Annotated in this window: 38 protein-coding genes and 1 riboswitch (2 of these 39 running past the window's edge); of the genes, 14 read left to right on the plus strand and 24 right to left on the minus strand. The window is 72.7% G+C overall.

Annotation, left to right across the window (positions count from 1 at the left end; genetic code table 11):
* Window positions 1–80: the beginning of a hypothetical protein gene (locus ABZ716_RS15650; protein ID WP_358959379.1), read on the minus strand. The gene continues 1,180 nt to the left of window position 1, outside the view; the window shows 80 of its 1,260 coding nt (coding positions 1–80); its start codon is at window positions 78–80; its stop codon lies off the left edge, out of view.
* An 84-nt stretch (window positions 81–164) separates the two neighbouring features.
* Window positions 165–1,289 (minus strand): AMP-binding protein, encoded by a 1,125-nt coding sequence (locus ABZ716_RS15655; RefSeq protein WP_358959382.1) that lies wholly within the window; start codon window positions 1,287–1,289, stop codon window positions 165–167.
* Window positions 1,290–1,486: 197 nt separating this feature from the next.
* Between ABZ716_RS15655 and ABZ716_RS15660 the strand changes: the two genes are divergently transcribed.
* On the plus strand, window positions 1,487–3,772 hold the full coding sequence (locus tag ABZ716_RS15660; protein WP_358959384.1) for an immune inhibitor A domain-containing protein: 2,286 nt from the start codon (window positions 1,487–1,489) through the stop codon (window positions 3,770–3,772).
* A 75-nt stretch (window positions 3,773–3,847) separates the two neighbouring features.
* On the opposite strand, the gene ABZ716_RS15665 is transcribed toward ABZ716_RS15660, so the two are convergent.
* Window positions 3,848–4,888: a phosphatidylinositol-specific phospholipase C domain-containing protein gene (locus tag ABZ716_RS15665; protein ID WP_358959387.1), complete on the minus strand. Its 1,041-nt coding sequence runs from the start codon at window positions 4,886–4,888 to the stop codon at window positions 3,848–3,850.
* A gap of 205 nt (window positions 4,889–5,093) precedes the next feature.
* On the opposite strand from ABZ716_RS15665, the gene ABZ716_RS15670 reads away from it, so the two are divergent.
* Entirely contained in the window at window positions 5,094–6,002 is a 909-nt protein-coding gene (locus ABZ716_RS15670; RefSeq protein ID WP_358959389.1) for a trypsin-like peptidase domain-containing protein, read from the plus strand.
* A 16-nt stretch (window positions 6,003–6,018) separates the two neighbouring features.
* Here the strand turns inward: ABZ716_RS15670 and ABZ716_RS15675 are convergent, their stop codons facing one another.
* Window positions 6,019–7,488 carry an FAD-dependent monooxygenase gene (locus ABZ716_RS15675; protein WP_358959392.1) on the minus strand — a complete coding sequence of 490 codons (1,470 nt, stop codon included), beginning with the start codon at window positions 7,486–7,488 and terminating at the stop codon, window positions 6,019–6,021.
* Window positions 7,489–7,758: 270 nt separating this feature from the next.
* Between ABZ716_RS15675 and cbiE the strand changes: the two genes are divergently transcribed.
* The 4 genes from cbiE to ABZ716_RS15695 are packed head-to-tail and all read left to right on the plus strand — an operon-like array spanning window position 7,759 to window position 11,085.
* Window positions 7,759–9,024: a precorrin-6y C5,15-methyltransferase (decarboxylating) subunit CbiE gene (cbiE, locus tag ABZ716_RS15680; protein ID WP_358959396.1), complete on the plus strand. Its 1,266-nt coding sequence runs from the start codon at window positions 7,759–7,761 to the stop codon at window positions 9,022–9,024.
* A complete protein-coding gene (cobM, locus tag ABZ716_RS15685; protein ID WP_358959398.1) occupies window positions 9,021–9,770 on the plus strand; it encodes a precorrin-4 C(11)-methyltransferase in 750 nt (249 codons plus the stop codon). The genes cbiE and cobM overlap by 4 nt, the downstream gene beginning before the upstream one ends.
* A complete protein-coding gene (locus ABZ716_RS15690; RefSeq protein WP_358959401.1) occupies window positions 9,760–10,557 on the plus strand; it encodes a cobalt-precorrin-6A reductase in 798 nt (265 codons plus the stop codon). Before cobM ends, ABZ716_RS15690 begins: the two co-directional genes overlap by 11 nt.
* Window positions 10,558–10,566: 9 nt before the next feature.
* Window positions 10,567–11,085 (plus strand): hypothetical protein, encoded by a 519-nt coding sequence (locus ABZ716_RS15695; protein WP_358813175.1) that lies wholly within the window; start codon window positions 10,567–10,569, stop codon window positions 11,083–11,085.
* A 78-nt stretch (window positions 11,086–11,163) separates the two neighbouring features.
* Here ABZ716_RS15695 and ABZ716_RS15700 read toward each other — a convergent pair whose 3' ends face one another.
* From ABZ716_RS15700 to ABZ716_RS15710, 3 genes are read right to left on the minus strand one after another with little or no spacing between them, the layout of a single operon-like run.
* Window positions 11,164–12,672 (minus strand): precorrin-2 C(20)-methyltransferase, encoded by a 1,509-nt coding sequence (locus ABZ716_RS15700; protein WP_358813174.1) that lies wholly within the window; start codon window positions 12,670–12,672, stop codon window positions 11,164–11,166.
* On the minus strand, window positions 12,669–13,316 hold the full coding sequence (locus tag ABZ716_RS15705) for a precorrin-8X methylmutase (RefSeq protein WP_358813173.1): 648 nt from the start codon (window positions 13,314–13,316) through the stop codon (window positions 12,669–12,671). The genes ABZ716_RS15700 and ABZ716_RS15705 overlap by 4 nt, the downstream gene beginning before the upstream one ends.
* Entirely contained in the window at window positions 13,313–15,046 is a 1,734-nt protein-coding gene (locus tag ABZ716_RS15710) for a nitrite reductase (protein ID WP_358959403.1), read from the minus strand. The genes ABZ716_RS15705 and ABZ716_RS15710 overlap by 4 nt, the downstream gene beginning before the upstream one ends.
* 541 nt (window positions 15,047–15,587) lie before the next feature.
* Window positions 15,588–15,745: riboswitch (cobalamin riboswitch) on the plus strand.
* A gap of 32 nt (window positions 15,746–15,777) precedes the next feature.
* Between ABZ716_RS15710 and cobN the strand changes: the two genes are divergently transcribed.
* Window positions 15,778–19,398 (plus strand): cobaltochelatase subunit CobN, encoded by a 3,621-nt coding sequence (cobN, locus tag ABZ716_RS15715; protein ID WP_358959405.1) that lies wholly within the window; start codon window positions 15,778–15,780, stop codon window positions 19,396–19,398.
* A 206-nt stretch (window positions 19,399–19,604) separates the two neighbouring features.
* Here the strand turns inward: cobN and ABZ716_RS15720 are convergent, their stop codons facing one another.
* Window positions 19,605–19,985, minus strand: coding sequence for a hypothetical protein (locus ABZ716_RS15720; RefSeq protein ID WP_358959408.1), 381 nt, complete (start codon window positions 19,983–19,985; stop codon window positions 19,605–19,607).
* Window positions 19,986–26,888 carry a polymorphic toxin-type HINT domain-containing protein gene (locus ABZ716_RS15725; protein ID WP_358959410.1) on the minus strand — a complete coding sequence of 2,301 codons (6,903 nt, stop codon included), beginning with the start codon at window positions 26,886–26,888 and terminating at the stop codon, window positions 19,986–19,988.
* A gap of 742 nt (window positions 26,889–27,630) precedes the next feature.
* Here ABZ716_RS15725 and ABZ716_RS15730 point away from each other — a divergent pair.
* Together ABZ716_RS15730 and ABZ716_RS15735 are read left to right on the plus strand one after the other, a co-directional pair.
* Window positions 27,631–31,890, plus strand: coding sequence for a ricin-type beta-trefoil lectin domain protein (locus ABZ716_RS15730; protein ID WP_358959413.1), 4,260 nt, complete (start codon window positions 27,631–27,633; stop codon window positions 31,888–31,890).
* Window positions 31,891–32,154: 264 nt separating this feature from the next.
* Window positions 32,155–34,437, plus strand: a complete 2,283-nt coding sequence (locus ABZ716_RS15735; protein WP_358959415.1) for a germacradienol/geosmin synthase — start codon at window positions 32,155–32,157, stop codon at window positions 34,435–34,437.
* On the opposite strand, the gene ABZ716_RS15740 is transcribed toward ABZ716_RS15735, so the two are convergent.
* The 7 genes from ABZ716_RS15740 to ABZ716_RS15770 form a co-directional block, all read right to left on the minus strand.
* Window positions 34,377–34,910: a septum formation family protein gene (locus ABZ716_RS15740; RefSeq protein ID WP_358959417.1), complete on the minus strand. Its 534-nt coding sequence runs from the start codon at window positions 34,908–34,910 to the stop codon at window positions 34,377–34,379. The genes ABZ716_RS15735 and ABZ716_RS15740 overlap by 61 nt on opposite strands.
* Before the next feature lie 79 nt (window positions 34,911–34,989).
* Entirely contained in the window at window positions 34,990–36,264 is a 1,275-nt protein-coding gene (locus ABZ716_RS15745; RefSeq protein ID WP_358959420.1) for a YncE family protein, read from the minus strand.
* A gap of 124 nt (window positions 36,265–36,388) precedes the next feature.
* The gene (locus ABZ716_RS15750) at window positions 36,389–37,552 is read right to left on the minus strand and encodes an XdhC/CoxI family protein (RefSeq protein WP_358813167.1); all 1,164 of its coding nucleotides are present in this window, start codon (window positions 37,550–37,552) and stop codon (window positions 36,389–36,391) included.
* 118 nt (window positions 37,553–37,670) lie between these two features.
* The gene (locus ABZ716_RS15755) at window positions 37,671–39,131 is read right to left on the minus strand and encodes an NCS2 family permease (protein ID WP_358813166.1); all 1,461 of its coding nucleotides are present in this window, start codon (window positions 39,129–39,131) and stop codon (window positions 37,671–37,673) included.
* A 326-nt stretch (window positions 39,132–39,457) separates the two neighbouring features.
* The gene (pucD, locus tag ABZ716_RS15760) at window positions 39,458–41,857 is read right to left on the minus strand and encodes a xanthine dehydrogenase subunit D (protein WP_358813165.1); all 2,400 of its coding nucleotides are present in this window, start codon (window positions 41,855–41,857) and stop codon (window positions 39,458–39,460) included.
* Between the two features lie 2 nt (window positions 41,858–41,859).
* A complete protein-coding gene (locus ABZ716_RS15765; protein ID WP_351879590.1) occupies window positions 41,860–42,459 on the minus strand; it encodes a (2Fe-2S)-binding protein in 600 nt (199 codons plus the stop codon).
* Window positions 42,460–42,461: 2 nt separating this feature from the next.
* A complete protein-coding gene (locus tag ABZ716_RS15770; protein ID WP_358813164.1) occupies window positions 42,462–43,355 on the minus strand; it encodes an FAD binding domain-containing protein in 894 nt (297 codons plus the stop codon).
* A gap of 253 nt (window positions 43,356–43,608) precedes the next feature.
* Here ABZ716_RS15770 and ABZ716_RS15775 point away from each other — a divergent pair, with 253 nt between their 5' ends.
* Window positions 43,609–45,285 carry a PucR family transcriptional regulator ligand-binding domain-containing protein gene (locus ABZ716_RS15775; RefSeq protein WP_351879585.1) on the plus strand — a complete coding sequence of 559 codons (1,677 nt, stop codon included), beginning with the start codon at window positions 43,609–43,611 and terminating at the stop codon, window positions 45,283–45,285.
* Window positions 45,286–45,451: 166 nt separating this feature from the next.
* Window positions 45,452–46,225: a hypothetical protein gene (locus tag ABZ716_RS15780; RefSeq protein ID WP_358813163.1), complete on the plus strand. Its 774-nt coding sequence runs from the start codon at window positions 45,452–45,454 to the stop codon at window positions 46,223–46,225.
* 11 nt (window positions 46,226–46,236) lie between these two features.
* Here ABZ716_RS15780 and ABZ716_RS15785 read toward each other — a convergent pair whose 3' ends face one another.
* Complete coding sequence (locus ABZ716_RS15785) at window positions 46,237–46,896, minus strand: GntR family transcriptional regulator (protein ID WP_358959423.1); 660 nt, start codon at window positions 46,894–46,896, stop codon at window positions 46,237–46,239.
* 422 nt (window positions 46,897–47,318) lie between these two features.
* On the opposite strand from ABZ716_RS15785, the gene ABZ716_RS15790 reads away from it, so the two are divergent.
* Window positions 47,319–48,407 carry a DUF2637 domain-containing protein gene (locus ABZ716_RS15790; protein WP_358959425.1) on the plus strand — a complete coding sequence of 363 codons (1,089 nt, stop codon included), beginning with the start codon at window positions 47,319–47,321 and terminating at the stop codon, window positions 48,405–48,407.
* An 85-nt stretch (window positions 48,408–48,492) separates the two neighbouring features.
* Here the strand turns inward: ABZ716_RS15790 and ABZ716_RS15795 are convergent, their stop codons facing one another.
* Both ABZ716_RS15795 and ABZ716_RS15800 read right to left on the minus strand, forming a co-directional pair.
* Window positions 48,493–48,894, minus strand: coding sequence for an ATP-binding protein (locus ABZ716_RS15795; RefSeq protein WP_358813160.1), 402 nt, complete (start codon window positions 48,892–48,894; stop codon window positions 48,493–48,495).
* A gap of 560 nt (window positions 48,895–49,454) precedes the next feature.
* Complete coding sequence (locus ABZ716_RS15800) at window positions 49,455–50,675, minus strand: protein phosphatase 2C domain-containing protein (protein ID WP_358959427.1); 1,221 nt, start codon at window positions 50,673–50,675, stop codon at window positions 49,455–49,457.
* 140 nt (window positions 50,676–50,815) lie between these two features.
* On the opposite strand from ABZ716_RS15800, the gene ABZ716_RS15805 reads away from it, so the two are divergent.
* Entirely contained in the window at window positions 50,816–51,802 is a 987-nt protein-coding gene (locus ABZ716_RS15805) for a helix-turn-helix domain-containing protein (protein ID WP_358813248.1), read from the plus strand.
* Window positions 51,803–51,865: 63 nt separating this feature from the next.
* On the opposite strand, the gene rsgA is transcribed toward ABZ716_RS15805, so the two are convergent.
* From rsgA to ABZ716_RS15830, 5 genes are all read right to left on the minus strand, one after another.
* Window positions 51,866–52,969, minus strand: a complete 1,104-nt coding sequence (rsgA, locus tag ABZ716_RS15810; protein ID WP_358959430.1) for a ribosome small subunit-dependent GTPase A — start codon at window positions 52,967–52,969, stop codon at window positions 51,866–51,868.
* A gap of 258 nt (window positions 52,970–53,227) precedes the next feature.
* The gene (locus tag ABZ716_RS15815) at window positions 53,228–53,908 is read right to left on the minus strand and encodes a response regulator transcription factor (RefSeq protein WP_358813157.1); all 681 of its coding nucleotides are present in this window, start codon (window positions 53,906–53,908) and stop codon (window positions 53,228–53,230) included.
* Window positions 53,905–55,011, minus strand: a complete 1,107-nt coding sequence (locus ABZ716_RS15820; protein WP_358959433.1) for a histidine kinase — start codon at window positions 55,009–55,011, stop codon at window positions 53,905–53,907. The genes ABZ716_RS15815 and ABZ716_RS15820 overlap by 4 nt, the downstream gene beginning before the upstream one ends.
* 58 nt (window positions 55,012–55,069) lie before the next feature.
* Entirely contained in the window at window positions 55,070–55,534 is a 465-nt protein-coding gene (locus tag ABZ716_RS15825; RefSeq protein WP_358959435.1) for a hypothetical protein, read from the minus strand.
* A 113-nt stretch (window positions 55,535–55,647) separates the two neighbouring features.
* Complete coding sequence (locus tag ABZ716_RS15830) at window positions 55,648–56,778, minus strand: YihY/virulence factor BrkB family protein (protein WP_358813154.1); 1,131 nt, start codon at window positions 56,776–56,778, stop codon at window positions 55,648–55,650.
* Window positions 56,779–57,309: 531 nt separating this feature from the next.
* On the opposite strand from ABZ716_RS15830, the gene ABZ716_RS15835 reads away from it, so the two are divergent.
* Window positions 57,310–57,671, plus strand: the 5' portion of a protein-coding gene (locus tag ABZ716_RS15835; RefSeq protein ID WP_358959455.1) for a GAF domain-containing protein. It continues 904 nt past the right edge of the window; only the first 362 of its 1,266 coding nucleotides appear in the window; it begins with the start codon at window positions 57,310–57,312; its stop codon lies off the right edge, out of view.

The following is a 57,671-nucleotide window of genomic DNA, read 5'->3' on the forward strand; positions in this document are numbered from 1 at the left end:
AGCCGTTCGCGGACCAGCGCGAAGAGGGTGTCGTGCCGCTCGCGCCGCACCCCCGTGCCGTGAACGAACAGAAACCGCATCGCGCCGCCCCTCCCCTGGTCGCCGTACCCCGCCGCCCGGCACGATAGCGCCGCGCGGCGAGAAGGGCCTAGGGAACGGGGAGTTCAGGCGGCCGGGTCCGGGGGCGGGGCCAGGGGCTGGCCCAGCGGGCCGCGCGGGATCCGGTCGACCAGGCGGACCCGCCGGGGCTCGGCGCCGAGGCCGCGCGCGGCGGCCCGTACGCCTTCCGCCGTCAGGGGGCCGCCCCCGGCGACGAGGACGTCGTACGCCTCCCCGTCCCCGGCGCGCACACAAGCGACGTCCGCTCCGGGGAGCGCGGCGCCCAGCCGGGCGGCGATGGCGCCCAGATCGCGCCGGACCCCGTTGACGTGGAGCAGGTGGGCGCGGCGGCCCAGCCGCAGGAACAGCCGGTCGCCGAGCCGGCGGACCAGGTCGTCCATCTCGTGCTCTTCGGGGCGGCCGCCGCCGGGGAGGGCGGCGAGGCGGGGCCCGGTGACGGTGAGCGGGCCCTCCGCGCCGACGCGCGGGGCGGTGAAGGCGACGTCGTCGAGGAGGGTCCACGGGGCGTGCGGGTCCCAGCCGCTGCGGTGCGCGACGGCGCCGGTCTCGGTGGAGCCGAGCATTTCGATCAGGACGGTGCGCGGGTCCCGGGCGAAGCGGCGTGCCTCGGCAGGCAGTTCGGCGGAGCCGTGCAGGAGGACGAGCTGGTCGAAGGAGGCGGTCCAGCGGGGGTGGCGGGTCAGGATCCGGAAGGTGCCCGGGATGGCGACGACGGCGATCCGCCGGGCCGTGACGGGCGGCGGCGGACAGTCGGAGCCGGGCCAGAACCACACGGGCAGCCCGGCCAGGGCGGGCAGCATCACGGTGGCCGAGGCCCCGTAGGCGTGCAGGGGCGGAACGAAGCTGACGACGGCCTCGGGGGCGTACGGGGCCAGCAGGCGGGCGCCGTGCGCGGCGTCGGCCAGGAGCAGCTCGCCGGAGAGCACCCGCCGGACGGGCTCGCCGGTGACCCCGGAGGTGTGGAACTCGTACTGCCCCGCGCGCAGTCGTCCGCGCACCCGGTCGGCCTCGGCGGGGCTGAGCCGGTCCCAGGGCAGGTGCCAGCCGCCTGCGGCGGGCGGGCGGCCGGGGGAGGCGGCGCCGATGCCGGGGCGCTCGTGGAGCGCGTCGAAGGGGAGGGACGGGTATCCCTGCGCGGGGATCGCCGGCCCGGTGGAGTCATGGAACATGGGGCCCCCTCGTACGGTTCGCCTGCGGCGGGCCGCGCGTCGGCCCGAAGGGCTCAACGAGGATGCGGGCCATGGGAAACGGTCCGGGTGCCGGGTGCCGTACGCGACCCCTAGCCGTCACCTGTGACATGTGAAATATTACCTGCGCTTCCGGAGCGGACTTCACCGCTTCCGAACTCCCGGAAAGGGCATCCCCGTTGCGCAGACTTGCCGCCGCGGGAGCGGCGATATCGCTCACCGCTCTCGCCTTCCTCGCCACCCCCGCCCAGGCGGCCGCCCCGCCGCCCACGCCGCCCACGGCACCCACGGCACCCGCCGGGCAGGAGGCGACCCCGCCGCCCGCCCCGCTCGAACTCCAGCGCCAGGCCCTGCGCCGCCAGGCGCTGGAGAGCGTCGCGTCGGGCAGCGGCGGCGGTGCCGGGGCGCGCCGGACCGGACCGGCCCCCCGCACCGCCAAGATCGGCAACCAGTACGTCGAGCTCTCACAGGAACGAAAGGACAAGGTCTTCGTCATCCTCGCGGAGTTCGGCGACCAGACCGACCCCCGCTTCGGCGGCACCCCCGGCCCCCTGCACAACACGATCGCCCAGCCCCCCAAGGACGACAACCACACCCTCTGGCGCAAGGACTTCGACCGCGACTTCTACCAGCGGCAGTTCTTCTCCGCCGACCCCGGCGCGGCGTCGATGCGGGCCTACTACGACCTCCAGTCCTCCGGCCGCTACGACATGGACGGAACCGTCACCGACTGGGTCAGGCTCCCGTACAACGAGGCCCGTTACGGTACGGACAAGTGCACCGAGACCGGCCAGTGCCGCACCAACTGGGACCTGGTCCGCGACGCCACCAAAGCCTGGTACGACGCCCAGATCGCCAAGGGCCGTACGCCGCAGGACGTCAAGGCCGAGCTCGCCCAGTACGACGTGTGGGACCGCTACGACGCCGACCACGACGGCAACTTCAACGAGCCCGACGGCTACCTCGACCACCTGGTCGTCGTGCACGCGGGCAAGGACCAGACCTGGGGCGGCGGCGACCAGGGCAAGGACGCCATCTGGGCGCACCGCTGGTTCGCGTACTGGGACCAGGCCGGGACCGCGGGCCCCGAGGGCAACAAGGCGGGCGGCACCCCGGTCGGCGACACCGGCATCTGGGCCGGCGACTACCTCACCGGCGGCGAGAACAGCGGAGCGGGCCTGTTCTCGCACGAGTTCGGGCACGACCTGGGCCTTCCCGACCTCTACAGCTCCGACGGGGACAACGGGGTCAACTTCTGGTCCCTGATGTCCTCGGCCTCCTACCTGGGCAAGGGCCCGAACACCACCGGCCAGTGGCCCGGCGACCTGGACCCGTGGAGCAAGCTCCAGCTGGGCTGGCTGGACTACACCGAGGCCGACGCCGGCCGCAGGACCCGCGCCACCCTGGGCGTCTCGGGCTACAACACCCGGGATCCGCAGGCCCTGCTGGTCCACCTCCCGCCCTCCACCACCCGCACGGACCTCACCGACCCCTACGCGGGCGCGAGCCAGTGGTGGAGCGGCACGGGCGACTTCATGGACAACACCCTCACCCGCCCCGTGGACCTCGCGCACCAGCCGGCCACCCTCAGCGCCCGCCTCTGGTACGACACGGAGAAGGACTTCGACTTCCTCACGGTCGAGGCATCGCACGACGACGGCGCCACCTGGGCACCGCTCCCCGGCACGGTGAACGGCACGGCCATCCCCGCGAAGGGCATCTCCGGCACCTCCGCCGGCTGGACCGAACTCACGGTCCCCCTGCCCGCCGACACCACCCGGCTGCGCCTGCGCGCCACCTCGGACGGCAACACCCACGGCCGCGGCGTCACCTTCGACGACATCCGCATCACCGCGGACGGCGACGGCCGCACCCTCTTCACGGACGGCGCGGAAGCCGGCGCGAACGGCTGGACCGCCCTCAAGTGGTCCCGCACCGAGGGCCGTACGGGTACCGAGTCCCACCCGCGCGCCTACTTCGCGGAGAACCGCCGCTACACGGGCTACGGTTCCTACCTCCGCACCGGCCCGTACAACTTCACCTCGACCGGCAACACGGTGGAGTTCTACCCCTACCAGCAGGGCGTGCTGCTCTGGCTCTGGGACACCGCCTACAGCGACAACACGACCAAGGCGCACCCGGGTTCGGGCCTGATCCTGCCCGTCGACGCCCGCCCGGAGGCCCTGCGCTTCCCCGACGGCACCCTGGCCAACGCCCGCGCCCAGACCTTCGACGCGACGTTCTCCACCCGCCCCGCCGACCGCGTCACCCTCCACAAGACCGGCAGCACGCTGACGATCCCCTCCCGCCCGGGCGTCCCCGTCTTCGACGACCACCGCGGCACCTACTGGACCCCGGACCTGCCGCAGGTGGGCGTCAAGGTCCCGGACACCGGCACCCGGCTCCAGGTCCTGCGCGAAACCGCCACGACCACCACCCTCCAGCTCTCCCCCTCGACCCCCTGACCGTCCGTACGCAGGAGGGCGCCCCGCCGGGAAGGTCCGGCGGGGCGCTCTCGTCCGTGTACGGACGGCCGCGGGTCAGCCGCGGGGGAGGACCGTCGAGAGGACCTGGGGCAGGGGGTACCAGTCCGAGGAGGTGATCGAGGCGTGGTGGGAGGCCATCAGGGCCACCCGGGCCTGGGCCTGGGCTTCCGTGGGGTGGACCGCGTCGATGGCCGGGGCGACGTTGTGGGCGTCCGTGGCGATCAGGAGGTAGTGGTTGCGGTCGTACCAGGCGGTGTCGATCGAGCCCGAGGCGTAGGCGGCCGCGTCGCCGTCGAAGACGACGAACCAGGGGCGCAGGGCCGGGTCCGCGTAGCGGTTGCGGGGGTCGCCCGCCTCGGCGCGGTGGACCGCAGGGAAGGCGGCGGCCGTGGCCAGGTGGGTGCGCAGGTGCTCGGCGTACTCGCGGTCCGTCCAGAGCGTGTCGGCGCTGTTGCCCTCTTCGACCGTGCCGGGGATCAGCTCCACCAGGAACGTGCCCGCCATCTGCGCCCGGGTCGGCCAGGCGTCGGCGCGGGCCGCCGTGTCGAGGTCCGGGTGGCCGGCGGCGAGCCGGCCTGGGGTGTAGAGGGCGTCGCCGAGCTTGGAGGTGAGGAGGCTGTCGAGGGCGGCCGGGCCCCGGCCCAGGTTGGCGGCGAAACCGTCCTTCAGCTCCAGCTTGAGGACGATCGGACGGTGGCCGGGGTGCGCGTCGTGCCAGCTGCGGATGTCGGAGAGGCAGCCCGCCAGGTTCTGGTCGCGGGACTTCGTCCGCAGCTGGGCGGGGGTGGTGGCGTTCTCGCAGTTGCTGTTGTTGCCGAAGGGGTTGTCGTGGGAGACGCGCCACGAGCTGCCGAAGAAGTTGGTCCAGACGTCCAGCTCCAGCATCGCCGCGCCGGAGTCCAGGGCGTCCGCGAGATAGGGGTATTTGGCCTTTTCGTAGGCGTTGTGGACCCCTACGCCGGTGGACGCGGAGTAGCGGAGGTCGCCGGTCGCGGCGGTGGCGGGGGTGGCGGCCACGGCGACGGCCGCGAGGGCGGCGGTCAGCAGGGCGGCGGCTGCGCGGAGACGGGTGCGGGTGCGGGTGCGGATGGGCATGGGTGTGCGGCTCCCCTGGTTACCGAGTGGTAAGGCGCCTGGAGCGTAGGGGAGTTGGGTGAAGAGGGGAAGGACCGGGGATGACCGGCCGGGGACGGGGGCTGCGGCGGGGTGAGGGAGGGAGCGCTTTCCGGCCGGGAACTCCGGGGGATGGCCGGCCGTTCCGGAGGGTGACGGGTGATCCTCGGGCGGTGGGAGTGGCGCGATGACGGGCAGGGCGGTGCGGGTCTGCGTACTGGCAGGGATGTGCTGCGCCCTGATGGTCGCCGGGGTGGCCTTCGGCCTGAACCGGATGGGCACCGTCGTACGGGGAGACGCGGAACGGGGGCGGTACGTCCAGGACCCCGCGCTCGCCGACCAAGCCGCCGCCGGGGCGCTGGAGAAGCTGGCCGAGGGGGACCGGGGGGCCGCGCCCGCGGTGCGGGGATTCACGGAGGGCGCCTGGAAGGAGTCCGAGCCGCTGGAGGCCCGGGAGGTGCCCGCCGAGCCCGCCGTCGGGGCGCTCTTCTCCCCCGGGCTGGACTGGGACGCCGACCACCACTGCTCCGGGAGCGTGGTGCACTCCCCCGGCGGGGACCTCGTCATCACCGCGGCCCACTGCGTGTACGCGGGCGGGTTCCGGACCAACCTGGCGTTCGTGCCCGGGTACGAGGAGGGGAAGGCGCCGTACGGGGTGTGGGTGCCGACCCGGATCGAGGTGGATCCGCGGTGGGTGCGCGACTCCGACCCCGATGTGGACGTGGCCTTCATACGGGTGCGGCGCGGCGGGCACCCCGGGCAGCGGCTGGAGGACGTGACGGGGGCGCACCCGATCCGCTTCGGGCAGCAGCTGCCGGTCCCGGCCCGGCTGATGGGGTACCCCAACGACACCGAGCGGCCGCTGGGCTGCTCCCACCCGGCGGTGGCGGACGGGCCGGCCCAGCTGCGGTTCGACTGCGCGGACGTGCCGAACGGGACCAGCGGAGGTCCCGTGCTGAGCGCGGCCGGGGACAGCCTGATCGGGGTCATCGGCGGCCGCGACGGCGGCGGGGACGAGACCACCTCGTACAGCAGCTACTTCGGCGAGGACATACGGGCCCTGTACGAGCGGGCCGTCCGCGGTCCGACGGCCTAGCCCTGCCCCTGCCCGCCTACCCCGGCGGGTGGTGGGGCGGGTAGGGCGGGGTGTCGGGGGCGGCGGGCAGGCGCCACTTCGACAGGACGCGCAGGACCGTGCCGGGGGCGAGGAGGGTGGCCGGCGGGGCGGAGAGGGAGAGGACGCCGAAGAAGGGGGCGGAGAGGGCAGGGTCGGCATTGGCTCCGGTCATCACCCGGGACATGTAGCGCTGGAGGACGCGTGTGGCCCGGTCGGGCCGCGGCCCCTCGGTCCAGGGGTAGCGGAGGTCCTCGCTGGTGGCGATCTGCCAGGCGACGGCGGCGGCCGTCACCGTGCGCCGCTGGAGGGCACGGGACTCGGCGGGGACGCGGTGGGCGGGGAGGCCGGCCAGGGCCTCGTCCAGGGCGTGCGCCGCGCAGGCGGCGACGGTCATGCCGTGCCCGTAGACCGGGTTGAACCGGCAGGCGGCGTCACCGACGACGAGGAGCCCCTCGGGCCAGCGGTCCAGCCGCTCGTAGTGGCGCCACTCGTTGGCTGTGGCCCGGAATCCGGTGGGTTCGGACAGGGGCTCGGCGTCGCGGATGGCCTCGTAGAGGGCGGGGCTGCGCAGGGTGCGGGCGAACTCCAGGAACTCCGGGTCCCTGGTGGGCGGTACGTGCTCCCCGTTGCCGAGCAGGGTCACGAGCCAGCGGTCGTCCTCCAGGGGGACGAGTACGCCGCCGCGCGGGCGGTCGGGGCGGCCCTGTACGTACATCCCCCGCCAGCGCCGGGCGGCCGCCGCCCCCGCCGGCGGGACTTCGGGGAGGGCGTAGGCGCGGCTGGAGTAGCCGAGGTGGGAGTCGTACCGGGTGACCTCGGGGGCGGGGTAGCCGAGGGCGGCGAGCCAGGCGGGCGCCTTGGAGGTGCGGCCGGTGGCGTCGACCACGAGGCGGGCGGCCAGCGCGGTGCCGTCGCGCAGGGTGACTCCGGCGACCGAGCGGCCGTCCGGGGCCGCGACGAGCCCCGTCACGGCCAGGCCGCCGCGTATCTCGATGCGGGGGTCGCGGCGCACGGCACGGCGCAGAGTCCAGTCGAGCAGCTCGCGGCTGCCGACCAGCATCCTGGCCCCGGGGACGGGCTGGAACCAGTCGGCCGGGCTCAGCCAGAGGAAGTCACGCGGGGACTCCAGGAGGGCGGCGCCGGCGCCGGTCAGCTCGGCCGTGATCCCGGGCAGCAGCTGCTCCATGACCTCGATGCCGCGCGACCACAGGACGTGCGCGTGGCGGGACTGGGGCAGACCGGGCCGGAACCCGGGTCGCCCGTCCGGGAGTTCGTCCCGCTCCAGCACGGTCACGCGGGCGAAGTGCCCGGCGAGGACCCGGGCGGTCAGCAGGCCGGCGAGCCCGGCGCCGAGGACCACGGCGTGACCGGCGCCGTCGTCCACCGGCTCGCGGGGGCCGGTGCGGGGGTGGTCTACGTGGGCGTCGTCCGAGCCGGCTGGGTGATTGTCCGGAGTGTCGTCCATCGTCCGAGTGTGGGGCGTCGGGCCGGACACCGGCAGGCCCCGGCCGGGGCGGACGGGGGCGGACAGGGGCGGACGGTGGCACACCGGCGCACACACCCCGCCACCCCGGCGGTCCGTACGGCGGGGCCGGGACAGGGCGCCCCGGGAGCCCTCGGGCGGTCGTGGGGGTGCGTCGCTCCTGGTCACCCTCCCAGCCGGGCCGGCGCCGCGCCCCAGTAAGCTGCGGGTCCGTCCCGCGCATCCGCCCTCTCCCGTTCCCGAGGTACCGCAGTGAGCTCCGCACCACCCCCCATAGCCGTGGCGGTCGTCGGCCTCGGGGCCGACGGCTGGGCCGGGCTCACCGCCGCCGCCCGGGAGGCGCTGGCCGGCGCGGAGGTGCTGATCGGCGGCCCCCGGCAGCTGGACCTGCTCCCGGCCGGCGAGTGCCCCGGCCTGCGCGTCGCCTGGCCGAGCCCGCTGCGGCCCGCCGTACCCAAGCTGACGGCCGAGCACGCCGGGCGCCGGATCGCGGTCCTGGCCAGCGGCGACCCGATGTTCTACGGGATCGGCCGCGCGCTCTCCGAGGAGCTGGGCCCCGACGCGCTCCAGGTCCATCCGCACCCCTCCTCCGTCTCGTACGCCTGCGCCCGCCTGGGCTGGCCGGTGGAGGACACCGAGGTGGTCACCGCGGTCGGGCGGCCGGTGGCCCGGCTGGCGGCCGCGCTGCACGAGGGGCGGCGGGTGCTGGTGCTGAGCGCCGGCGCGGCGACCCCGGGCGAGATCGCCGCCCTGTTGCGGGAGCGCGGCTTCGGCCCGAGCCGGATGCGGGTCCTCGAACAGCTCGGCTCGGAGCGCGAGGACGCGTACGAGGGCACCGCGGACGACTGGCGGCGGCCGCCCGGCGACCCCCTGAACGTCGTCGCCGTCGAGTGCCGGCGCGATCCGGCGGCGACCGTCCCCCGGCTCGGCGCCACCCCCGGGCTGCCCGACGCCGCGTACGAGCACGACGGCCAGCTCACCAAGCGCCACGTCCGCGCCGCGACCCTCTGTGCCCTGGCCCCCGCCCCCGGCGAACTGCTGTGGGACATCGGCGGCGGCTCCGGTTCGATCGGCATCGAGTGGATGCGTACGCACCCCTCCTGCCGTGCCGTGGCCGTCGAGCGGGTCCCCGAGCGGGCCGCGCGCATCGCCCGTAACGCGGCGGCCCTCGGCGTTCCCGGCCTGCGCGTGGTCGTCGGCGCGGCCCCGGCGGCGCTGGACCAACTGGACGCCCCCGACGCGGTGTTCATCGGCGGCGGCCTCACCGCCCCGGGGCTGCTCGACGCCGCCTGGGCGGCGCTGGCGCCCGGCGGCCGGCTCGTGGTCAACACCGTGACGCTGGAGTCGGAGGCGGTCCTCGCCCAGCAACACCGCCGCCTCGGTGGCGAGTTGGTGAAGCTGGCCGTCGCGCACGCCGTGCCGGTCGGCGGCTTCACGGGCTGGCGCCAGGCGATGCCCGTCACGCAGTGGTCGGTGACAAAGACCCAGACGCAGACGCAAGGAGACGAACTGACATGACCGTGTACTTCATCGGCGCGGGCCCCGGCGCCGCCGACCTGATCACCGTACGCGGTGCCCGTACCCTCGCCGCCGCCCCCGTCTGCCTCTACGCGGGCAGCCTGGTCCCGCGCGAACTGCTCGCGGAGTGCCCCGAGGGGGCCCGGCTGGTGGACACCGCGCAGCTGAACCTGGACGAGATCATCGCCGAGTGCGTACGGGCGCACGCCGCGGGCCAGGACGTGGCGCGGCTGCACTCCGGCGACCCCTCCCTCTTCAGCGCCGTCGCCGAGCAGATGCGCCGCCTGGACGCGGCCGGCATCCCGTTCGAGGTCGTCCCGGGCGTCCCGGCGTTCGCGGCGGCGGCTGCCGCGCTGAAGCGGGAGCTGACGGTCCCGACGGTCGGGCAGACCGTGATCCTGACCCGGATCGCCCAGCAGGCCACGCCGATGCCGCCCGGCGAGGACCTGGCCACGCTGGGCCGCAGCGGGGCCCTGCTGGTGCTGCACCTGGCCACCCGCTACGTGGACCGGGTCGTGGACGAACTGCTGCCGCACTACGGGGCCGAGTGCCCGGTGGCGGTGGTGGCGATGGCCAGCCGCCCCGACGAGCTGATCCTGCGCGGGACCCTCGCCGACATCGCCGCGCAGGTGAAGGAGGCCGGGCTGGTGCGTACCGCCGTCATCGTGGTGGGCCGGACCCTGGGCGCGGAGCAGTTCCGCGACAGCCACCTCTACTCCCGCGAGCGCGACCGGCATGTCTGCTGAGCCCGCCCCCTCGGCGGCCCCGGAGCGGCACGTCCTGATCCTGGGCGGTACGACCGAGGCGCGCCGGCTGGCGGAGGCGCTGGCGCGGGAGCCCGCGTACGCGTCCTCGTACCGGGTGACCAACTCCCTCGCGGGGCGGGTCGGTTCGCCCGTGCTGCCGCCGGGCGGGACGCGGATCGGCGGGTTCGGCGGGGTCGAGGGGCTGGCGGACTGGATCACCGCCCACGGCGTGACGCACGTGGTCGACGCCACGCACCCCTTCGCGGAGCGGATGAGCTTCCACGCGGCCGGGGCGCAGGGGCTGACGGGTGTGCCCGTACTGGCGCTGCGCCGGCCCGGCTGGAGTCCCGTCCCGGGTGATGCCTGGACGTTCGTGGACGACCTCGCGGGAGCGGCCGCCGTCCTGCCCTCGCTGGGCGGCCGGGCCTTCCTGACCACCGGCCGCACCGGCCTGCACACCTTCGCGCACCTCGACGCGACCTGGTTCCTGGTGCGTTCGGTGGACCCGCCGGAGGGTCCGCTGCCGCCGCGCATGGAGACGCTGCTGGCGCGCGGGCCGTTCGATCTGGTCGAGGAACGGCAGCTGATGGCCCGTCACCGCATCGACGTACTGGTCACCAAGGACAGCGGCGGCGACGCGACGGCCCCCAAACTCACCGCGGCCCGCGAGGCCGGGATCCCGGTCCTGGTCGTCCGCCGGCCCGCCGTGCCCGACGGTGTGGCGGAGGCGGATTCGGTGGAGGCGGCCCTGCGCTGGCTCGGCGACGGCGGGGTCCCCGCCCTCTAGGCTGGAGGGATGCGGATACGTCACTCCCCCGTCCTCGCCCTGGTCCTCGCCGCCGCGGCGGCGCTCGTCACGGGGTGCGGCGGGAGCGCGGCGCCCGAGCCCAAGGGCTGGCAGCCCGAGGACGCGCTCCAGCGGGCGGACGAGAACCTGGGCAAGGACACCCCGGCCGGTGCCCGCGTGACGGGGCGGGGCACGGGCTTCCTCAAGGCCGGGATGGAGAAGGTGCTGGAGACCGGCGGGGAGCGGCCGTACCGCTTCGACATCGCCTGTGACAGCGAGGAGAACCCGCGCGTCACGCTGCTGCTGTCCCGCGAAGGCAGCGCAGGGGAACGGTCGTTCGACGTGTCGTGCACCGCCGGGGCGGTCACCCGGCTGAACCTTCCGGCGGGTCCGGCGCTGACCGCCCACGTCGACCCCGCCCCGCAGGACGACTCTCCCCCGGCCGGAGTGCTGTCGTGGCAGCTGCTCACGGTGGACCCGCCGACGGTCCAGGGCTGCCCGGACGCCCTCGCGGACTGCCCGGGCTGAGCCCGCGGACGGCCGGGCGAAGCGACGGCCCCGGCCCGGGATCCCCGGGGCGGGGCCGTCCTCACCTCATCGGCACGGTCACGGGTAGCGGCGCGGCGTCCACGTCACCCGCGAGCCGTCGGCCCGCTCGGTGACCTGCGTCTGCGAGGACCCGACCAGCAGGATGGTCCTCATGTCCACCTCGGACGGCTCCAGTTCGGCCAGCGTGACGATCCGCACCGACTGCTCCGGCCCGCCCACGTCCCGTGCCACGACCACCGGGGTCTGCGGGGCGCGCAGCTCCAGCAGCAGCTCCCGCGCCTGGGCCACCTGCCAGGTGCGGCTGCGGGAGCCCGGGTTGTACAGGGCGAGGACCAGATCGGCGGCGGCGGCCGCGCGCAGCCGCTCCGCTATGACCTCCCAGGGCTTGAGCCGGTCGGAGAGCGAGACGGTGGCGTAGTCGTGGCCCAGCGGGGCCCCGGCCGCGGCGGCGGCGGCGTTGGCGGCCGTCACCCCGGGCAGCACCCGTACGGGCACGTCCGCGTAGGCGTCCTGGCCGGCCACCTCCAGGACGGCGGTGGCCATGGCGAAGACCCCGGGGTCGCCGCCGGACACCACGGCCACCCGCTTGCCGCGCCGGGCGAGGTCGAGGGCGAACTCGGCCCGCTCGGACTCCACCTTGTTGTCGGAGCCGTGCCGCACCTGGCCCGGCTTGACCGGCACCCGGTCCAGGTAGGTGGTGTACCCGACCAGCACCTCGGCGTCGGCCAGCACCCGCTTCGTCTCCGGGGTCAGCCACAGCGGCCCGGCCGGCCCGGTGCCGACGACGGCGACCTCGCCGGGCCCGGACGGCACACTGCCCGGGTTGCCGATCCGGCTGGGCACGACGGCGACGGCGAAATACGGGACGCTTGCGGGGTCGGTGTCGGCCAGGACCCCGGTCCGCTCGCCCTCCATCGTGGCGCGCTCGACGTACCGGGCCTCGGCGAGCCGGCCGCTGCTCTCCATCGCCCGCCGGACGGCGGGGAAGGTGCGTCCGAGCTTCATCACGACCGCCGAGTCGGTGGCGGCGAGACGGGCGGTGAGCTCCTCCTCGGGCAGGGTGCCCGGCAGGATGGTCAGCACCTCCTCCCCCTCCACGAGCGGGGTGCCGAGGCGGGCGGCGGCGGCGCTGACCGAGGTGACGCCGGGGATGACCTCGGCCTCGTAGCGGTCCGCGAGCCGCTTGTGCATGTGCATGTACGAGCCGTAGAAGAGCGGGTCTCCCTCGGCGAGCACGGCGACGGTCCGGCCGGCTTCCAGGTGCGCGGCCAGCCGGGCGGCGGACGCCTCGTAGAACTCCTCCATGGCGCCCTGGTAGCCGCCCGGGTGGTCGGTGGTCTCGGTGGTGACCGGGTAGACCAGCGGCTCCTCGACGTGGTCGGCGCGCAGGTGCTTGGCGGCGATCGAGCGGGCGATGGAACGGCCGTGCCGGGCGCTGTGGTACGCGACCACGTCCGCCTGCGCGATCACCTCGACGGCCCGCAGGGTCATCAGCGACGGGTCGCCGGGCCCGAGCCCGACCCCGTACAGCTTGCCCTTCACCTGGGTCTGGTCCCGGTCGCTCATTCTTCCTCGCTCGCGATCGCGTTGACCGCGGCGGCCGCGATGGCGCTGCCGCCGCGCCGGCCCCGCACGATCAGGTGGTCCAGGCCCGAGGGGTGGGCGGCGAGGGCGTCCTTGGACTCGGCGGCGCCGATGAAGCCGACGGGGACGCCGATGACGGCGGCGGGACGCGGGGCGCCCTCCTCGATCATCTCCAGCAGCCGGAACAGCGCGGTCGGGGCGTTGCCGACGGCGACCACGGCGTTCTCCAACAGGCCCCGGTCGCGCCAGACTTCGAGAGCGGCGGCGCTGCGGGTGGTGCCCGTCTTCGCGGCGAGCGCGGGCACGGCCGGGTCGGAGAGGGTGCAGATCACCTCGTTGCCGGCGGGCAGCCGCTTGCGGGTGACGCCGCTGGCGACCATCTGCACGTCGCACAGGATGGGCGCGCCGGCGTGCAGCGCGGCGCGGGCCCGCAGGACGACCTCGGGGGTGTAGCCGAGGTCCTTGGGGAGGTCGGTCATGCCGCAGGCGTGAATCATGCGCACCGCGACCTGGGCGACCGAGGCGGGCAGCCCGGAGAGGTCCGCCTCGGCGCGGATCGTGGCAAAGGACTGGCGGTAGATCGCGGCGCCGTCCTTCTCGTACTCGAACACGGTGTACTCGCTCATTTCTTCACTGCGGCTTCGGTTGTGGTGGTGGGCGTGGTGCTTCGTGCGGCCGTGAGGGCGGCCGCGAGGTCTGCGTGCGGGACGGGGCGGGCGTCGAGTGCGTAGCCGTCGGGGGTGGCGACGAGGTCCACCCAGGCGGTGCCGCGCGGGTGCCCGCAGCGGCGGGCGCAGCCGGACCAGTGGACGGGCAGGCCACCGGCCGTCTGTTCTACGACGGCACGCGCGTCGGCGCGTACGTCCGCGAGGGACTTGGCGCAACCGGGCTTGCCCGTGCAGGCGGTGACGGACTGCCAGGGGCTGGCGGGAGCGAGGACGAGGCCGGCCGCCTCGATGCGGGCGGGGCCTTCGGCGCCGGCGCGCGGCAGGATGACGGTGCGCCAGGGGGTGACGCGCAGCTCGCCGTCGCCGTCGCCGTCGCCGTCGTCGGCGGCCTCGGCGAGGACCCGCCACTGCGCGGAGCTGAGCCGCCCGAGCGGGGGCAGCACGCACAGCCCGTCGCCGTACGCCCCCCAGGGCCGGGGCGGCTCGGCGTACGGCCACTCCACCTCGGGCACCGCCACCGCCTCGATCCCCGCGCCCCGAAGCCGCAGCACGAGCTCCCGCTCGTCCAGGCGGTGCCCGACGGGCAGTTCGGCCACCCGCCAGGCCCGGGTCCCGGCGTCGTCGGCGACGTCGAGGAAGTACTCGGCGGCGGCCAACGCGGTCCGGGCCGCATCACCACCACCCACCTCCACGGCCCCCACACCGGCCCCGAGCCGCACCAACACCCGCCCGGAACCGTCCGCACCCCCCGCCCCGGCACCAGGCCCCGGCCGAGCGCCGGGGCGGAAGCCGAAGCCCGACGCGTGGTCCGAGCCCGGACCGGCCGAGGTCGCCGCGCCGGGCCCGGCCGGGGCAACCACACCGGGACGGGTCGAGGCCCCCGCGCCGAGCCCGGCCGAAGTACCCGCGCCCGGACCGGCCGCAGCACCCGTGGCGGGCCCAGCCGCGGTCCCCGCGCCGGGCCCTGCCGAAGTACCCGCACCCGGACCGGCCGAGGTACCAGAGTCGGAACCGGCCGAAGTGCCCGCGCCGAGACCCGCCGAGGTACCCCCGCCGGGACCCGCCGCCGTCCCCGTAGCGGGACCCGCCGCCGTCCCCGTAGCGGGACCGGCCGAAGTCTCCGCGCCGGGACGGGGCCGGGGCTCGCCGTCGGGGCCCGCGCCCGGGCCGGAGCCGGGGCCCGTGGAGGAGTGGGCCAGCACAGTGACGTCCGGCTCCAGGGCGGCGACGTCGCCACGCCCGTCGTCCAGCGCGAACAGGAACCGTCCGGACAAGTCCGCCGCCCGGCTGCTCGCGCACAGCAGGCGGTCCAGTTCGCGGACCCAGCGCACGACATGGGCCCCGCCCATCGGGCTGGCCACGATGTTGCGCACCCGCTCGTGGCTGGGCGCGGGCAGCAGCCCGACGCCGCCCAGCAGCTCCGCGAGCCCGCCGCCGCAGCCGTCGGCGAGGCCGCGCAGCTGGACGTTGCCGCGCGAGGTGAGTTCGAGGTGCCCGTCCCCGAACCGGTCGGCGGCGAGCCCGAGTGCGGCGGCCTGCGGGACGGTGAGCAGCCCGCCGGGGATGCGGACGCGCGCCAGGTACCCGTCATCGGCTGCGTGCAGCCGCAGCGCGCCGGGGCAGGCGTCGCCGCGGTCACGTATGACGGGTTCGTCCCGCGATGCGGCGGAAGGGGGCTGGGGCGGCATGGCCGCGAGCATACCCACGATTCCCGCGACCCGGACCTGTGTCCGTCACCACCCCGACCAGCACAGGCGCACCGTCCACAGCCCCACACCTCCCCCGTTCCCGCCGCCACCCCACACCAACTCGGCCCGGTGCTCGGCCCATACCTCCGCCGAACTCCAGCCCCGGGCCGGCGCTTGGGGCCCGGACCCCGAGGAAGAGCCCCCGCACCCAGGCTGGACCACACCACCCCACACCCCCCGCCGGATCCAACCCCACCGGCGTTCGAGCCGCGGGCCCCGGGGCAGAGCCCGCAACGCCGCCGCACCACACCCCCACCACGCCTGATCCAGCCCCGCCCCCCGTTCGCGGCGCGGGCCCCGGGGCAGAGCCCGCAACGGCGCGGCACCCCGCCCGCACCACCACCCCTCACACCCCCCACCCACGCCCCGATCCAGCCCCGCCGGCGTTTTGAGGCGCGGGGTCCGGGGCAGAGCCCCGGCAACGGCGCCGCACCGCGCCCCGACCACACGCACCCCCACCTCCCGGCCAGGGAAAAGGCCACCTAAGATGACCTTCCGGCGGACCACTCGGCCCGTCACCGCCGAGGACGGCGACATGGGAGGAAGCCCGGTGCGATTCCGGCGCGGTCCCGCCACTGTGAGCCCCGCGGAACGCTCCGCGCGGTGAGTCAGGAACTCCCGCTGTCCTCACTGCCCGGGGCGCGGAAACCCCGAGGAAGGCATGCCGCCGCATGATCCTGCTGCTGTCGACGTCCGACACCGATCTGCTCAGCGCCCGCGCCGCGAACACCGCCGACGGCCCCGTGCCGTACCGGTTCGCGAACCCCTCCCGGCTGCCCCTCGACGACCTCCCCGGCCTCCTCGACGGCGCCGAGCTGGTCGTCGTCCGCCTCCTCGGCGGCCTGCGCGCCTGGCAGGACGGCCTGGACGTGCTCCTCGCCCCCGGCCAGACCCGCCCGGTGGTGGTCCTGACCGGCGAACAGGCCCCGGACGCCCAGCTGATGGAGGCGTCCACCGTCCCGATCGGCATCGCCGCGGAGGCGCATCGCTACCTCGCCCACGGCGGGCCGGCCAACCTCGGCCAGCTGGCCCGGTTCCTGTCCGACACCGTCCTGCTCACCGGCCACGGCTTCGAGCCCCCGGCCGCCTCCCCCACCTGGGGTCCCCTGGAGCGTCCGGCCACCGAGGCGACCGGCCCGCAGGTCGCGGTGCTCTACTACCGCGCCCACCAGATGAGCGGCAACACGGCCTTCGTCCACGCCCTCTGCGACGCCATCGAGGCCAAGGGCGGCCGTCCGCTCCCCCTCTACGTCTCCTCCCTGCGCGCCCCCGAACCGGAGCTGCTCCAGGCCCTGGAGCCGGCGGACGCCGTCATCACCACCGTCCTCGCCGCCGGCGGCACCCGTCCCGCCACCGCCTCCGCGGGCGGGGACGACGAGTCCTGGGACGCGGGCGCCCTGGCCGGCCTCGGCGTGCCGATCCTCCAGGCCCTGTGCCTGACGGGCTCGCGCGGCAACTGGGAGGAGAACGACGAGGGCCTGTCCCCGCTCGACGCCGCGACCCAGGTCGCCGTGCCGGAGTTCGACGGCCGGCTGATCACCGTCCCGTTCTCCTTCAAGGAGATCGACGAGGACGGCCTGCCCGCCTACGTGGCCGACGCCGAGCGCGCCGCCCGCGTCGCCGGTATCGCGGTGCGCCACGCCCGGCTGCGCCACATCGCCCCCCAGGACAAGCGGATCGCCCTCGTCCTGTCCGCGTACCCCACCAAGCACTCCCGCATCGGCAACGCGGTCGGCCTCGACACCCCGGCCAGCGCGGTGGAACTCCTGCGCACCCTCATCTCCGCCGGCTACGACTTCGGCCCCGCGGCCGACATCCCCGGCCTGGTCTCCGGTGACGGCGACGAGCTGATCCGCGCCCTGATCGAGGCCGGCGGCCACGACCAGGACTGGCTCACCGAGGAGCAGCTGGCGCGTAACCCCGTCCGCATCGCCGCCGCCGACTACAAGCGCTGGTTCGCCGAACTCCCCGCCGAGCTGCGCGAAAGCGTCGAGGAACACTGGGGCGAGGCCCCCGGCAACATGTTCGTCGACCGCTCCGCCAACCCCGAGGGCGACATCGTCCTCGCCGCGCTCCGCCGCGGCAACCTCCTGATCCTCATCCAGCCTCCGCGCGGCTTCGGCGAGAACCCGATCGCGATCTACCACGACCCGGACCTGCCGCCCTCGCACCACTACCTGGCGGCGTACCGCTGGATCCAGGCGGCCGCGGCGGACGGCGGCTTCGGCGCCGACGCGATGATCCACCTGGGCAAGCACGGCAACCTGGAGTGGCTGCCCGGCAAGAACGCCGGTCTGTCCGCCTCCTGTTCGCCCGACGCGGCCCTGGGCGACCTGCCCCTCGTCTACCCGTTCCTGGTCAACGACCCGGGCGAGGGCACCCAGGCCAAGCGCCGGGTGCACGCCACCCTGGTCGACCACCTGGTCCCGCCGATGGCGCGCGCGGAGTCGTACGGCGACATCGCCCGCCTGGAGCAGCACCTGGACGAGTACGCGCAGATCAGCGCGATGGACCCGTCCAAGCTCCCCGCGATCCGCGCCCAGATCTGGACCCTGATCCAGGCGGCGAAGCTCGACCACGACCTCGGGCTGGAGGAACGCCCCGACGACGAGGGCTTCGACGACTTCCTCCTCCACGTCGACGGCTGGCTGTGCGAGGTCAAGGACGCCCAGATCCGCGACGGTCTGCACGTCCTGGGCGGCGCCCCCACCGGTGAGGCCCGCGTCAACCTGGTCCTCTCCATCCTCCGCGCCCGCCAGATCTGGGGCGGCACCACCGCCCTGCCGGGTCTGCGCGAGGCTCTCGGCCTCGACGAGTCCGCAGCGACCCGCACGGCGGCGGACACCATCGAGGAGCAGGCCCGCGCCCTGGTCCAATCGATGGAGGACGCGAACTGGGACCCGTCGGCGGTCGCCACCGTCTCGGCGGGCCACCCCCAGGCGGTCTCCGACATCCTCACCTTCGCCGCGAACGAGGTGGTCCCCCGCCTGGCCGGCACCACGGACGAGATCACGCACGTCGTCCGCGCCCTGGACGGCGGCTTCGTCCCGGCCGGCCCCTCCGGCTCCCCCCTCCGCGGCCTGGTCAACGTCCTGCCGACCGGCCGCAACTTCTACTCGGTGGACCCGAAGGCCGTCCCCTCCCGCCTCGCCTGGGAAACGGGCCAGGCCCTGGCCGACTCCCTGCTGACCCGCTACCGCGCCGACCACGACGACGATTGGCCCGCCTCGGTCGGCCTGTCCCTGTGGGGCACGAGCGCGATGCGCACGGCGGGCGACGACGTCGCCGAAGCCCTCGCCCTCCTGGGCGTCCGCCCGGTCTGGGACGAGGCGTCCCGCCGCGTCACGGGCGTCGAGGCGATCCCGCTGTCCGAACTGAACCGCCCCCGCATCGACGTCACCCTCCGCATCTCGGGCTTCTTCCGCGACGCCTTCCCGCACGTCATCGGCCTCCTGGACGACGCGGTCCGCCTGGCGGCCTCCCTGGACGAGCCGGCCGAATCCAACTTCGTCCGGGCCCACGCCCAGGCCGACCTCGCCGCCCACGGCGACGAACGCAAGGCCACCACCCGCATCTTCGGCTCCCGCCCCGGCACCTACGGCGCGGGCATCCTCCAGCTGATCGACTCCCGCGACTGGCGCACCGACGCCGACCTCGCGGAGGTCTACACGGTCTGGGGCGGCTACGCCTACGGCCGCGGCCTCGAAGGCCGCCCGGCCCGCACGGAGATGGAGACCGCCTACAAGCGCATCACCGTCGCCGCCAAGAACACCGACACCCGCGAACACGACATCGCCGACTCGGACGACTACTTCCAGTACCACGGCGGCATGGTGGCCACGGTCCGCGCCCTGCGCGGCACGGCCCCCGAGGCGTACATCGGCGACTCCACCCGCCCGGAGACGGTCAAGACCCGCACCCTCGTCGAGGAAACCAGCCGGGTCTTCCGGGCCCGCGTCGTCAACCCCAAGTGGATCGAGGCGATGCGCCGCCACGGCTACAAGGGCGCCTTCGAACTCGCGGCGACGGTCGACTACCTCTTCGGCTACGACGCCACGACGGGCGTCGTAGCGGACTGGATGTACGACAAGCTCACGGAGACCTACGTCCTGGACCCGGAGAACCGCGCCTTCCTCGAAGAGGCCAACCCCTGGGCCCTCCACGGCATCGCGGAACGCCTCCTGGAAGCCGAATCCCGCGGCATGTGGGAAAAGCCGGACCCCCAGATCCTCGAATCCCTCCGCGAGGTCTACCTCACCACGGAGGGCAACCTGGAAGGCGATTCCGCCTAGGCCCTCAAATCCGCAAGCGGCACCCTCCGCACCTCCTTCTCCACCATGCAGGCCCGGCCTCCTCGCACACTGAGACGGCGAGGACGCCAGCCTATTCACGGTGATGATGCAACAAAAGCCGACGTCCATCAAAGATCCAGCGGTCCCACCGGAAACAGATCCGGTGGGGCCGCTGGGCTGCCGCAACGCTTCCCCTGCCTTCGATGCTACTCAGGACCGTTGGTGGGATCACTTTCAGAGGAAGAGCCAAACCCTATACATCCCACCACTTTGAGCGGTTGCGGATCGAGGTAGAGAGGGAAGAGGTATCCGGCTCGTTCGCGATCGTCTACATAGGCCACAAGAAGGCCCAGCTCGCCCTTTTCGGCAAGGCTCGCAAGGCATTCCGTGGCCCCTACAACCGGATTGCCGCGCCGCTCCAAGCTCCTCAACCTCCCGCGAAGGATGCCTCGAAGCTTCGACGCTGGAAGGGGCTCCAGCCAGACTTCGAAAGACGCTCCAGAAAGCAATGCATTCTTGGCCTGAGTGCTGGCATCGGAGTTGGATTCGAATGCGGCGAGCAGTTCACTCGCGGATACTTCGTTCACTCATCGCCGCCTAACGGGTGACCAAGTTTGCCCGAAGTCGAAGCTGATGTCGTCGGCCAGAATTTCACCAACGATCAGATGCTCGTCTTCGAAGAACCTTTCATACTCGCTGCCGTGGATTTGAATGTTTCTCGACGGCCCTATAGCGGGATCTATATTTCCCAGTTTAATGCGCAGCATCACACCTTCCCCAACCCAGTCGTCCCCCCGGTTTTGGGCACCAAAAACGGCGACTTCTGGGTCGTCCGACCACGACGTGAAGACAGTATCCGTGGAGTTGCCACCCGAGTGGCCGTGGATGTCCGTGCCGTTTCCTCGTGGCACCGCACGGCCTTCCGCAGCGGTTGCATAGCTATGGTGCCCCTTGACGACACCGCGATACAGATAGCCGTCAGTGTTCGCGTCACAGTTGTGGACCAGGACCGGAACGCTGCCCGCCACAACATAGTACGTGTGGAGGTCCGCGACCGTGAGGTTGTGGGTGGTGACGGCGTACGGGTAGTTGTGGACCGACTCGACCGTGAGGGTGGTGCCGTCCGGCTGGCGGAGGTGTTCGGACGGGGTCAGTTCGCCGGCGTCGACCCACTGGTGGCGGGATTCGCTCCAGTAGGGGTGGTGGTAGGTGGAGGTGATCTTCGCGGGCGGGCCGCGGGGGTTGGCGTCGTCGGTGAGGGTGAGGTCGGTGAAGTCCTTGTCGTCGGGGGTGGTGATCGTCGCGGTGACGGTCTTGGGGGTGGTTTCGCCCGTCTGGGGGTCGGTCGCCATGACGGTGTCACCGTCATGGACGTCCTCGATGGCCTTGGTGGTGCCGTCGGCCATCAGGACGCGGAGGCCAGCGGGGAAGCTGTTGCACTTCGTCGGGCCTGAAGGCGCGTCGGACTCACCGCCCCTGCCCGAAGAGGACTCGCTCTTGGCCGCGTCCGCTTCGCCCTTCGCCGCCTTGCTCTCGGTTCCTGCGGCGTCGCTGGCTGTCTCCTTGACCGCCTTCTCTTCTGCCGCCTTCGCTGCCTTGGCTTCCGCCGTCCGGGCTTCGGAAACCGCCTTCTTGACCTTGCTGAAGGCGCTCGCTGCCTCCGCAGCTCCCCGTTCCGCCGCGTGGATGGCGTCGTACGCCTTGTTGACCTCCTTGTAGATCTTGAATGCCTTGATGCCGATCTTGACGGCCTTGAAGAGCTTGCCCCACGGCACCGCGTTGAGGGCCGTGTTGATGCAGGCCATCACGTCGCCCTTGGTGAAGCAGTCGCGGGCGTCGTTGAACCCGATCAGGTCGGCTACCAGGTCGATGACCTGGTGGACCAGTTCTTCCCGCCTCTTCTTCGCCGACGACAGGGTGTTGTTCGCGTGCGAGAGCGCGCGGCTCGCCTCGGCTTCGTCGTCGTCGTACCAGTGGCTTACGTGGGACTCACTCTCTTCCCAGCCCGGGTGGCTCTCGTCGCACGCGCTCCCCTCGCAGGTGAACATCTTGCCGCTGGGGTCCGACGCGTTGACCGGGTTGTTGTTCGAGTAGGCGTACGCGTTCCACTGCTGCGGGTCGCCCGCGTCGATCAGCGGGTCCGGGCTGATGAAGCGGCCCGTCGTCGGGTCGTACTCGCGGGCCCCCAGGAGGGTGAAGCCGGTGGCGGCCTCCTTGATGCCGCCGACGAAACCCTTGTCGCCGGCCCAGGCTCCCTGCGTCGGCTGTGTGCCGCGCTCGTTGCCGAAGGGGTCCGAGGGGCGGCGCACCTGGGCCAGGTCAGCGGCGTTGAACTGGATGCCGTTCGTGCCGTGGTGGTCCGAGAACTGGTACGCCAGGTTCGACGTGCCGCCCGTGGTCGTGCGGGTGACGGAGAGGCCGCCGCCCGCCGGATAGGTGCGGACGTTGGTGACCTTGTTGGAGCCCGCTTCCAGGGTGATCTGGTCGGTGCCGAGGTTGAGGGTGGTCTTCCCCGGGTCCCGGCGGATCAGCTGGTTGCCGCCCGTGTCGTACAGGTAGCTCGTGCCCGCGCTTTCGCCGGTGCCCGTGAGCTTGTCCAGCTTGCCCTGGTCGTTCCAGGTGAGGGTCTTCGTTCCCGGAGTGCTGGTGATGGACGTCGTGTTGCCGGTGGCGTCGTACGTGTACGAGGTGACCTTGGTGCCGGACGGGCCGGTCTCCGTGGAGGTCATCAGCGCGTGCGGCCCGCCGGTGCCACCGCCCGTCTTCGGGTCGGTGGACGGGATGTTGGGGCCGGTTCCGAAGGTCTGGGTGACCGTCGTGTCCTTGGCCGGGTCGCCGGTGACGTCCTTCTTGACCAGCTTCTTGCGGTTGCCGAGGTTGTCGTACTCGAACTGCTGCCAGTACGGCGCCGGGCCTCCCACGCTCGGCTTGCCGGTGCCGTCGACCGCCGGGCCGCCGCTGTTGGCGCAGCCGCCGATCCCGCGGACGCTGGGTTGCGGCGCCGTGACCTGGGCGCCCGTGTCCGTCCATGCCTGCGTCAGCCGGCCCAGGTAGTCGGTGGTGAAGCACTGCAGGTCACGCGCGGCGCCGTCCTGGGTGTCGCTGACCGAGGTGAGCTGGCCGACCTGGTTGTAGGTGTAGTCCAGGACGTCCACGCTCGTGCGCGCCGCCGTCTGCTTGTCCAGGGTCGAGCGGACCGGACGGCCCGTCGCGGCGTCGTAGTCGACCGTCGAGACGATCTGCCGACCGGAGTTGCCGACCGTGTTGCGGGTCGGGCGGCCGAAGGCGTCGTAGCGGACGTCGACCAGGTACGGCGTCATCGCCGAGTCGATGGTGCCGTCCAGAGCGAGCAGGTTGCCCACAATGTCGACGTTGTAGGTGAGGGTCTCGGCCTTGAGGCCGGCCTCGGGGACCGCCGGGAGAGTGGTCTTCTGCAGCTCCCCGTACGGGCTGTAGGTGTTGGTCGTCTCGTAGACGCCCTGAAGCTTGCCCTCCTTGCCCGGGATGGTCGTCTTCGTACCGAGAGAACGGTAGCCACCGTCGTAGCCGGTGATCTCCGTGACGTAGGCGCTGCCGGCCGCGCCCCCGACGTAGCGGGTGCTGGCAGTGGGCTTGCCCAGGACAAGGGAGTCATAGGTGAACGCGCTGACCTGCTTGGCGGGATCGACGGCCGTTCCCTCATAGGTGGCCATGGTCCGGCCCAGGAGGTCGGTGACCGTCGTGGCGCTCTTGCCACGGGCGTCGGTGGCCGTGACGAGGTTGCGGCTGTCGTCGAAGGACGTGGTCGCCGTACCCGCGTCGGGGTCCGTGGTCCGCACCGTACGGCCCAGGAGGTCGTAGGTGAAGGTCCACTCGTTGCCCGCCGAGTCCCTGCGGCGCACCTCCTTGCCCTGCGCGTTCGACTCGTACGTCGTCTCGTCGTACGCGCCGGTCGGGGTGTTGCTCTTGTACTGGCGCAGGACGGACGTCGTCCCGTTGGTGATGCGCGCCGTGGCGTAGCCGCCGTTCGGCGGGATGCTGCGGACCTCGTCGGCGCCCGGGTACTCGGTCTTCGCGCGCCACTGCTCGACGCCGAAGGACTGGAAGACGGAGGCCGTGGTCCGGCCGAGGCCGTCGAAGACCTTGACGCTCTGCGCCGGGACCTTGCTGTCCGGGTTCACTCCGCCGTTGGGCAGGAAGAGGGCGCCCGACGGGTCCTTCTCGTCGTTGTAGTAGGCGGCGCTGGTCTTGGCCTGACGGCCGTGCGAGTCGAAGAACGCGTCCGTGATCAGACGGCCGGTGACACCGGAGCCCGGGGTTGCCTGCGTCTGACGGATACGGCCGAGGCCGTCGTAGAGGGTGTAGGTGGAGGCGTAGGTCTGGCCGTCCGTCATGAGGGCCTTGCTCAGTACGGTGGACGGCGCGTTGACGCCGTTCATCGCGTACGAGAACTCACGGACCGCCTTGAAGGACTTCGCGCGCTCCTGACCCGGCTGCCAGACGGCGACGACCCGGCCGAAGGCGTCGTAGTCGCGTTCGCCGACGTGGCCGTTCTCATCTGTGGTCTTGAGGGGGAGGGAGCGGCCGGGGTCGAGGGTGTTGGACGTCTTCCAGCCCAGCGGGTTGGTGTGGACGACCTCGGTGGGCAGGAAGCCGGTGGCCGGCTTGTACTCGGTCCTGGTGACCGCGCCGTCCGGGTGGGCAGCGTCCTTGCGCACCTTGTTGGTGGTGCTGGTGACACGGCCGTACGCGTCGAAGGTGGAGGTCGAGTTCAGGCGGTAGACGGGCTTGCCGTCGGCGTCGTACTTCTCGAGGACCTCGTTGCCGGTCTGGTCGGCGGTCGCGGCCGCCTGGCCGAGAGGCAGGTTGTCGAAGTAGGCGCGGGTGTCGCCCACGGTGTTGGCCGCGGTCGGGGTCTGCCCGCAGGCTCCGGTGAGCACGAGGGTGCGGGACGGCAGTTCGGTGATCGCCCCGCCCGGCCCGGTGGCGTACTCGAAGGTGGTGCACAGCCGCTGGTCGGGGCGGGAGACGTCGCTCTTGTCGTCGACCTGGAGCGGGCGCGCGGCGAGCGTGCCGTCGTATGTGGAGGTGCGCTCGCTGGTACGCCAGCTGCCGTTGGCCAGCTTGGCGCGGCCGGTGACCTTGCCGGTGTTCATCGCACGGGCGGTGATCGCCGGCATGCCGCCGGACTGGGCACGGGTGGCGGTGACGGGGCCGAGCCAGGGAGTGGTGACCTCGTCGGCGACGACGCTGCCGTTGTCGGCGTCGTACGTCTCGGTCTGGCGGACGAATCCGGCGAGGACGTCTTCGTCCGTGATGGAGCCGCCCTGGGAGTCGCCGATCTTGACGCTGCGCTTCGAGCCGTTGGCCAGGACGTCACCGTCCATGCCGCGGAGGAAGGTGGCCACCGACTTGGTACGGGGACCGTCACCCGGACCACCGTTGCCGGTGCGGGTGGTGACCGTGGCGAAGCCGCGGAACTGGTCCCAGGTGCGGGTCTTGGCGTCGGCGCCCTCGGAGTCGTTGCGGTGCCAGGCGATCCCGCCGCCGTACTCGTACTCGGTGACCGTGGCGACCTGGCCCGCCACCATGTCCTGCTGGGTGACGGACTGGACGACGACCTTGTTGAACCAGTCGTTGACCGGGTCCTCGTAGGACTGGCCGGGCAGATACCACTTGACCGGCATGCAGGCCATCGTGTTGCCGTCCTCGGAGGGCGGCATGGTGTTCTTCAGCCGGGAGCACTCCGCCGGCTTGTAGACGACGTTGATGCGGCCACCGGTCTCGGTGGTGATCGTCTGGATGCGGGGGCGGTTGTACGACGGCGCGGACGCCTCCGTTCCGTCCGGCCGCTTGACGACGCCGTCGACGCGGTTCGCCATCTGGAGCGGCGCGAAGGACACCGCCGGAAGAGTCTGCGAGGTCTTGCCGTTCGAGCCGGTGCGCTGGATCGAGTCCAGCCACAGGGTCGGCGAGGTCCCGTCGCCCGGGTCCTGGAAGGACTGCTTGAGCGCGTACGAGTCGACCTTCACCCAGGCGGTGCCGACGCGTACTTCGGTGTAGATCTCGTAGAACTTCTTGGTGGTGAAGTAGGTCGGCGACAGGTTCAGACACTGCCCGCTGGCCGCGCACTCCTGGTCGACCGGGGTGTCGGGCCAGGACTTGGCGTTGGTCTTGTTGCGCTGGGCCGGGTCGCAGGTGACGGTGCCGCCGGGCACGCAGCGCTCGTTGTTCTTGAGCACGATCTGGGCGGCCGGCTTGGCCGAGCCCTTCGCGGCGATCTGCTCGGGCAGGCGCTGGCCGTATCCGATCCAGGTGGGGTAGCTGCCGCGCTGGTACTGCGTCAGCGTGCCGTTGCCGTTGTTCTGGCCGCCACCGCGCCCGTAGTAGTTGTTCTCCTGCTCGTAGCGGTACGAGATCAGGTTCTGGTGGGTGTCCACGACGTAGTCGAGGTTCCACTGCCAGCCCATCTGTACCCACGAGCCGTTCGCGGGGGTCTGGGCGCCGAGGCACTTGTCCTGGCCGCTGTTGAAGTAGACCGGCACGGTGGAGACGGACTTGGCCTCCGGGTCGGTACCGTCACCGCCGGGCAGGCGGTTGGAGCCGAAGTAGTACTGGGTGCCGTCGGTGGTGGTGACCTTGAAGCCCTCGCCCTTCCAGGCGGAGTTCCGCTGACCGGTCAGCCGCTCGACCTTCGTGCCGTCCTCGCCCTTGACGTGGTAGACGCAGGTGGCGTCGTCACGGACGATCTGGCCGGCATGCCCGGCCAGGTTGAGGGAGAGGATGTCTCCGCCCCAGCACTCGTCACCGGAGTCCTTGATCCCGGCGTCCTTGCAACTCTTGTAGGTGCGGGTGATCGCCCCGGGGTGCCAGTCCCAGCCCTCGCCGATCATTCCGGCCTGTGCGTTGGTGGACGCGGTGCGGCCGTCGATCGAGGCGGAGTCGTAGCCGAGGGAGATGTCCGGTGCCTGGCCGGCGATCGCGGACGGGATCTCGACCGTATAGCCGTAGGTGAAGTTGCCCGCGTTGGCTCCGGCCTGCCATGAGGCGGAGGGCAGCAGGGGCGTGGCGGTGAAGTCACCGCTGGCGCCGGCCGGGCCGGGCTCGACGGCGAGGACGACGCCCTGCGGTACCGCGAACAGGGACGCACTCGACCGCGCGCCGGGCTTCAGCACCATGGCGGAAGTGCCCGGAGCCTGCGGGACGGCGACCTCGGCGGCCAGCCGGCCGGCCGCGTCGCGATGCGCGGCGACGGGCTTGCGCGCGGTACATCCCGGTGCTCCGGGGGTGGTGAGGGCGCATGCGGGCAGCTGGACCACGCGGGCGCGATCGGCCCAGTTGGCACCGGCGGCCTTTGCCCAGGCCGAGACGTCAAGGCCCAGTTCCAGCTTGCCCTCGGCCGCTCCGGCCGTGTTCTCGGTAACGGAGACCAGGGCGCCGCTGACTCCGCTGGCCCGGGTGGTGGCCTCGTCCTTCACCTCGACCCGCAGGCCGTCGCCCGGGTCCTTCACCGGGCCGACACCCTTGACCCGGGCGGAATTATTTCCTCCGTTTCCTGTCGCGAGCCAAACGGGAAGTGACCCGGCCTGTACGGAACCCGAGCCCGGAAGCCCTCGGAGGTCGCTACTTCCGTTCAAGGAAACATTCGCGACACCGGCCGGGGTTTTACTGCGACCCACCTCTGGAGTCCATTTTCGGCCAGCATTGCTCTTTTCAGCCGCAGGCTTTGCGGACGACCCCTTCACCGGTTTGGTTCCGGCCAGTGGCGTGTTCGGTGGCGCCCAGACCTTTGGCGGCTTGTCAGCCGCCTCGGCCACGGGAAGCCCCAGGCCAGAGACGAGCACCGCGATCACCGCAGAGATCGCGACACGCGATCTCGCGGTGCGCGAGCGCACGAGAAACCCACCCCTACAAAACAACGAGAATCCCCCCACGGGATGCAGACAGACATGAGAAAGGGCCCCTCGCGGCCCAGATCCCAGGCACTCTAGGGAACGGATGTTCGGTCCACCTAGGAAATTCTTAGAATTTTTTCACATGATCATGGTCACATGGGCGACATAACACTTCTATCTTCCCGAATCAGACAGCGGTCAGGTGCGAGTCGTTGACAAAGTTGCTTGAGTGAAGGAACCGTGCGGCAGGCTTATGTCCGTCTCACAGCTCAGGGGGGCTCTCAACGTGAGGCCGTCGTTTCTTCCATCACGCGCAGCAAGGCCGGGGGGCCGCAGACGGGGAGCCAGTCGCATCGCGATGCTGCCCGTCGCAGGCGCTGTCGCGCTCTCCCTCGGTTCCGGTGTCCTGCTCGGCCCACCCGCCCTCGCGGCCGGGCGTTCCGACTACGGACCGTCCGAAACCCGGTGGCCCGCACCCACGTCCCGGCCCGCGCCGTCCACCGAGCAGAAGGCCGTCGAGAGCGCCCGTGCTGCGGCGAAGAGCAGCGGAAAGCCGGTGGCGATCGAGCATCTCACCACGGGCAACTCCCAGACATCCGCCAACCCTGACGGCACGCTGACCAGCGACTCGACCCCGGTTCCCGAGCGGGCCAAGGGTGCGGACGGACGGTGGCACGGGCTCGACGCCACCCTGCGCACGAACACCGACGGGACCGTCGCACCGGTCCTGGCCGCTTCGAAGCTGAGCTTCTCCGGCGGCGGAAACGGCCCCATGGCGACGATGGTCACGGCCGACGGCAAGCAGTTGGCCCTCAAGGCCCCTTTCCCGCTGCCCAAGCCCCTCCTCAACGGCGCCAGTGCGCTGTACCAGCAGGTCCTGCCGGATGTCGATCTCCAGCTGACGGCCACCCCGGTGGGCGGCTGGCGTCAGGTCCTGGTCGTCCACACGGCGGCGGCCGCCGCGAACCCCGCCATCCGCAAGCTCCAGTTCGGCATCGAGGCGAACGGGCTGGTCGTGTCCGCGGACGCAGCCGGAAACCTCAAGGCCGACGACACCCGCGGGAAGAGCCGTTTCTCCGCCCCCGCCCCGCTGATGTGGGACTCCTCGAACAACGCCGCGCAGACGCCCACCGCGAAGACAGACGGCGCGAAGACCCAGCGGTCCGCCGCCGCGGCGGCAGAGGTGAAGGCCGGGGAGCAGGCCACGCCGTCCACGCCCAACGGCCCAGGCACCGGCGCTGCCGTCGCACCGATCGCGACGACCGTCGACGCGGGCGGCATCCAGCTCGTTCCCGACGCGGCGCTCCTCGGTCAGGGCACCGGCCCCTGGTACATCGACCCGGGGTGGAACCCCAGTGTGGACAACGGCACCCTGGCCTGGTCCCAGGTCCAGGAGGCGTACCCCGACACCAACGAGTTCAACGGAACCGCGAACGGCCAGGACAAGCCCGCGGCCGGCTACTGCGGCTTCAGCTCGGCACCCTACGCATGTGCTCGGTTCGGCCGCGAGCGGGCCTACTTCCAGATCGGTGTCAGTTCCGCGCTCTACGGCGCCGAGGTGCTGGACGCGCGGCTGAACGCCACGGTCGTCACGTCTTCCAGCCCCTCGCAGCCCACGCCCATGGGCCTCTACATCACCAACCCCATCGGCAACCCGACCAGCTGGAACAACCAGCCCTGTGACGGCAACTCCCGGATGGGCGGATGCGCCAAGATCGGCGGCATCAACATCTCGGGCACCGGTGACATCCAGTACGACGTCACGGCCCAGATGAAGTACGCGGCACGAGACCGGTGGCCGCAGTTCACCGTCGGCCTGGCACCGGACGACGAGTACAACAAGTACTACCGGCAGCGGTTCAGCAACAACCCGCACATCAAGGTGACGTACGACATCCGGCCCACCAGCACCTCCCCCCGCACCCGCCCCACACCGGGGTTCGCTGACACCTCCGCCTACGCGGACTGCAACACCCCCAACGCGGCCAACCCGGCGGACAATGCGGGCTGGGTGGGAGCCAACAACAACATCACCCTGACGACCGCTTCCAACTCCCCGGTCGGACAGCAACTCCAGTCGACGTTCCAGTACTGGGACACCGCCGACAGCAACAACTCCGTCTACGTACAGACCGGCTGGCTCGGTAGTGGTGACCACACGGTAGACATCGGCCGGCTGGCCGACGGACACCTCTACGGCTGGTGGTCCAACACCACCGACGGAACGCTCACCAGCGACAACACCGAACGGTGCTACTTCCGCGTCGACAGCACCCCGCCGACCGCGGCCGTCACCTCCACCGACTTCCCCGCCTCGGGCACCGTCGGCGCGCACCCGAAGCTCGTCGGCCAGGAAGGCACCTTCACCCTCACCGGCTCCGACCCCATCCCCGTCAACGGCAGCCGCTCTTCCGGTCTGGCCTGCGCCCGCTGGACCACCGACCCGGTCAGAGCCGCCTCCACCAGCTGGAAGTGCACGGACAGCGAGCCCGGAATCGTCAAACTGACCAACGGTACGGCCGCCGTCAAACTCACCCCGCAACGCTGGGGCACCAACTACCTCTACCTCCAGACCCAGGACGTCGCGGGCAATCTCTCCCAGCCCGTGGCGTACGCCTACTACGCCCCCTCCAACCCGAACAGCCCGGACCCGGTCTTCGGCGACGTCAGCGGGGACCGCAAGGCCGACGTCCTGCTGCCCGACTCCGCCGGCAACCTGCGCCAGTTCGGTGGCGGAACCGACCCCGCCGCCGCACCCAACGCCCGGATCCGCCCGGCACCGGGCGGCAACGGCTGGAACGGCATACAGATCAGCCACCGGGGCAGCCTCGGGCTCAAGACGGTCGACGACCTCCTCGCCCACCAGCCCGGCAACCCTGACCTCCACCAGTACCTCAACGACGGCAACGGGGGCCAGTTCGACGGCCAGGCCCCCAGCGTGGTCGTCAAGCCGAATGCCTGCGCCCTGCCGTCGGGCGGCACCATCGACTGCACGGCGTACGGTTACAGTGCGAACTGGGCCAACGTCACGCAGATCGCCTCCTTCGGGTCCCCCAACGGCGACCTGGTGAACACATCTGGCGCACTCCCGCGCTCCTCCCTGCTGTTCGTCGAGAACGGCCGGTTGTGGCTGGCTTCGCCGGGATCGACCAACCAGCTGACGTCCCCGGCCGTCCTGCTGTCAGCCAATGACACGCGCTGGTCCGGATACGACCTGATCACCCCGGGCCGCGCCCAGGGCACCGCCTTCCCGACCCTGTGGGCCCGGTCCAAGGCTGATGGCACCCTGCACGCCTTCTCCGTCAAGGGAACCGCCCAGTCCCCCGACCTCACGGGCTTCACCGATCCGGCCGCGGGTCCGATCACCGGAAAGGCCGACCCCAAGCTCTACCCCCGGGTCGGTTCCGACGGCGACATCAGCGGTGACGGCATCCCCGACCTGTGGGCCGTCGACGCCAACCAGCAGCTGGTCGCCTTCAACGGCGTCGGCGGTGCCGCGCCGCACCCGTCCGTCACCGGTATCGACCAGACCCCGGTCTCCCTGGGCAACCTGAACATGCCCAAGGCCCAGTGGAAGCTGACCGGCCAGACCGGCACCACCACCCCCAGCGCGGTGGGCAACTACCCTGCCACCACGGCGGGTGTCACCTTCCCCACAGAGCCGATCAACGGCCGGAGCACCGCCTACGCCGCCTTCGGCGGCAGCCAGGCGACGATCACGGCCGGCGGACCGGTCGTCGACACCCGCAAGAGCTTCACCCTCACCACCTGGGCCAAGCCCGGTGCCCAGGGCGGTCTCATCGCCAGCCAGGACGGGAGCAGGAACAGCGCTTTCACCCTCTACGCCGACCCCGCCAACAACAACTGGCGCTTCGCCCTCGCCAAGGCAGACGACGGAGGATGGCCGTACGACTGGTCCGACGCCGTGAACGAGACCGCCCGCTACACCCCGGGCAAGTGGGCCCTGCTCACCGCCGTCTACAACGCGGACACCGGCCTCATGAGCCTGTACGTCAACGGCGTCCTCGCCGCCAGCGGCAACCACCAGGCCGCCCTGAGCCCAGCCCCTGCCGGGCCACTGGTCCTCGGTCGGTACCAGGTCGGTGCCCAGCCTGACTACTTCGCCGGCGGCTTCACCGGTGGGATCAGCAACCTGGGCGTCTACCCGTACGCCGCCCCGCCGACCGCCCCCGGAGCCACTGTCAAGATCACCATCAGTGCCACCGGCCGGTGCCTCGACAACGAACACGGCATCGACGCGGACGGCAACAAGATCCAGGTCTACGACTGCAACGAGATCAACGGCGGTGCCGCCCAGAAGTTCGAGATCCGCGCAGACGGCACGGTCCGCGTCGCGGGCAAGTGCCTGGACGCCAGCAACACCGGCACCGCCAACGGGACCCTGATTCTGCTCTTCACCTGCAACGGCCAGCCCAACCAGCAGTTCCTGCCCCGTGCCGACGGCAGCCTCTACAACCCCGTCTCCGGGCGCTGTGTCGACGCGAGCGACATGGTCAGCGGCATCCAGCCCTACCTGTGGGACTGCAACCGCACCAACCCCCAGCGCTGGAACGTACCCGCCCTGAACACCGCGCCGCTGCCGATCCCGGCGCCCTGACGCGGTCACCGCACCAACGGCCGGCCCGGCCCCTCGTTCAGCGAGGGGCCGGGCCGGCCTCGTCCTGTCTGCGGTGCGGCACGGAGGGCGCGCCGGGGCTCACCTGAGCCGCCGTCGGGCGGGCATCGGACACGTGTTCGCGCGTCACCTGAAGTGGTGAACCGGGTCGTATCCGCCGGGCGGCCTGGGTAGGCCCGTGTTGATCTCGTGCGGGGGGCCGGATCGGCCGGGTCCCCGTGTTCTGGAGGAAAGGCCCGCCCCGTCGTGACGCAGCAGCCGTTTCACCTGCCCGAGTTCTACCTGCCGTATCCGGCGCGGCTGAATCCCCACCTGGAGGAGGCGAGGGCGCACACCAAGCGGTGGGCGCGGGGGCTGGGGATGCTGGAGGGCTCAGGGGTGTGGGAGGAGCGGGACCTCGACTCGCACGACTACGCCCTGCTCTGCGCGTACACGCACCCCGACTGCGACAGCGAGGCCCTGTCCCTGATCACCGACTGGTACGTGTGGGTCTTCTTCTTCGACGACCACTTCCTGGAGATGTACAAGCGCACCCAGGACCGCGACGGGGCCAAGGCGTACCTCGACCGGCTCGGGGCCTTCATGCCGATGGACCTGGCGCGGGGATTCCCGGAGGCGACCAATCCGGTCGAGGCCGGGCTCGCCGACCTGTGGGCGCGTACCGTGCCGGCGATGTCGGCGGACTGGCGCGAGAGGTTCTCGGTCTCCACCAAGAACCTGCTCGACGAGTCCATGTGGGAGCTCGCCAACATCAACATCGGGCGCGTGGCCAACCCCCTCGAATACATCGAGATGCGGCGGAAGGTCGGCGGGGCGCCCTGGTCGGCGGGGCTGGTGGAGTACGCGGCGGCCGAGGTGCCCGCACGCGTGGCGCACTCGCGGCCGCTGGCCGTGCTGCGCGACGCCTTCTCCGACGGCGTCCACCTCCGCAACGACCTCTTCTCCTACCAGCGGGAGGTCGCCGACGAGGGCGAACTGTCCAACGCCGTCCTGGTGCTGGAGACCTTCCTCGGCTGTTCCACCCAGCAGGCCGCCGAGACCACCAACGACCTGATCACCTCCCGCCTCCAGCAGTTCGAGCAGACCGCCCTCGCCGAACTCCCCCCGCTCTTCGCCGAACACGCGCTCACCCCGGGCGAGATCGCGGCCGTCCTCGCCTATGTCAAGGGCCTCCAGGACTGGCAGTCCGGGGGGCACGAGTGGCACATGGTCTCCAGCCGGTACATGAACGAGGGCGCCCGGTCCACCACGCGGTGGTCCCTGCCCTTCCTGCCGAGCGGACTCGGCACCAGCGCCTTCGACCTCGGCTCCGTCTTCACCCGGCGGTCAATGGAGATGCGCCGGCGCTCCTTCACCTTCACCCCCTTCGAACCCACCGGCCCCTCCGTCATCCCCGAACTCCGCCTGCCCTTCGCCCTGTCCCTCAGCCCGCACCTGGCCTCCGCCCGCGAGGGTTCGGTGGCCTGGGCCCGCCGGATGGGGCTCCTGGACCCGCAGCCCGGGGACCCCGGCTCGGCGATCTGGACCGAGGAGAAGCTGCGCGGCTTCGACTTCGCCCTCTGCTCCGCCGGCATCGACCCCGACGCCACCGCCGAGGCGCTCCTGACCGGCACGCTCTGGCTGACCTGGGGGACGTACGCCGACGACTACTACCCGGTGGTGTTCGGGCAGTCCGGGAACGTCGCCGCAGCCAAGGCGGGCACCGCGCGGCTGGTCTCGATGATGCCGCTGGAGGACGGCGAGCCGCCCGAGGCTCCGGCCATCCCGATGGAACGCGCCCTCGCGGACCTGTGGCAGCGCACGGCCGCCGGTATGTCCCGGGCGGTGCGCGCCGAGTTCCGGGCCACCGTCGTGGAGATGCTGGAGAGCTGGGTCTGGGAGGTGGACAACCAGGCCCACCGCCGCGTGCCCGACCCGGTGGACTACGCCGAGATGCGCCGCCGCACCTTCGGCACCCGGCTGACCATGTACACGTGCCGGCTCGGGCAGGGCCGGGGCATTCCCGAGGCGATCTACGGTTCGGGGACCATCCGTTCCCTGGAGAACGCGGCGGCGGACGTCGCCTGCCTGATGAACGACATCTTCTCGTACCAGAAGGAGGTGGAGTTCGAAGGCGAGATGCACAACCACCTGGTCGTCACCAGGAACTTCTTCGACATCGGCTACCCGGAGGCCCTCCACATCTGCCACTCCCTCATGAACCGGCGCCTGGAGGAGTTCCAGCACATCGTCGCGCACCAGCTGCCCGTGCTGTACGAGGACTGGAAGCTGGACGCCGCCGGCCGCGCCGGGCTCGACGCGTACGTGGGCGAACTCCAGGACTGGCTGGCCGCGATCCTCAACTGGCACCAGTCGGTTCGGCGTTACGGTGAGGAGGAGCTGCGTCGCGACCGGGGCGACGGGCTCTCCGCGGCAGTCCTGAGCAGTGGCTTCGGCATGGCGGCGGCCCGCCCCTGGGGCGTGCGGCGTCAGGCGGCGGGGGCGGCGCGGAGGGAGCCGGTGGTCTTGCCCGCGGGTTCGCTGAGGTAGCAGATCAGCTTCCGGTCGCCCGAGGTCCAGTTGTCGGCACTCGGACCGAAGAAGTACTCCGTCAGCGTGGGCGAGAGCTTCGCGTGGGGGCCCACGTAGTCGGCGAGCGTCTTGCCGCCGCACTTGTCGCGGGCGATGGGCAGGAGTTTCGCCGCGCCCGGGTAGGGCCCGTCCGGCAGGGTGAGGACCGCGTACGCCTCCGACTGGTGCGGCGTGTCACAGGGGACGACGTCCACCGACACGGGGCTCTGGGTCACCTTGTCGTTCTGGTAGTCCTTCGGAGCGGTACTGGCGTTGAAGCAGTCGCCCACCTTGATGTCGCCGACGCCGCCCGGGTCGTCGGCGGCGCCGGCCCCGTACGCCGTACCGGCGCCGCCGATCACACCGACGCCGCCGATGCCGAGGAGCAGGGTGACCGCGAGGGCGGCGCCGTGGACGGCGCGGGCGCGCGGCGGCCGGGGCAGTCTGGACATGCGCGGCTCTCCTTGCACTGGGGGGTGAGACGCGGTGGCCGTTCCGCTTCCCACGCTACTCCCGGACCGCCGCTCGGGCCTACCGGGAGCCGGGCCCGCTCCAGTCCGCCGGGATCCGGCCGAGGCGGACCCGCTGGGGGTGGTCGCCGACGGGGACGGAGACCCGCTTGGCCCCGGTGGCGAAGTCGATGGCGGTGACCCGGTCGGCGCCGCTCTCGGAGATCACGCAGCCCTTGCCGTCCCCGTCCACCGTGGCCCAGTACGGCTTGTCGGCGGGGACCAGCGGGCCCTCGGCGAGGGTGGCGCGGTCCACAACGGTGGCGTAGTCGTCCATGGTGCCGGCGACGCAGAGCTTGGTCCCGTCGGGGCTGATGGACAGGCCGTGGTGGCGGGAGTCGTTGACCCAGGTGGTGCGGTCGGTGCTGGTGGCCGGGTTCTCGGGGAGGGTCTTGACCCGGGTGATCCGGTCGGCGGCCGTGTCGTACTCCACGAGGCCGTTGAAGAAGGACACCTGGAAGTAGAGCGTGGACTCGTCGGGGGTGAAGACCATCGGGCGGACGGCGTCGGAGAGGTCCGGCCGGCCGAAGGCGTCCAGCCGTTCACGCATGTCGACGGTCCGGACGGTGCGGAAGGTCTGCGCGTCGACGACGGTGAGCTTGCGGTCGCCCTTCGTCCAGTCGAGCCAGGGCGCGTCGAGGGCGGAGGTGACGTCCCCGATGGAGCTGTTCCACAGCAGGCGGCCGCCCTGGGTGAAGGTGTTCTCGTGCGGCTTGTCGCCGGTCGCGAAGGAGCCGACCTGCCGGCCGGTGGCGACGTCCAGGACGTGCACGGTGTTGGCGGTGGAGGCGGACACGGCCACCCGCGTGCCGTCGGGCGAGACGGCCATGTGGTCGGCGCGGTAACCGGCCACCGGGAAGCGCCAGTTGATCCGGCCGGACCGCAGGTCGACGGAGACGACGTCGGCGAAGCTCGGGCGCGAGACGACCACCGCCGACCCGTCGGGGGTGGTGTACATGTCGTCGGCGAACTGGTCGTGCCCCTCCCCCGCGGTGGCACGGATGCCGAGGAAGAAGCCGAGCTTCACGGGGTTGAGGTAGATCTCCCGGAGCCGTTCCTCCTTGTCGGGGATCACGTTGATCCTGCCGACGCGGGCGAGGTCGCCGGTGGAGGCGAGCACATCGGCGGTGCCGTCCCAGTTGTTGCCGACGAGGAGCACCTGCCGCAGCCCCGCTCCGGCGGCGGAGGGCGCCGCGGCGGCCGGGCCGGGGGCGGACGCGAGGCCGGCGAGGCCCGCGACACCCGCAAGCGCGAGGGCACACAGGAGACGGGGGGTGAGACGACCGTACCGGGACATCCGCTCAACTCCGTTGCGAGGTAGCGCCGTTACCGGGCGGTAAAGTAGGCGGGACGAGAAGAAGGCGCAACCCCCAGGAGGGTGCGCCTTCTGTCACTCCGGCCGTTCGCAGGCCCGGGCTTCCTCAGGCGACCGAGCCGATGCGGCTGACGACCGTCTGGGAGGAGTCCCGGTGGATCGGGATGTGCGCGCCGGTCAGGGCCGCCCCGGAGCCGCCGCGGCGGTTGGCCACGATCTCGGCGGCGATGGACAGCGCGGTCTCCTCGGGGGAGCGGGCGCCCAGGTCCAGGCCGATCGGGGAGCGCAGCCGGGCCAGTTCGAGCTCGGTGACGCCGACCTCGCGCAGCCGCTTGTTGCGGTCCTCGTGGGTGCGGCGGGAGCCCATGGCACCGACGTAGGCGACGGGGAGCCGCAGGGCCAGTTCGAGGAGCGGGACGTCGAACTTGGCGTCGTGGGTGAGGACGCACAGGACGGTACGGGCGTCGACGCCGCCGGACCCGGCCTGGGCCTCCAGGTAGCGGTGGGGCCAGTCGACCACGACCTCGTCGGCCTCGGGGAAGCGCTGCTTCGTGGCGAAGACGGGCCGGGCGTCGCACAGGGTCACGTGGTAGCCGAGGAACTTGCCGATCCGCACCAGGGCGGAGGCGAAGTCGATGGCCCCGAAGACGATCATCCGCGGGGGCGGGACGCTGGACTCGACCAGCACCTTGAGCGGCTCGCCGCAGAGCCGGCCGTCCGCGCCGATCTCCAGCACGCCGGTCCGGCCGGCGTCGAGCATGGCGCGGGCCTCCTCGGCGAGGGTGCGGTCGAGTTCGGGGTGGCCGCCGAAGCCGCCTTCGAAGGTGCCGTCGGCGAGGACCACCACCGCGCGGCCCATGAGCTCGGCCGGGCCCTCGGCTATCCGGGCCAGGGCCGCCGCCTCGCCCCGGGAGGCGGCGCGCAGGGCGGTGGCCAGGGTCTCGCGCACGGGGGAGCCCGCCGGCACCGGGGTGACCAGGATGTCGATGATTCCGCCGCAGGTCAGGCCCACGGCGAAGGCGTCGTCGTCGCTGTAGCCGAAGCGTTCCCGGACGGTCTCGCCGTCTTCCAGGGCCTGCCGGCACAGGTCGTACACCGCGCCCTCCACGCAGCCGCCGGAGACCGAGCCGATGGCCGTGCCCTCGCTGTCGACGGCGAGGGCGGCTCCGGGCTGCCGGGGCGCGCTGCCGCCGACCGCCACCACGGTGGCCACGGCGAAGTCACGTCCCTGCTCGACCCACCGGTTCAGTTCTTCGGCGATGTCCAGCATGTGCGGCCTCCTCGGAGAGGTTCGTTTCCAGTATGGGTTGCGTGAAGGGTGGTGGCCCGGCCGGACCCCGGCGCCGGGGCGCTGGGGTCCGGCCGGGCCGGGTGCCGGTTCGGCGGTCCTACTTGACGCCGAGCCAGCCCTCGATCGGGTGGAGGGCGTAGAAGACCAGGAACACCCCGGTCAGCGCCCACATGAAGCCGCCGATCTCCCGGGCCTTGCCCTGGGCCACCTTGATGGCGGTGTAGGAGATGACACCGGCGGCGACACCGGCCGTGATCTGGTAGGTGAACGGCATGATCACGACGGTCAGGAAGACCGGGATCGCGGTGGCCGCGTCGGCCCAGTCCACGTGGCGGGCGTTCTGCATCATCATCGCGCCGATGACCACCAGCGCCGCGGAGGCGACCTCACCCGGGACGATCTGCGTGATCGGGGTGAAGAAGAGGCAGGCGGCGAAGAACAGGCCGGTGACGACGGAGGCGAGACCTGTGCGGGCACCCTCACCGACGCCGGTCGCGGACTCGACGAAGACCGTCTGGCCGGAGCCGCCGGCGATGCCGCCGAGGGCGCCGCCGGCACCGTCGATGAACAGGGCCTTGGACAGGCCCGGCATCCGGCCCTGTTCGTCGGCGAGCTTGGCCTCGGTGCCGACGCCGATGATCGTGGCCATGGCGTCGAAGAAGCCGGCGAGCACCAGGGTGAAGACGATCATGCCGATGGTCATCGCACCGACCTCGCCCCAGCCGCCGAACTCGACGTGGCCGAAGAGGGAGAAGTCGGGCATCGATATCGCGGAGCCGTTGAGCGCCGGCGGACCGCTGCGCCACGCCTTGGGGTCGATGTCCGCGACGGCGTTCAGCAGGACGGCGAGAACGGTGCCGCCGACGATGCCGATCAGGATCGCGCCGGGGACCCGGCGGGCCTGGAGCATGAAGATGGCGAGCAGGGTGATGCAGAACAGCAGCACGGGCCAGCCGGCGAGCTCACCGGCGGGGCCGAGCGTGACCGGGCCACCGCCCTGGGAGGCGTGGACGAAGCCCGCCTTCACGAGGCCGATGAGCGCCACGAACATGCCGATGCCCATGGTGATCGCGTGCTTGAGCGCGAGGGGGATGGCGTTCATGATCATCTCGCGGAGGCCGGTGACGACCAGGAGACAGATCACGACGCCGTACATCACGCACATGCCCATGGCCTGCGGCCAGGTCATGTGGGGGGCCACCTGCGAGGACAGGACGCCGGAGACGGACAGGCCGGCGGCGAGGGCCAGCGGGACCTTGCCGATGAAGCCCATCAGGAGGGTGGTCGCGGCCGCGGCGAAGGCGGTGGCCGTGATCAGGGCCTTCTGGCTCATCGTGTCTCCGGCGGCGTCCTTGCCGGAGAGGATCAGCGGGTTGAGCAGGAGGATGTACGCCATCGCCATGAAGGTCGTGACGCCGCCACGAATCTCATTGCCGAGGTTCGACCCTCTATGGGTGATGTGAAAGTACCGGTCGAGCCAAGAACGCCCAGCGGGATTGCGAGTGCCGTCGCCGGCCTCTTCCGCGGTGGTCTTGGGCTCCACAGACGACTGGGTCATGGTGCCTGACTCCCAAGGTTCAAAGGGGCACCCGCATAAAGATTGGAGACGCGGGATTTGGGAAAATGCGTTGGCTGCACGACCCGGGGTGACGGCCCGAGGCGACGCGAATGGTGCACTGCGTGTACTGCGGGTAGTACGGGGTGACCGCTTGCTACTACGTGGGGGGGGTTCGCAGGGGTACTGCGGTGAAGCGGACCGCGAGCGGTGCGGTTACTTCGGTGCTCCGGGCGGTGCGGGCGGCAAGTGTGACGTTCCCGTGTGCCGCACCGCCCGGAGAGTCGGGGGGGGTCCGGGGGCCTCGCGGCCCCCGGACCGGCCGGCGTCTAGAGGGTCCCGGTGAGGGCTTCCGGACGGATCGGCGTCTTGTTGAGCTCCAGGCCGGTCGCCGCCCGGATCGCCGCGAGGACGGCGGGGGTGGACGACAGGGTCGGGGCCTCGCCCAGACCGCGCAGGCCGTAGGGGGCGTTGGGGTCGGCGAGCTCCAGGACGTCGACCGGGATGGTCGGGGTGTCGAGGATGGTCGGGATCAGGTAGTCCGTGAAGGAGGGGTTGCGCACCTTCGCGGTCTTCGGGTCCACGATGATCTCTTCCATGACCGCCACGCCGAGGCCCTGGGTGGTGCCACCCTGGATCTGGCCCACGACGGAGAGCATGTTGAGCGCCTTGCCGACGTCCTGGGCGGTCGCCAGTTCCACGACCTTGACCAGGCCGAGCTCGGTGTCCACCTCGACGACCGCGCGGTGCGCGGCGAAGGTGTACTGGACGTGGCCGTCGCCCTGGCCGGTGACCAGGTCGAACGCGACGGTGGGGCGGTGGCGGAACTCGAGTTCGAGGTCGATGGCCTCGTCCTCCAGGATGTCGGCGATGTCCGCGAGGACCTCACCGCCGTCCGTGACGACCTTGCCGGCCTCCAGGAGGAGCTCGGCCTGGGCCCACGCCGGGTGGTAGGAGCCGTTCTTGCGGCGGCCCATCTCCAGCAGCGCCTCGCGCACGGCCTCACAGGTGTTCTTCACGGCGCCACCGGTCATGTACGTCTGCCGCGAGGCGGACGTGGAACCGGCGGAGCCGACCTGCGTGTCGGCCGGGTGGATGGTCACCTGTGTGACGCCCAGCTCGGTACGGGCGATCTGCGCGTGGACGGTGACACCGCCCTGGCCGACCTCCGCCATGGCCGTGTGGACCATCGCGACGGGCTCGCCGTTGATGACCTCCAGGCGCACGCGGGCGGTGGAGTAGTCGTCGAAGCCCTCGGAGAAGCCGACGTTCTTGATGCCGACCGCGTAGCCGACGCCGCGGACGACGCCCTCGCCGTGCGTGGTGTTCGACAGGCCGCCGGGCAGCGCGCGCAGGTCCGCGGCCTCGCCGGCGGTCTCCCACTGGCGCTCCGGCGGCAGCGGGCGGGCCTTGACCCGCCGCAGCAGCTCGGCGACCGGCGCCGGGGAGTCCACGACCTGGCCGGTGGGCATGATCGTGCCCATCTCCATGGCGTTGAGCTGGCGGAACTCGACCGGGTCCATGCCCAGCTTCGCCGCGAGCTTGTCCATCTGGGCCTCGTACGCGAAGCACGCCTGGACGGCTCCGAAGCCGCGCATCGCGCCGCAGGGCGGGTTGTTCGTGTAGAGCGCGATGGCCTCGATGTCCACGTCGTCGATGACGTACGGGCCCACCGAGAGGGAGGAGGCGTTGCCGACGACGGCCGGGGAGGCCGAGGCGTAGGCGCCGCCGTCCAGCACGATCCGGCACTTCATGTGCGTGATCTTGCCGTCCTTGGTGGCGCCGTGCTCGTACCAGAGCTTCGCCGGGTGGCGGTGCACGTGGCCGAAGAAGGACTCGAACCGGTTGTAGACGATCTTGACCGGCTTGTTCGTGGCCAGGGCCAGGAGGCAGGCGTGGATCTGCATCGAGATGTCCTCGCGGCCGCCGAAGGCACCGCCGACGCCGGAGAGCGTCATGCGCACCTTCTCCTCGGGCAGGCCGAGGACGGGGGCGATCTGCTTGAGGTCCGAGTGCAGCCACTGGGTGGCGACGTACAGGTCGACACCACCGTCCTCGGCGGGCACGGCGAGGCCGGACTCCGGACCGAGGAACGCCTGGTCCTGCATGCCGAAGGTGTACTCGCCCTCGACGATCACATCGGCCCGCTTGCGGGCCTCCTCCACGTCGCCGCGGATGATCGGCTGGCGGTGCACGATGTTCGGGTGCGGGACGTGACCGGAGTGGTGGTCGTCGCGGCCCGGGTGGATCAGCGGCGCGTCGGCGGCGAGGGCGGACGCCTCGTCCGTGACGAGCGGCAGCTCCCTGTAGTCGATCTTGATCTTGGCGGCCGCGCGGCGGGCGGTCTCGGGGTGGTCGGCGGCCACGAGGGCGACCGGCTCGCCGTGGTGGCGTACGCGGCCGTTGGCCAGGACGGGAGTGTCCTGGATCTCCAGGCCGTAGTTCTTCATCTCGGCCGGCAGGTCGTCGTACGTCAGCACCGAGTAGACGCCCGGCATGGCCAGGGCCTCGGAGATGTCGATGGAGACGATCTCGGCGTGGGCGACGGTGCTGCGCAGGGTCTGGCCCCACAGCATGTCCTCGTGCCACATGTCCGAGGAGTACGCGAACTCACCGGTGACCTTGAGGGTGCCGTCCGGGCGGAGGGTGGACTCGCCGATGCCGCCCTGGGTGTGCTTCTGGGTGACGTTCGTCGGGGTCCCGGAAGGCGTGGTACGGGTGTTGGCCATGATCAGACAGCCTCTCCCTGACGGGCGGCCGCGAGGCGGACCGCGTCGAGAATCTTCTCGTAGCCCGTGCAGCGGCAGAGGTTGCCGGACAGGGCCTCACGGATGTCCTGGTCGGACGGGGACGCGTTGCTCTCCAGCAGCGCGTCGGCCTGCACGAGCAGACCCGGGGTGCAGAAACCGCACTGCACGGCGCCGGCGTCGATGAACGCCTGCTGGATGTTGGAGAGTTCGGTGCCCTCGCCGGTCTGGGAGTCGGTGCCCTTGGCGGACCACTGCCTGGCCTCGTCCGTGGACACGCCCTTGCCGCCGCCGCAGGCGCCGGTGCCGCAGGCGTGGCCGTGCTCCTCGCGCTGCTTGGCGAAGTCGGCCAGGCCCTCGACGGTCACCACGTCGCGGCCCTCGACCTGACCGGCCGCGACCAGGCAGGAACAGACCGGTACGCCGTCGAGGCGGACGGTGCAGGAACCGCACTCGCCCTGCTCGCAGGCGTTCTTCGAGCCGGGCAGGCCCAGGCGCTCACGCAGCACGTACAGGAGGGACTCGCCCTCCCAGACGTCGTCGGCTTCCTGCGGACGACCGTTGACGGTGAAATTGACGCGCATGGTTACGCAGCCCCTTCAAGCGAGCGGCCGTTGGTGCCGCGGTACTGCTCCCAGGTCCAGACGAGCTGGCGGCGAGCAAGGATGCCAACCGCGTGACGGCGGTACTTCGCCGTGCCGCGGACGTCGTCGATCGGGTTGCAGGCGCCGGAGGCGAGCTCACCGAACTGCTTGGCGATCGACGGGGTGATGACCTTGCCGTTGTCCCAGAAACCGCCCTCTTCGAGCGCGGCGTTCAGGAACTCCTCGGCGGCCTTCGCCCGGACCGGGGTCGGGGCGGCCGAGCCGATGCCCGTACGGACCGTGCGGGTGTCGGGGTGCAGCGCGAGGCCGAAGCCGCACACCGCGATGACCATCGCGTTGCGGGTGCCGACCTTCGAGTACTGCTGGGGCCCGGTGGCGTTCTTGATGTGGACCGACTTGATGAGCTCGTCGGCGGCGAGCGCGTTGCGCTTGACACCGGTGTAGAACTCGTCGATCGGGATCATCCGGGAACCGCGTACGGACTCCACCTCGACCTCGCAGCCGGCGGCCAGCAGCGCGGGGTGGGAGTCACCGGCGGGCGAGGCGCAACCGAGGTTGCCGCCGACGCCGCCGCGGTTGCGGATCTGCGGGGACGCGACCGTGTGCGAGGCGAGCGCGAGACCCGGCAGCGTGCCGCGCAGGTTCTCCATGATCTGGGTGTACGGAACGGAGGCACCCAGCTCGGTGACCTCCTCGCCGACCTCCCACTCCCGCAGCAGCTCGATGCGGCCCAGGTCCAGGAGGTATTCCGGACGGCGGTGGTCGAAGTTGATCTCGACCATGATGTCGGTGCCACCCGCAATCGGCACAGCTGTGGGGTACTCGGCCTTGGCGGCGAGTGCCTCCTCCCAGCTGGCGGGGCGAAGGAAGTCCATGTGCGGCTCTCTTCTTCTTAGTCGGGCCGTTCACTTCAAGCCAGGAGGCCAAGCGGCCCTCGACTGGTCGTTCACGTGCTGTTAACGCGGTGTGGAGCCAGTACACAAGCCAGGGGTCCCGGGGTGCAGTCACCGAAACCATGAAGGAGTTGGCTGGGTGCCTCCCTCGTCTTGTAGATTCGTATGAAAGGCAGGATGCGACGACCTGCCCGATTTCCAACGGCAACATTCGAGACAGATCGGCGGCGACATCATGCGGCTGCGCGCACTGCTGGAAACCGAGGCGCTGGGGCTGCGGCTGCTGGGCGGCGAGGAAGAACTCGACCGGACGGTCCGCGGGGTCATGACGACCGACCTGAGGGATCCCAGCCGATATCTCTCCGGAGGAGAACTCGTCCTCACGGGCCTGGCATGGCGAAGAAATTCAGCCGACTCCGAGCCTTTCGTACGAATCCTCGCGAGCGCGGGGGTCGCGGGGCTCGCGGCCGGTGAGGCGGAATTGGGCGACATCCCCGATGATCTCGTTTCAGCCTGTCGGCGCAATCGGCTGCCGCTGTTCGCCGTCAACGAGGACGTTGCGTTCGCCACCATCACGGAGTACGTGGTGCGGCAGGTCTCCGGTGAGCGCGCGGGCGACCTCGCGGCCGTGGTCGACCGGCACCGGCGGCTGATGACCTCGGGGCCGGCGGGCGGTGGACCCGATGTGGTGCTGGATCTGCTCACCACGGACCTCGATCTGCGGGCCTGGGTGCTCTCCCCCACCGGACGGCAGATCGCCGGGGCGGGCGAGCCCCTGGCCCCGGGCCTCTGCGCGACGCTGGCGAGCGAACACCTGGCGGCGGTCCGGACCGGCCGCAGGGGCCCGCACCGGATGTCCCTTCAGGGTATTACGTACTCCCTCTTCCCGATCAGGGGAGCGGGCCGGGGCCAGGGGCCCGGCGCCCGTGACGTGCGCGAGAACGTGCTGTCCGACTGGCTGCTGGCCGTCGAGGCGGACGCGGGCGACTGGCCCGCCGAACGGCTCGATCTGCTCCAGGGCGTCACCCAGCTGATCGCCGTCGAGCGGGACCGCCGCGACGCGGCCCGTACGGTGCGCCGCCGACTGGCGCAGGAGGTGCTGGAGCTGGTCCAGACGGGCGCCCCGCCCGCCGAGATCGCCGCCCGCCTGCGGGTGGCCGCGCCGGTGCTGCTGCCCGGGCTGGGCTCCGCCCCGCACTGGCAGGTCGTCGTGGCGCGGGTGGACTGGGACGGCGGGGACATCCCCGGCGGCCCGGTGGCCCAGTCGCTGCTGGAGGAGATCCTGGTCGACCCGTCGCTGTCCGGCCCGGAGCCGTCCGACCGGATCGCGGTGGCCCATGCGGGTGACGAGGCCATCGCCCTGGTGCCGCTGCCCGCGCTCCCCGGCGACTCCGGTGAGGACAAGGGACCCGACTCGGCCCTGCACGCCGATGTGCTGCTGGCGTCCGTACGCGAACCCCTGGCGGCCGGCCTGGACGGTGACGGCCGGCTCACGCTGGGTGTCAGCGCGGCGGTGCACTCCGCCGAGGGGCTGCGCGGGGCGCTGGAGGAGGCCCGGCACGCCCGCCGGGTCGCCGCCGCCCGGCCCGGCCGGGTCTGCGCCGCGGGCCACCACGAGCTCGCCTCGCACGTGCTGCTGCTGCCGTTCGTGCCGGACGACGTACGCCGCGCCTTCACGGCCCGGCTGCTGGACCCGCTGCGGGACTACGACCGCCGGCACCGGGCGGAGCTCATCCCGACCCTGGAGGCGTTCCTCGACTGCGACGGCTCCTGGACCCGCTGCGCGACGCGCCTGCACCTGCACGTCAACACGCTGCGCTACCGGGTCGGGCGAATCGAGCAGCTGACGGCGCGCGACCTCTCGCGGCTGGAGGACAAGCTGGACTTCTTCCTGGCACTGCGCATGAGCTGAGCGAATCACCGGCGGGGTGGCGCGAGGAACCGGACGGGGCCGCTGACGAACCGTCCGGACTTTGTGAAAGAGTTCACCCGACCCCTTGGCCGATGCAGCCGATCCGTGCTCTCATTTCGCCCCAGGGCTCAACGACGTGCTGCTTGGTTGCTTCGGGGAGGGCAATGTGGCGGATACCGCCATGTCCGGTGCGGGATCAACGGGGGGCGACGACCCCCTCCAGCGGGCGATATGGCGGCTGCGCTCGCGCGGCTGTTGGACGGACGCGGCGGCCCTGCTGGCGCCGTACGCGCACGAGGCCGGGGCGGCGGTCCAGCGGACCGGGCTCCTGGTGGAACGGTGCCTGTTCACCGGGCAGGGCTGGAGCGAGGCGGAGGACGCGCTCCGGGTGGCGGAGGCCGCGGCCCGGGACGACGACGAACGCGGGGCGGCGGCCTGCGAGCGGGGCCACCTGGCCTACGCCGCGACGGTGCTCGGCGTCCGGGACCGGGCGGACGAGGCCCGCTCGGCGCTCGGCCGGGCGGCGGCGCTGCTGTCCCCGGCCTCGCGCACCCGCCCGCTGCTGGACTTCCGGCGGGGTCTGGTCGCCGAGCACCTCGCGGACGCCCCGCAGGCGGCCCGGCCGGCCTACCACCGCGCCCACGCCGGGGCCGAGGCCCACGGGGACACGCTGCTGCTGTCCTTCACCTGGCGCCACCTGGCCGCGCTGTCCCTGCGGGACGGTGAGGTCGCCGAGGCCCGCAAGGGCTTCGCGGAGTCCCTGCGGATCCGGGAGGACCTGGGGTTCCTCGTCGGCACGGCCCCCGCCCTGGCGGCCCTGGCCGAGGCCGAACCGGAACCGGAGGCCGCCCGGCTGCGGGCGGAGGCCCGCCGCCTGTTCCACCTCCTGGGCGGCATCCCCACCTGGCTCGCGGACCAGCTCCAGCCGGCCCTTCCCTGACGCGCGGCCCCCTACGCGCCGGCGAAGTGCTCGCGGACCAGGGACTCCACCACCGGGAGGTCCCGGGCGATCAGGGCCTCCAAGAGCGCCGAGTGCTCGGCCGCGTCGGCCACCAGGTCGGCCCGCCGCACCCGTGGGGCGCCCGGCAGCGGCCACTGCGCCCGCCGGTGGAGCTCCTCGGCGATCTGCACCAGCTGCCCGTTGTCCGCCAGCGAGAGCACCGCGCGGTGGAAGGCCCGGTCCGCCTCCCCGTACGCCGGCACGTCCCCGGCGGCGGCCGCCTCGGCCGTCGCCAGGGCGGCCGGGCGCAGCGCCTCCCAGGCGGCGGCCGGCACCGAGCGGGCCAGCCGCAGCATCACCGGGACCTCGATCAGGGCCCGTACCTCGGCCAGCTCCGCCAGGGTCCGGGAGGTACGGGCCACCACCCGGAAGCCCCGGTTGGGCAGGCATTCCACCGCCCCCTCCAGCGCCAGCTGCTGCATCGCCTCGCGGACGGGGGTGGCGGAGACCCCGAAGCGCTCGCCGAGCGCCGGGCCCGAGTAGATCTCCCCCGGCACCAGCTCGCCGTCGACCAGCGCCGCGCGCAGCGCGCGGAGCACCTGTCCGCGCACCGAATGCCGCAGCACCTTCTGCGCGGGCACCGCCGGAAGGGCAGGGGCCGCTTCGTACACTCGGTCCTCCTCCGGGTCTCGACCGGTTCCGAGGATAGGCGACGGCCCCGGCTGCGCCTCCGGCCCGGATTGCGGCATCGCTCACATCGGCGAGCGCCGCGACCTCGCTCCCGCGCGGGCCGGGGACGCGCCGGCGGGGACCGGGGGCCGGCCGACCGCCGGCGGCGGCCATACCGCCCGGTGACGGCCCCCCTCAGCGCCCACGGCCGTACCGATGCCCCCGGGACCGGAACCCACCCGGTCGAGTGAACCGGATTCGAACACAACTCTGCTTTTCCGTAAGGGAGTTCGAGACACAACACCCTATCCGACGGCACCCGCCCCCCGTTGGCGTCCACTTGACCCGAAACCCACGTGCACCACGGACCGGCTGCGCCACTATGACGCCCGGAAAGCCGCATACGCGAGGCAAGGGACACCGCATGAGACTGACCGACATATCGCTGGACTGGCTGCTGCCCGGCAGCCTGTTGATCCTGGGCGTGCTTGCGGCAGTGGCGGTGCTGGCCCGGGGCAAGCGGGAGAGCGAGAAGGCCGCGGCGGCCGAGGACAGCTGGGAGCGCAGCGAGGAGCGGCGCCGGCGCAAGGAGGCCGTCTACGGGACCGCCTCGTACGTCCTGCTGTTCTGCTGCGCGGCGGTGGCCGCCGCGCTCTCCTTCCACGGGCTGGTCGGCTTCGGCCGGCAGAACCTGAACCTCTCCGGCGGCTGGGAGTACCTGGTCCCCTTCGGCCTCGACGGCGCCGCCATGTTCTGCTCGGTCCTCGCGGTCCGCGAGGCCAGCCACGGCGACGCCGCCCTGGGGTCCCGGATGCTGGTCTGGCTGTTCGCGGGAGCGGCGGCCTGGTTCAACTGGGTGCACGCGCCCCGCGGTTCGGGCCACGACGGCGCGCCGCAGTTCTTCGCGGGGATGTCGCTCTCGGCGGCCGTGCTCTTCGACCGCGCGCTCAAGCAGACCCGCCGGGCGGCGCTGCGCGAGCAGGGCCTCATCCCCCGCCCGCTGCCGCAGATCCGTATGGTCCGCTGGCTGCGGGCTCCCCGGGAGACCTTCGGCGCCTGGTCGCTGATGCTGCTGGAAGGCGTACGCACGCTCGACGAAGCCGTCGACGAGGTACGGGAGGACAAGAAGGAGCGGGAGCAGGACCGGCACCGCAGGCGGGAGCAGCACCGTCTGGACCGCGCCCGCATCAGGGCGCTGGGCCGGCAGAACCGGGCGTTCGGGCGGGCGCGGGCGCGTCAGGTCGATCTGCCGGGGCTGGCCCCGGGGACGGGCTCCGCGCCGACCGGCGCGGAGCCGGCCATATCGGAACCGGAACAGCTGCCCCCTCTCTCCCAGCTCCCCCTGGCAGGATCCCCCAGAAGGCCCTCCCTGCAAGCCGTGAGCGCAGCCGAGACCGCTGATCCGGCCGGTCCCCGGACGGTCGACCTCACCGCCGAGGACGACACCCAGACCATTCCCCGCCTCGACTCCCTGGAGCGCAAGCTGAAGGATCTCGAGCAGCAGTTCGGCTGAACGGCCCGGCGGCCGGACCGCCGGTCCTCCCGCGGCGGGGCGGCCTCCGGGCGGCCCCGCTGTCGTATGCCGGGAGCCGCCGCCGTTACCCGGCGTCCTCCAGGACGTCATCCGGGACGTCCTCCAGCTCGAACCAGACCACCTTGCCGGGGCCCAGTGCCGGCGGGTCGACGCCCCAGGTGTCGGCCAGCGCCTCGACCAGGACCAGCCCCCGTCCGTGCGTACCGTCGTCGGCGGACGGTACGTGCGGCCGGGGCGGGCGGGTGGCGCCGTCGCGGACCTCGACCCGTAAGCGGGCGTCGCTGACGCTCGCGGACACCTCGGCTCCCCCTTCCGTGTGGACGAGGGCGTTGGTGACAAGCTCGGTGACCAGCAGTTCGGCCACCTCGGCCGTCCCGGCCCGGCAGCGGTGCCGGAGCAGCTCCCGCAGGTCCCGGCGGACCTGGCCCACCGCCCGCAGATCGGCCCGGGGCACGCTGCGCGTCATCCGTGTCTGGTCCGGTGACGGTTCGCGCGCCACCGGGCGCCCCCTCCGCCACTGCTTTCCGGTCTTCGCCCCCACGCGCACGGCGATGTACCTCCCCGTATCCGTATCACTGTGTCCGGGCCTGACGGTCGAACAGGTCTACGGGATGCATGCCCCCGGGACGGGTCCACACTCCTTGGCCCTCGGGGGCCGGACCGGCCCGTACCGGCGGGTTCCGGCCACCCTCAGTCCCCCGGCCGCGGCCCGGCAGACGGGGTCGGGGCGCCCAGGGGGTGCGGATCCGGTCACGCTCCGGGCACCGCCGCCCCGGGGGAACCGACAGCCCCGCGGCCCGGGCCACGGGCGTCGACCGCAGCGGCCGCCGGGCGGCGCCGGCCGGGAGCGCCGCCCGGCCTCCGGTGGGACGGAGGCCGGAAACCGGCAGGTGCTCCGGTCCGGCGTGCGGGGTGGACCGCCGAAGAGGAGCACTTTGACGGGCGGCCCGTACTGCACGGAGGGGAGGAAAACTCCTACCGGCACGGACAGACCGCCGTCGCCGGTGGCCGGCCCCCTTGACGGCGTCACGCCTCCCAGACCGCGGCGGCCGTCCGGTCGTCGGCGTACCCCTTGAGGCGGAGCTGGGTGTCGGCGAGGAAGGCCGCCAGGCCCGGCGGGTCGCCCTCGGACCAGCGGGCGGCGAGCTCGGCCGGGAGCAGGCTCTCCTCCCGCATGGGGTCCGCGAGGCCGCCGGAGCAGAGCAGCAGGGTGTCGCCCGGCCGGGCCACGGAGGCACGGAAGCGGAATCCGGCGGCGCCGGCCGCGTCCTCCTCCAGGTCCTGCCAGCGGCCCCCGCGCAGCCGGAAGAGGCCGCCCGGGCCGGCGCCGAAGCAGATCCGGTGGGCGCACTGGGGGTCCAGCGGCAGCAGCAGCCCGCGCAGTCCGGCCGTATACGCCGCCTCGTCGAGCCCCAGTTCGGCGGCCCGGGCCCGCAGCCGGCCGTAGCCCCGGTCGGTGAGCCGTTGGAGCCCCGAGAGCAGGGCCTCGCGGCGGCCGGCCCGGATGTCCTCGGTCAGCCGCTCCCGGCTGCGCCCGACGGCTGCCGCGACGCAGTGCCCCAGTTCGGCGGCGGCCTCCCGGGCTCCGGGGGCGGCCCGGTCGCCGCCGGCCAGGACCACCAGCACGAGGGCGTCGTCCCCGCTGCCGTAGCGGGCGGTGAGCAGGAAGTCCCGCCGGGCCTCGCCCCGGTAGCGGGCGGAGTCCCCGCGCAGGGAGGCGGCGCGCAGGGTGTAGGTGCCGTAGTGGGCGCCGTCCAGGACGGTGTCCGGGGTGAGCAGGTCCAGCGCGGCCGGGTCGGCGGCGGGCAGAGCGCTTGGCTCGGCGGCGTACGTGGGGGCCCGGTCCCCGAGATGACTGACCGTCGGCCGCCCGGACCCCGGCTCCCGCCCCGCCTCCGCCGGCACGGGAGGCACGGGCGGCACGGCCACGTCCCCCACCGCGTACGCGGTCGCCCCGGTCACCCGCGGCCCGCCCGGGTGCGGCGGGACGGGAACGGGGGGCGGGGCGGGAGGGGCGGGCGGTACGGGGGGCTGCGCCGGAGGGGCGGCCTCGGTCCGGGCCGTGCGGGGGCCGGGCAGCAGCGGCGGCTCCCGGCCGGGACCGGGCGGCGCCGGGCCGTCGTCGCCGACCAGGACCGAGGCCGAGCGGAAGCGCTGGTCCAGCGTGTCCCCCGGGTCGGGTGCGGGTCCCGCGTCGGGGTCCTCGTACAGCTTCTGCCACCAGTCCTGCGCGCCCTGCTGACTCATGCCCTCATTGTCGGCCCCACCGGGCGGCGGAAAACCCCGAATGCACGAAAAGGTCCCCGTCCGGGGGGCGCCGTCCTGGCGGACGGACGGCGGCTGCGGCGAAGATGACCCCGAACGGTGCCGAGAGTGGGGTGGACGGGTTGCTGGGGGCCATAGGTCTGGACGAGGGACAGGAGTCGGCGTACCGGGCGCTGGTCGCACTCGGGGCGGCGGAGACGGCGGACCTCGCCCACCGGCTGACGCTGCCGGTCCCGCAGACCGAGCGGACCCTGCGGCACCTGGAGCGGCACGGGCTGGCGGCCCGCTCCTCGGCCCGTCCCGGCCGCTGGGTGGCCGCGCCGCCGGGGGTGGCGCTGGGCGCCCTCCTGAGCCGGCAGCGCCAGGAGCTGGAGCAGGCCGAGCTGGCCGCGGAGCTGCTGGCGCGCGAGTACCGGGCGGAGGCGGAGGGGGCGGGCGCGGCGGTGTCCGACCTGGTGGAGGTGGTGACCGGCGCCGGCGCGGTCGCACACCGCTTCCACCAGATCCAGCTGGGCGCGGAGCGGGAGGTGTGCGCGCTGGCCAGCGCCCGTCCGCTGGTGGTGTCGGGGATGGAGAACGAGCCGACGGAGGAGCAGGCCGCCGTACGGGGCGTCGCGTACCGGGTGGTCATCGAGCGGGACGTGCTGGGCCTGCCCACCGGGATCCGGGAGGCGTCCACCGCGCTGGTGCGGGGGGAGCGGGTCCGGGTGACGGGCCGGGTCCCCACCAGCCTGGTCATCGCGGACCGCACCCTCGCCATGGTCCCGCTCACCGCGCGCGGCACCGAGCCGGCGGCGCTCGTCGTCCACGCCTCGGGCCTGCTGGAGTCCCTCCTCGGGCTCTTCGAGGCCATCTGGCGCGAGTCCGTGCCCCTGCGGCTGGGGGCGACCGGGGCTCCGGAGGAGTCGGACGGCTTCCCGGACGCGACGGACCTGGAGATCCTGACCCTGCTGCTGGCCGGGATGACGGACGCGAGCGTGGCCAAGCACCTGGAACTGGGCCTGCGTACGGTGCAGCGCCGGGTGAAGGGGCTGATGGAACTGGCCGGGGTGACCACCCGTCTCCAGCTGGGCTGGCACGCCTACGAACGGGGCTGGGTGGCCCGGTAGGAGCGCCTCGGGCACGCTGAGCGCGGACCCCGGCCCCGGGTCTTCCGGGGCCGGGGCGCGGGATCAGGGGCGGCCGCCGCGCTTCGCGCTGTAGTTGGCGCGGCCTTCCGCCGACTTCATGCGCCAGTCGCGCCGGATCTCCGCCCTCAGGCGGGCGTCCGTCTTCGCCACGATGCGCTGGTTCTCGCGCAGCAGCTTGCGGTAGCTCTCCAGGCGCCGCTGCGGGAGCGTGCCGTCGGCCACCGCCTCCTGTACCGCGCAGCCGGGCTCCGCCTCGTGGGCGCAGTCGTGGAAGCGGCAGCGGGCCGCGTACTCCTCGATCTCGGAGAAGACCTGCCCGACCCCCGCCTCGGCGTCGAAGAGCCCGACGCCCCGCAGCCCCGGGGTGTCGATCAGGACGCCCCCGCCCGGCAGCACGAGCAGGTTGCGGGTGGTGGTGGTGTGGCGGCCCTTGCCGTCGACCTCGCGGATCGCGCCGGTGTCCATGACGTCCTCGCCGAGCAGCGCGTTCGCCAGGGTGGACTTGCCGGCGCCCGAGGTCCCCAGGAGCACGCTCGTACCGTCCCCGACGATCGCCGCGAGGACGTCCGTGCCCTCCCCGGTGAGGGAGGAGACGGTGAGGACCTGCACGCCGGGCGCCGCCCGCTCCACGTCCTGGACGAGGTACGCCAGCGCGTCGGGGTCGGGTACCAGGTCGGCCTTGGTCAGGACGACCAGCGGCTGGGCGCCCGACTCCCACGCCAGCGCGAGGAAGCGTTCGATCCGCCCGAGGTCGGGATCGACGGCCAGCGAGACCGCGATGACCGCGTGGTCGACGTTGGCCGCGAGGATCTGCCCCTCGGAGCGCTGCGAGGAGGTGGACCGTACGAAGGAGGTGCGGCGCGGCAGGTACGCCTTCACGTAGCGCGGGTTGCCGGTCGCCTCGACGGCGGCCCAGTCGCCCGTGCAGATGACCCGGAGCGGGTCGTGGGGGGTGACGAAGGCGGTGTCGGCACGGATGACGCCGCTTTCCGTCATGAGGTCGCACTGCCCGCGGTCGACGCGCAGGACCCGGCCGGGGAGGAGCCCCTGGCCGGCGTACGGGGCGAACTCGGCGGCCCAGGCGTCGTCCCAGCCGTAGCGGGTGAGGGCGTGCGGGGGCGACGAAAGGGAGGTGGAGGAAGTCAAGGGGAACCCTTCACAGGGTGGCCCCGGCAGCGCGCGCCCGGCGGCGCGCGTCGAAGGTGTGGGTCAGCCGGTGGCCACGGGGGCGGAAACGAGGACGAACTCCTGAACGCGGGCAGTGCCCGTCACCGTGACAGTCATCGGCGTCCTCACCTCCTGTGGTTCCCCGGCGAGCCAACGCGGCCCTTCCGGAGGGGGGTTGTGCCCCCCGCTGGCGTACGCCGGAACCATAGCCCGGCCCCGGCGGGGCGCACCACCGGATTAATCTCCGGTTCCGCCCACCAGGTGGTGCCGGTAGGCGTAGCGGACGGCCTGGGCGCGGTCGCGGACCCCGGTCTTGGCGAAGAGGTTGTTGATGTGCGTCTTGACGGTGGACTCGCCGATGGTGAGGCGCCGGGCGATCTCGGAGTTCGAGTGCCCCCCGGCGATCAGGGCGAGCACCTCGCCCTCGCGGGCCGTCAGGCCGTCGGGCAGGGCGGCCGACGGGTGCCGTGCGGGCGGTGGTCCCGAGACGGCCGCGGCGACGAGGCGTTCCTGGGCGGCCCGGCCCAGGCTCGTGGCCCCTTCGCGTACGGCCGCCAGGGCGCGGGCGATCTCCTGCGCGTCGGCGTCCTTGGTGAGGTAGCCGCGGGCGCCGGCCTTGAGGGCGTCCAGGACGGAGGCGTCGTCGCTGTAGGTGGTGAGGACGACGACCCCGGTGCCGGGGTGGCCGGCGGTGATCTGCCGGGTGGCTTCCACGCCGTCCATGCGGGGCATCCGCAGGTCCATCAGGACCACGTCGGGGGCGTGTTCGGCGACGAGCCGGACGGCCTCGGCTCCGTCGGCGGCGGAGGCGACCACCTCGGTGCCGGGCAGCAGGCCGAGCAGCAGGACGAGCCCTTCGCGTACGACGGTCTGGTCGTCGGCGACGACCACGCGGATCGGGGGGCCGGTCTCGGTCATGGTGCGAGGGGTCCTTCCACGAGGGGTCCTTCCAGGCGGACGCGGAAGCCGGGGCCGTGGGGTCCGGCGTCGAGGGTGGCACCGAGGAGTCCGGCCCGTTCGGCCATCCCGGCCAGCCCGTATCCGCCGCCGGTGGTGGCGTGCGGGGCGGGTCCGGTACCGCCGGAGTCGGTGACGCACAGCGCGTAGCGGCCGCCGGCGCAGGAGAGGGTGATCTCCACATCGGCCCCGGCGGCGTGTTTGCGCGCGTTGGTCAGGGCCTCCTGCGCGGTACGGACGACGGCGAGGGCCGCCTCGGGCGGCAGCGGGCAGGGCCCGTCGCCCAGGCTGAGGGAGCAGGCGGCACCGGTCGTACGGCGGTACTCCTCGGCGAGGGCGGCGAGGGCCTCCCGGGGTGCGGGGGCGTCACCGCGGAGCACGGCGACGGCGCGGCGGGTCTCCTCCAGCCCGCCCTTGGCGAGAGTCCGGGCCCGCTCGACGAGGACCCCGGCCTCCTCGTAGCGGCCGGCCTCCAGGGTGAGGCGGGCGCTCTCCAGGTGGATGAGCTGGGCGGAGAGGGAGTGCGCGAGGATGTCGTGGACCTCGCGGGCCACATGGGCCCGGTCGGCCAGCAGGGCCCGCTGGCGCTCGGACTCGGCGGCGGCGCGGCGGCTCCGCCCGGCCCGGACGTAGGCGAACATCCCGCAGAGGCCGACGACGTTCCACAGCTCGACGGGGTCGCGCTGCCGCGCCAGGGTGACGACGGCGGCGGCGGCCGCCCCGGCGCCGAGCAGGACGCAGGCGGGGACGGCCGTCAGGCGGGCGGCGGCGAACCCGCAGACGGCGAAGACGAGGACCACCCAGGGGGTGGCGGGCGCCAGCAGCCCGGTGGTGCAGGCGGTGGCGAGGGCGGCGCCCAGGAGCCAGGCCCCGGTGCGGGGCCGGCCGCCGATGAGGCCGACGCCGAGGAGGGTCAGGGCCAGGCCGGCCAGCGCGCAGGTGAGGGCGGGGGCGCCGGGCGGGGGCGTGAGCAGCCCGTTCAGGAACCAGACGACCAGCGCCACCTGGACGGCGATCCTGACGTGGGTGTCCGTCAGTGCGGGCAGGGTGCGGGAGATCGGCATCCCTGCCCACTGTAGCCAGGCCCGCTGCCGGGGCACGGAGCGCATCGCGGCGGCCGTTTCAGACCGCGGCGGGGACCCGGCGGGAGCGGACGGCCAGGGCCAGCCCCTGGGCCAGGATCCAGCTCGCGAGGGTCACCAGCAGGGCCCCGCCCCGCAGCGGGACGCCTCCGAGGGAACCGAGGGCGGCGAGGCCCGCCCGCAGGGCGAGGGAGAGCCCTAACAGGGCGAGGACCGTGGGGTTGCCCTTGGCCCAGAGGGTGCCGTCGGGTGCGCGCCACAGGGTCATGGCCCGTCCCATCAGGAGGCCGGTGCCGAAGGACGCGGCGGTCTCGGTGGCCAGCAGGACCACGCTGAGCAGGGGGTGGGCGGCGGCGACCAGACCGCCCTCGGCCACGCCGGCGGCGGCGAGGGCCACGGGCAGCACCCACAGGCGGTCCATGTCCTTGACGGGCCGCCCGCCGAACCTGCGTACGAGGACGAAGGCGACGGCCAGCGCGATGACGAGAACACGTGCGATATCCATGCCCTTCACGCTAGGAACGGCACGCTCCGCCGTGATCGGCGCCCGGATGGATCCCGGGTGGATCCCGGGTGGAGACCCCGTCTCCACCCGTGGGTGGAGCGCCGGCCCGCCGGTCAGTGTTTGCGCAGGCGGGAGGTGTAGTCGTCCGGCGGCAGGAAGTTCGACCAGCGCTCGGGGAACTCGGAGGGCATCGGGCCGTCCTCGTCGTCCTCGGACTCCCCCTCGGCCATGGCCCGCCAGGCGGCGGCCCGGGCGATGAGCTGGGCGGCCTCGGCCTCGCGGGCCCGTTCGTTGGCCTCGCGGGCCGCGGCGGTGGCCACCGAGGGCCAGACCCGGTCGATCGCGGCGTTGACGGCGGCGCCGACGAGCACCGCGAAGGCGGAGATGCCGATCCACAGCAGGACGGCGACGGGTGCGGCCAGCGAGCCGTAGATGGTCGGGCCCTCCACCGTGTTGGTGAGGTAGATCCGCAGCAGGAACGAGCCGAGCACCCACATCGCGAGGGCCACCAGGGCCCCGGGGACGTCCTCGATCCACGGCGAGCGGACGGGCACGGAGACGTGGTAGAGCGTGGTCAGGAAGGCGATGGACAGCAGGGTGACCACCGGCCAGTAAAGGACGGCGATCACCTCCGTGCTCCAGGGCACCAGCCGTACGACGGCGTCCGGGCCGACCACCATCAGCGGCAGCACGACCGCGCCGATCACCAGGGCGACGACGTAGAGGAGGAAGGCCAGCAGCCGGGTCTTGACGATGCCGCGCTGCCCGTCGAGCCCGTACATGACGGTGATGGTGTCGATGAAGACGTTGACGGCGCGGGAGCCGGACCACAGGGCGAAGGCGAAGCCGAGGGAGATCAGGTCGGGGCGGCCCTCCCGGGTGACGTCGTCGAGCATCGGGCGGGCGATGTCGTTGACGCCCCGGTCGGACAGGACGGTGCCGACCGCGCGCAGGATGTTCTCCTCGATGCTGGCCACGGACTGGGTGTTGGTCCAGCCGTCCACATAGCCGAGGAGGCCGAGCAGGCCCAGGAAGAGCGGCGGCAGGGACAGGAGGGTGAAGAACGCCGCCTCGGCGGCGAGGCCCAGGATCCGGTACTCGATGCAGGAGTTGACCGTGTCCTTGAGGAGCAGCCAGCCCATCTTGCGCTTGGACACGTTGCGGTAGAGGACGCGGGCCCGGTGGAGCCTTCCCGGCCGTACCGGGGCCGGGGTCCCCTGGGGTGTTTCGTCTGCTGGCTGCACGTCCTTACGGTAGCCGCACGGCAGCCACACCCACACCGTCGGCGACCGGGCGCCGCCACTCGTCGGCCACGGGGTCCACCGGGACGGCCGGGCCCTCACCGAGGGGGTGGAGCGGCGCCTCGCGGGCGCGGCTCCCTGGGTCGTGGCACGGGCGCGGATCGCGGGCTGAGCGCGGTCCCCTGACCGCTGCGGTGCGCGCGGTGCGCGGGTGGTCCCCAAACCATCCGGGACCGCGGGCCGTGGCGGTCCCCAAACCACCGCGGCCTCGTACCGTTCAGCGCCGGGATCCGAGCCCGTCCCGGAGGGGCCGGGGGTGGCGCCGCGCCGACTCGGCACCACCCCTGGACCCAAGAGCCCCGAGGAAGGAGCTGTTCGCCGCTCGGCGGCGTGCCGATAGTTTCGGTCGGGCGACCGGGGGTTGGCGAGAGTTGCATACCGTTGCAACCCTTCGGTCGGCGTCCTGTTCAGCACGGGGAGGTTCCGGTGGCCCACACCGCAGGCAGCACGGTCGACGTGGCGCGTCTGACGGCCATGGACGCGCGGGAGGCCGCGCGTCTGCTCAAGGTGGTACGGGCGGCCGCGCTGGCCGGGGACCGCCTGCCGGCCGCCCCGCGTCCGGAGATCGCCGAGTCCTGGCGGCGGATGCTGGCCGGCGGGGTCCATCCCGACCGGGACGCGCGGTCGCGGATGCTGTCCGCCGCCGAGACCGAGGAGCGGCGGCAGGTCTCCCCGCTGCGGGAGGTGCTGCCCGTGCTGCGGGAGGGGCTGCTGCCCGCCCTGGACGAGTCCCTGCACATCATGGTCGTCGCCGACGCCGACGGGCGGCTGCTGTGGCGGGAGGGGCACAGCAGCATCCTGCGCAAGGCGGACCGGCTGGGTTTCGCGGTGGGGGC

Source organism: Streptomyces sp. NPDC006687 (genome assembly GCF_040636215.1).
In the GTDB taxonomy this organism is placed as follows: domain Bacteria; phylum Actinomycetota; class Actinomycetes; order Streptomycetales; family Streptomycetaceae; genus Streptomyces.

Excerpts from the sequence above, each read along its gene's own strand:
- ABZ716_RS15765 (WP_351879590.1), bottom strand. The coding sequence starts at position 42,459 with ATGCGCGTCAATTTCACCGTCAACGGTCGTCCGCAGGAAGCCGACGAC.
- cobN (WP_358959405.1), top strand. The coding sequence starts at position 15,778 with ATGATCCTGCTGCTGTCGACGTCCGACACCGATCTGCTCAGCGCCCGC.
- ABZ716_RS15755 (WP_358813166.1), bottom strand. The coding sequence starts at position 39,131 with ATGACCCAGTCGTCTGTGGAGCCCAAGACCACCGCGGAAGAGGCCGGC.
- ABZ716_RS15750 (WP_358813167.1), bottom strand. The coding sequence starts at position 37,552 with ATGCTGGACATCGCCGAAGAACTGAACCGGTGGGTCGAGCAGGGACGT.
- ABZ716_RS15695 (WP_358813175.1), top strand. The coding sequence starts at position 10,567 with ATGCGGATACGTCACTCCCCCGTCCTCGCCCTGGTCCTCGCCGCCGCG.
- ABZ716_RS15795 (WP_358813160.1), bottom strand. The coding sequence starts at position 48,894 with ATGACGCGCAGCGTGCCCCGGGCCGATCTGCGGGCGGTGGGCCAGGTC.
- ABZ716_RS15705 (WP_358813173.1), bottom strand. The coding sequence starts at position 13,316 with ATGAGCGAGTACACCGTGTTCGAGTACGAGAAGGACGGCGCCGCGATC.
- ABZ716_RS15670 (WP_358959389.1), top strand. The coding sequence starts at position 5,094 with ATGACGGGCAGGGCGGTGCGGGTCTGCGTACTGGCAGGGATGTGCTGC.
- ABZ716_RS15690 (WP_358959401.1), top strand. The coding sequence starts at position 9,760 with ATGTCTGCTGAGCCCGCCCCCTCGGCGGCCCCGGAGCGGCACGTCCTG.
- ABZ716_RS15665 (WP_358959387.1), bottom strand. The coding sequence starts at position 4,888 with ATGCCCATCCGCACCCGCACCCGCACCCGTCTCCGCGCAGCCGCCGCC.
- ABZ716_RS15730 (WP_358959413.1), top strand. The coding sequence starts at position 27,631 with ATGCTGCCCGTCGCAGGCGCTGTCGCGCTCTCCCTCGGTTCCGGTGTC.
- ABZ716_RS15815 (WP_358813157.1), bottom strand. The coding sequence starts at position 53,908 with ATGACCGAGACCGGCCCCCCGATCCGCGTGGTCGTCGCCGACGACCAG.
- ABZ716_RS15800 (WP_358959427.1), bottom strand. The coding sequence starts at position 50,675 with ATGAGTCAGCAGGGCGCGCAGGACTGGTGGCAGAAGCTGTACGAGGAC.
- ABZ716_RS15825 (WP_358959435.1), bottom strand. The coding sequence starts at position 55,534 with ATGGATATCGCACGTGTTCTCGTCATCGCGCTGGCCGTCGCCTTCGTC.
- pucD (WP_358813165.1), bottom strand. The coding sequence starts at position 41,857 with ATGGCCAACACCCGTACCACGCCTTCCGGGACCCCGACGAACGTCACC.
- ABZ716_RS15675 (WP_358959392.1), bottom strand. The coding sequence starts at position 7,488 with ATGGACGACACTCCGGACAATCACCCAGCCGGCTCGGACGACGCCCAC.
- ABZ716_RS15740 (WP_358959417.1), bottom strand. The coding sequence starts at position 34,910 with ATGTCCAGACTGCCCCGGCCGCCGCGCGCCCGCGCCGTCCACGGCGCC.
- ABZ716_RS15710 (WP_358959403.1), bottom strand. The coding sequence starts at position 15,046 with ATGCCGCCCCAGCCCCCTTCCGCCGCATCGCGGGACGAACCCGTCATA.
- ABZ716_RS15820 (WP_358959433.1), bottom strand. The coding sequence starts at position 55,011 with ATGCCGATCTCCCGCACCCTGCCCGCACTGACGGACACCCACGTCAGG.
- cobM (WP_358959398.1), top strand. The coding sequence starts at position 9,021 with ATGACCGTGTACTTCATCGGCGCGGGCCCCGGCGCCGCCGACCTGATC.
- ABZ716_RS15770 (WP_358813164.1), bottom strand. The coding sequence starts at position 43,355 with ATGGACTTCCTTCGCCCCGCCAGCTGGGAGGAGGCACTCGCCGCCAAG.
- ABZ716_RS15775 (WP_351879585.1), top strand. The coding sequence starts at position 43,609 with ATGCGGCTGCGCGCACTGCTGGAAACCGAGGCGCTGGGGCTGCGGCTG.
- ABZ716_RS15700 (WP_358813174.1), bottom strand. The coding sequence starts at position 12,672 with ATGAGCGACCGGGACCAGACCCAGGTGAAGGGCAAGCTGTACGGGGTC.
- ABZ716_RS15745 (WP_358959420.1), bottom strand. The coding sequence starts at position 36,264 with ATGTCCCGGTACGGTCGTCTCACCCCCCGTCTCCTGTGTGCCCTCGCG.
- ABZ716_RS15790 (WP_358959425.1), top strand. The coding sequence starts at position 47,319 with ATGAGACTGACCGACATATCGCTGGACTGGCTGCTGCCCGGCAGCCTG.
- ABZ716_RS15655 (WP_358959382.1), bottom strand. The coding sequence starts at position 1,289 with ATGTTCCATGACTCCACCGGGCCGGCGATCCCCGCGCAGGGATACCCG.